Origin of the sequence: Bisbaumannia pacifica (assembly GCF_007989625.1) — a bacterium.
Taxonomy (GTDB): Bacteria; Pseudomonadota; Gammaproteobacteria; order Pseudomonadales; family Halomonadaceae; genus Bisbaumannia; species Bisbaumannia pacifica.
In genome coordinates this window covers 1-55,927 of the sequence record NZ_BJUK01000020.1, presented here as the reverse complement: position 1 = coordinate 55,927, position 55,927 = coordinate 1, and the positions used below count along the sequence as shown (strand labels likewise).

Genomic DNA, 55,927 nt, shown 5'->3' with positions numbered 1-55,927 from the left:
CCGCCGGCTACAAGTACGGCATTCCCTTCATGGTCCAGGCCCGCGGCGCCTTCGGCTTCGCCGGCACGCGCCTGCCGGGCCTGGTGCGGGCGGTACCGGCCATCGTCTGGTACGGCTTCCAGAGCTGGATCGGCGCCGGGGCCCTGAACATGGTCTCGACGACCCTGTTCGGCTTCGACAATCTGATCTTCTACTTCGTCACCTTCCAGTTCCTGCAGATCGGCCTGTCGGTGATGGGCTTCCAGGGCATCAAGTGGCTGGAGAACGTGGGCAGCGCCTTTATCCTCGCCTCCCTGGCCTATATGTTCTATGCCACGGTGCAGCGCTACGGTGACGAGCTCTCCGCCAACCTGCTGACCATGGAAGGCTCCTGGGGCCTGCCCTTCTGGGGCGCCACCATGCTCTTCCTGGGCATCTACAGCACCATGATGCTCAACGTCAGCGACTACTCCCGGGAGCACAAGCAGGGCACCGGGGCCGGCCTGCTGACCACCATCTACGCCATGTCGATCCTGCCCTGCACCCTGTTCATGGGCCTGATCGGCTTCATGGTCTCCGAGGCCACCGGCACCGCCGACCCCATCCAGGTCTTCACCAATGCGGTGGACAATACTCCGCTGCTGATGGCTACCCTGCTGTTTATCGCCTTCGCCCAGGTCACCACCAATGTGCTCAACAACGTGGTGCCGCCCACCTATGTGCTGATGGACGTCTTCAAGATGAAGTTCCGCACCGCCACCATCCTGGTGGGGCTGCTGGCCTTCGCGACCTTCCCCTGGAAGCTGGTGCAGCCGGATTCCGCCGCCGGCCTGCAACTCTTCGTGCAGACCTATTCCGCCTTCCTGGGGCCGATCTTCGCCATCCTGGTGGTGGACTACTTCCTGATTCGTCGCCGCACCCTGGACCTGGACAAGCTGTATGACGAGAACGGCCCCTATCGGGGCGTCAACGTGGCGGCATTGATCGCCACCGTCGTGGGCATCGTCGCCGCCCTCAGCTTCTCCTCCGTCTCCTGGTACGCCAGCCTGATTCCGGCCGGTGCCACCTACTACCTGCTGATGACGCACTGGGCCCCCTGCCAGCGCTTCCGTCAGTAAGCCCGATACGACGGCTCGGCCAGGCCGGGCCGTCGCCACAACAACGACAATGGTGACCCCGATGAAAGAGAGCGACCTGGATATCCAGACGATCGACCCGAGCCTCTATAACGAGGACCTGGCCCCGCTGAAGCACAAGGATCGCAACTGGGGGGCCTTCGAGATCTTCAATGTGTGGTCCAACGACATCCAGAGCCTGTTCGGCTACACCCTGGCCGCCTCGCTGTTTCTGACCTACGGGCTGAATGGCTGGGCGGTGATGGCGGCGATCATCCTCGCCGGGGTGATCGTCATGTATCTGGTCAACCTGACCGGCAAGCCCAGCGTCAAGTACGGCATCCCCTTCCCGGTGATGATTCGCGCCAGCATGGGGGTGCGCGGCGCCAACCTGCCGGCCCTGCTGCGCGCCATCATCGGCATCTTCTGGTACGGGGTGCAGACCTATTTCGCCTCCACGGCGGTGGCGCTGCTGATCACCGCCCTGTTCGGCGGCGGCGACGGCAGCACCTTCCTGGGGCTCTCGGGGGTGGCCTGGCTGGCCTTCGTGATCGTCTGGCTGTTCCAGATCGCGATCTTCTGGGCCGGCATCGAGCGTATCAAGCACTTCCTCAACTGGGCCGGCCCGATGGTCTATGTGGTGATGCTGGTGCTGATGGTCGTGGTCTGGGTCCAGGCCGGCGGCGACCTGCTGCCCGCGGTGAGCTCCATCTTCAGCGCCGATGAGGAACGCAGCGGCAGCGCCGTGGCGGCCTTCCTGGCCATCGTCGGCACCATGGTCGCCTACTTCGCCGCCGTGGTGATCAACTTCGGCGACTTCACCCGTTTCGTGAAGAGCGAGCGGCAGATGAAGCTGGGCAACCTGCTGGGGCTGCCGCTGAACGTGGCCTTCTTCTCGTTTATCGCCCTGATCATCACCGCCGGTACCCTGGTGCTGTTCGGCGAGGCGCTGACCAACCCGGCGGATATCGTCGAGCGGGTCGACTCCCTGCCGCTGACCATCGTCGCCGCCCTGACCTTCTTCGCCGCCACCGTGGGCATCAACCTGGTGGCCAACTTCATCCCGCCGGCCTATGACCTGGCCAACCTCTTCCCCAGCAAGATCAGCTTCAAGGTGGGCGGCCTGATCACCGCCGTGCTGGCCTTCTTCGTCGGCGCGCTGTGGGTCTCGGTGATCAGCCAGATCGGCGTGCCGGGCTTCGTCAATGCCCTGGGGGCCGTCGTCGCGCCCTTCTACGGCATCATCGTGGTGGACTACTACCTGATCAAGCGCCAGACGCTGAACATGCAGGATCTCTTCTCCTCAGCGGAGGGCGGCCGCTACCACTACCTCAAGGGCTGGAACCAGCGCGCCCTGATCGCCTTCGCTGGCGCGGCGCTGTTCTCGATCTCCACCGTGCTGGTGCCGGCGCTCTCCGGCCTCGGCGGCTACGGCTGGCTGCTGGGGGCCGCGCTGGGCGGGCTCTTCTACTACGGCCTGATGCGCCGGTTCCGCGCCGTGCCGGCCATCTCCCACTCCTGATCCTCCACCCCACGACGACGCAGGCCCCGGGCACTTGCCCGGGGCCTGCGTCGTCGTGGAGCGGCGAGGTCATTCGGAGAAGATCTGGTGCAGGTCCGGATGCTCCTCCTCCTCCTCGGTGATCGCCAGGGAGGCCTCGATGGCCCTGAGGTGGCGACTCATGAAGGCCTTGGCCCGCTCGCCGTCGCCCTCCTCCAGAAAGCCGATCAGGTCGTCGTGATCGTGGGACTCGCAGCCCAGGTGGCCGGTATTGCCGTAGACCGCCAGGATCAGCGACGAGCGGGAACAGAGGCGCCCCACGAACTCGGCCAGGGTGGCGTTGCCGGAGAGCCGCGCCAGGCGCTCGTGGAAGGCGGCGGAGAGCTTGATGGCCACGCTCTGCTCGCCGGCGCGCAGGGCCTCCAGCTCGCGGCGAATATTGTCGCGCAGGTCACGGACGTCGGCGGCGGTGATACGCCGCGCCACCTCGGGCATCAGGCCGCACTCCACCATCTGGCGGGCGGCGAAGACCTCCTTGGCCTCCTCGGCGGTGGGCCGGGTGACGCTGGCACCGCGCCGCGGGGTCAGCGTCACCAGTTGTTCCAGGGCCAGGCGCTGGAGGATCTTGCGGATCCCGGTGCGGCTGACGCCGAACACCTCGGCGAGGGCATCCTCGCGCAGGCGCGCCCCCGGCTTGAGGCGATGCTCGATGATGGCATCGCTGATGGTGCGATAGATCTCGTCGTGCCGCTTGGCGCCATCACCATTCTTGCCCAGGCGACGCTTGGGTCGCTCATCGGCCTTGGTCGGCATCGGTGTGTGTTCCGTCATGGTCGACGACTCTCCAGATCGACTGCCCTCATCTTGCTGCCCATTGTATACGCTTTTGCCGGCCACGGACGACAGTGGCCCGCCGGAGGGCGGGCCACTGTCGCGGGGCACGGCATGGGCCGCAGGCGGAGGGGGATTACTCCTGCCAGGCGGCGATGACGGCGCGCTCCTCGTCGGTCATCTGGGTCATATTGCCCAGCGGCATGTAGTTGCTGCCCACCACCTGCTTGATCTGGGCAATGCTGTTGAGGATGTTCTCGTCGCTGTCATAGGTGATCCCCGCCGGGGCCGAGTTGAAGCTGGGGTGGCTCGGCTCACGGGAGTGGCAGGTCACGCAACGCTCGTTGATGATGCCACTGACTTCCGCGACGCTCGGCCCGTCACCGGCCGCCGCCACATCGGTACCCCCCGCCGGCGCACTGCTCGGCGCGGCGACCCAGACGCTGATCAGGATCAGCACCACGCCCGCCGCCGGATAGGCCGGCTTGATCTGGCCGGAGTGCATCAGCACGAAGAACTGACGGATCAGGGCGCCGGCGAAGATGAACAGCGTCATGATCACCCAGGCCAGCTCATGGGCGTAGAGGAAGGAGTAGTGGTTGCTGATCATCAGCAGCACCACCGGCAGCGTGAAGTAGGTGTTGTGCACCGAGCGCTGCTTGCCGCGCTTGCCATCGATGGGGTTCGGGGTCTCGCCGGCCTTGAGCGCCTTCACCATGCGCCGCTGGCCCGGGATGATCCAGAAGAAGACGTTGGCGGACATGGCGGTGGCCATCACCGCGCCGGTCAGCAGGAAGGCGGCCCGGCCGGAGAAGATATGCACGCTCAGGTAGGCGACCACCACCATCATCACCGCCACGGCGATACTCAGGACGCCATCGCGCTCCATGTTCGGGCTGATGCGCTTGCACAGCTCGTTGTAGACCACCCAACCGCCGAGCAGGAAGAGCAGCGCCATGACGTTGGCCTGCCAGCCGGTCATGTTGGCGGCCCACTCCCAGGCGCTATTGGGATTGACCAGGTAGAAGCTGGGGTTGGCCATATACAGCAGGGTGAAGAGCGCGAAGCCCGACAGCCAGGTGGTATAGGACTTCCAGAACGACCAGTGCAGGTCGTCGGGGAGCTTTTCCGGGCTGGTGGCGTACTTCTGGTTGTGGTAGAAGCCGCCGCCGTGCACGGCCCACATCTCGCCGAACACACCCTTCTTGCGGCAGGCCTCGTCCTTGGGCGTCTTCAGCCCGTTATCCAGCATCACGAAGTAGATCGATTCACCGATCCAGGCCACCGCGGCGATGACGTGGAGCCATCGCAGCAGCATATTGGCAAACTCGAGGAGATACGCGTCCATAACTCAGCGCTCGCTTTGTGCGGTTGTTGTAGGTCGATTCAGGGGGAAGAAGTCGACGGGAAACTCAGCTGCCCCGGTAGGTGGAGAAGCTATAGGGAGCCAGCAGCAGCGGCACATGGTAGTGCTCGTCCGCGTTGGCGACGCCGAAGCGCAGCGGGATACGGTCGAGGAAGCGCGGCTTGGGACCGGCCACCCCTTCCCGATCCAGGTAGTCCCCGGCATGGAAAAGCAGCTCATATTCGCCCACGGTAAGGGCATCGCCCTCGAGGATGGGGGCATCGCAGCGGCCATCGTCGTTGGTCACCGCCTCGCCGATGCGCACGCGCTGGTCGCCTTCGATACGGAAGACCTCGATGCGGATACCGTGGCCAGGCCGGCCCTTGGCAGAGTCCAAGACGTGGGTGGTTACGCGTCCCATGTGTCTCTCCTGTTGTGGTCATGGCACCGCTGGGCGGCGCGGCTGAAGGACAGGGCCGGGGCGGTGGTGCCCACCGGGTGACCGGCCCGAATTCTATGGTTACAGTTTTAGCCTCAAATGGAGTACATTTCAAAGAGTTTTTGTATACAGTAGATGTAGCGTATTATGGGCCCCTCTGCCTCCCAAGGAGAAAACAATGAGTGACAAGACCCTGAACCCCCGCCCCAGCAGCATGGACCGCGCCACCTTCGTGGCCCAGTTCGGCGAGATCTACGAGCACTCTCCCTGGGTCGCCGAACTGACCTGGGAGGCCGGCCTCGGCGCCGAGCAGGACACCCCGGAGGGCCTGGCCGCCGCCATGGGCAAGGTCCTCGACGAGGCCAGCGCCGAGCGCCAGCTGGAAGTGGTGCGTGCCCACCCGGACCTGGCCGGCAAGGCGGCCCTGGCCGGCGAGCTCACCGATGACTCCACCAGCGAGCAGGCCGGCGCCGGCCTCGACCAGTGCACCCCCGAGGAGCTGGCCCGCTTCGAACGCCTCAACAACGCCTACAAGGAGCGTTTCGGCTTCCCCTTCGTGATGGCCGTCAAGGGCAGCAACCGCCACCTGATCCTGGCCGCCTTCGAGGAGCGCCTGGAGAACAGCGCCGAGGAAGAGCGCCGCACCGTGGTGGAACAGATCAACCGTATCGCCCTGTTCCGCCTGCAGGCCCGCGCCGAGCAGCAATAAGCCGACGGTGCCGCCCGGAAAGTTTAGTGGAAGGGTTTTCCGTTACCACGACAGGGCGGCGCCGAGGGTGTATCCTAGGCGCCATCGCAGTTTGGTGACGGAGAACGAGGCGTGACCGAGAGCAAACGCAAGACGGTAGGCCGACCGGCCGGGAGCGGCAAGAGCAGCGGCGGACACAGTCAGTCGCTGGTGCGCGGCCTGAATATCCTCGAGGGGCTGGCCGCCGCCCCCATGGGCCTGGCGCTGTCCGATATCGCCCAGATCGTCGGCCTGGCCCCCTCCACCACCCACCGCCTGCTCCAGGCCCTGCACCAGCAGGGCTTTATCACCCAGGACACCGAGCTGGGCCTGTGGAAGGTGGGGGTCAAGACCTTCCAGATCGGCAACACCTTCCTCGAGGCCCGCGACTTCGTGGCCACCGCCCGCCCCTTCCTGCGTCGCCTCACCGAGGAGAGCGGCGAGTCCGCCAACCTGGGCATCCGCGACGACGGCATGGCGGTGTTCCTGGCCCAGAGCGAATCGCCGCAGATGATGCGCATGATCACCCGCCTCGGCTCCCGGGCGCCCATGCACGCCTCCGGCGTCGGCAAGGCGCTGCTGGCCTGGCTGCCGGACAAGGAGGTGGAACGCATCCTCCAGGCCCGCGGCCTGCCCCGGGTCACCGCCAATACCATCGACACCCCGGCGCGGCTGCGCGAGGCCCTGGCGGAGATTCGTCGCCAGGGTTATGCCTGCGATCGGGAGGAGCATGCGGTGGGCCTGCACTGCGTGGCGGCCACCATCCATGACGAACAGGGCAACGCCCTGGCGGGCATCTCGGTCTCCGGCCCCATGGCACGGATTCCCGAATCGCGCCTGGCGGAGCTCGGCGGCCTGGTCAGCCGCGCGGCGCGGGAGATTACCGCGCAGATCGGCGGCAAGCAGCCCAGCCCCGAGGAGTTCTAAGCGTCTCCGAAGGGGAGGTTACCGCCCTCTCCAGCAGGACTCGGCGGCAAGCCACCCAGCCACGAGGATTTCTAAGCGTCTCCGAGGGGGAGGTTACCGCCCTCTCCAGCAGGACTCGGCGGCAAGCCACCCAGCCACGAGGCGTTCTAGCGTCTCCGAGGGGGAGGTTACCGCCCTCTCCAGCAGGACTCGGCGGCAAGCCTCTCAGCCCCGAAGCGTTTTCGCCTCATCGCCATCCTGGCAAGACGCCGCGCCTCTCTGGGCGCGGCGTCTTGCGTTGGCGAGTCATGCCCGATCGCGGCGTTACGGCTTCACCGCCAATAGCTCCAGCCAGTGGCGCACCGGCAAGGGGCTGGCCGCCGCCAGGTGCGTCTGGCAGCCGATATTGGCGGTGACGACCCACTCGGGGTCTCCGGCCTGGAGATGACGCAGCTTGTCGTCCCGCAGCCGGGTCGCGAGCTCCGGCTGGAGCAGCGAGTAGGTGCCCGCCGAGCCACAGCAGAGCCCGGCGTCCGCCACCGGCGTCAGCTCGAACCCCAGGGCGCCCAACAATGCCTCGACCCGCCCACCCAGCCGCTGACCATGCTGCAGGGAGCAGGGCGACTGGAAGGCGAGGCGGCGCGGCGCATCAGGGGCCGGGGCGAGCCGTGACCGCTCGTCTTCCAGCAACTCTAGGGGGTCTCGGACCTTGGCCGCGACGCGCGCGGCCTGCTGCGCATAGTCCGGATCCTCGGCCAGCAGCACGCCCACCTCCTTGAGCTGGGCACCGCAGCCGCTGGCGCTGACCAGGATCGCCTCGGTACCGGCCTCCAGGGCCGGTCGGCACAGATCAACGAGGCGGCGCAGCCGCCGGCGGGCCACCTCGGGGGCCCCCAGGTGCTGGTCCACGGCGCCGCAGCAACCGGCCAGCGGCACGGCATCGATGCCCAGGCCGTCGAGCAGGGTCGCCAGGCGGGGATCGAGCCCCGGTGCCAGGGCCGGCTGCACGCAGCCGGTCATCACCGCCACCCGACGGCGCCCGCCTTGAGCCCGGGGCCAGGGCTGCGCTGCCTCCCGGGGAGGCACCTTGGCGGCCAGGGTGCCGGGCAGCAGCGGTCGCGCCAGCCGTCCCAGGCCCAGCAGGGTGGCGAAGAGCCGGCGCCGGGGCAGCACCTGGCGCAGGCCCCAACGCAGCCAGCGCGCCGGCGCCGGAGGCGGCGCCTGCTCGGCGACGATCTCGCGGCCCAGGTCCGCCAGGCGATGGTAAGGCACCCCCACCGGGCAAGCGCTCTCGCAGGCCCGGCAGGTCAGGCAGCGATCCAGGTGACGCCCCAGCTCGGGGGTGGCCGGGGCCCCCTCCAGCACCTGCTTGACCTGGTAGATGCGCCCCCGGGGGCTGTCGCGCTCGTCGCCCAGCAGCCGATAGGTGGGGCAGGCGGGCAGGCAGAAGCCGCAGTGGGTGCACTGGCGCAGGATCGCCTCCGCCTCCTCGCCCCGAGGGGTCGTCGCCAGGGGCTCGGCGAGTCGGGTCTGCATGGCGAAACCTCCTAGAGTTCCGGGTAATGGATGCCGGGATTGAACAGCCCCTCGGGATCGAAGGCGGCCTTGAGGCGACGCTGCAGGGCCAGCAGGGGCGGCGCCAGGGGAGCGAAGACCGGCGCCCTCGGGTCGCCGCCGCGCCAGCGGCTGGCCTGGCCCCCCAGCCGGGCGGCCTCGGCGAAGACCGCCTCCGCCGGCGCCTCGCCGCGCCACCACCACTGGCGACCGCCCCACTCCACCAGGCCTTCGCCGGGCAGGGCCGGGCACGCCCCCGGAGGCAGCAACAGGCGCCATAGTGGTGCCCCCGGATCGCGGAAGAAGGGCAGCCGCTGATCGCGCAGCGCCGACCAGTAGGCGGGATCCTCCTCGTCGCCGCCCAGGGTCGCCACGGCCTCGTCCACCGCCGATTCGCTGCCGGCCAGGCACAGCCGCAGCCGCTCGCCGTCGTGGGCCGCCCCGGCCAGGGGCAGCCCCGCTCGCCACCAGGCCTCGGCACGCTCGGCCAGCGCCTCACGGGGCAGCGCCAGGGCCAAGGCACGCCGGGACGCCGGGCGCGGGGCCACCTTGAGGCAGACCTCGAGGATCACCCCCAGGGAGCCCAGGGCCCCCACCATGGGACGGAAGCCGTCGAAGCCGGCCACGTTCTTCATTACCGCCCCGCCCAGGCGCACCACCTCGCCGCGCCCATTGATCAGGGTCACCCCCAGGACGGCATCGCGCAGCCCACCCAGATAGGGGCGCCCCGGGCCCGCCAGGCCCGCGGCCAGGGCCCCGGCCACCGTGGTCTCGGCGCCGAAACGCGGCGGGTCACAGGCCAGCCACTGGCCCTCGGCGGCCAGCAGCGCCTCCAGCTCGACCAGCCGGGTGCCACCGCGCAGCCGCACCACCAGCTCGCTGGGCTGGTAGTCCACCACGCCACGATGACCGGCCAGGGCCAGAGGCTCTGCCGCCACCGGGCGGCCATACCAGGCCTTGGTCCCGCCGCCCACCAGGCGCAGCGGCGTGCCCCGCCGCGCCGCCTCGGCGACTCGCTCGCTTAGCTCGCGGCTCAGGTCCGCTTCCTGCATGACACTCTCCTCGCCTAGAAACGCGGCAACTCGGGATGGGGGAATCGACCATCCTTGACGTGCAGGTGGCCCAGTTCGGCACAGCGGTTGAGGGTCGGGATCAGCTTGCCCGGATTGAGCAGCCCCCGTGGATCGAAGGCCGCCTTGATGGCTTCGAACTGGCGCAGCTCGGCGGCGGAGAACTGATCGCACATGGCATCCACCTTCTCGGCGCCCACCCCGTGCTCGCCGGTGATGCTGCCCCCCTCCTCCACGCACAGCCGAAGGATCGCCTGGCCCAGGGACTCGGCCCGCTCCAGCTCGCCCTCGAGCCGGCTGTCGAAGAGGATCACCGGGTGGATATTGCCGTCGCCGGCATGAAAGGTATTGAAGACGCGTAGCCCATAGGCCTCGGCCAGGGCGATGATGCGGGTCAATACCGCCGCCAGGCGGCGGCGCGGCACGCTGCCATCCATCACCAGGGTGTCCGGGGCCAGGCGGGCGATGGCCGGGAAGGCGGCCTTGCGCACCGACCAGATACGCGCTTGCTCGGCGGGATCGGTGGCGCTTTCCAGGTGGTCGGCGCCATGCGTCTTCAACAGCGCCGTCACCCGCTCGCTCTGGGCGGTCACCTCGGCGGCGCTACCATCCAGCTCGCAGATCAGCAGGGCGCCCAGGTCGCAGGGCCAGCCCTGCTGGACCATCGCTTCCACCGCCACCACGGCGGCACGGTCCATCAGCTCCAGACCCGCCGGCACCACCCCGGCGGCGATGATCGCCGCCACCGCCTCGGCGCAATCGGTCACCTCGGCGAAGCCCGCCAGCAGTACTCGCTTGTCCCGGGGCAGGGGCAGTAGCTCGACCCAGGCCTCCACCACCACCCCCAGCAGCCCCTCGGAGCCATGAATCAGCGCCAGGAGGTCGAGACCCGGCGCCTCGCCCAAGGGCGAGCCCAGGGTCAGCCGCTCGCCGTCGATGGTGATCAGGGTGGCGGCCACCACGTTATTCACCGTCAGGCCGTACTTGAGGCAGTGCACGCCGCCGGCGTTCTCGGCGATATTGCCGCCCAGGGTGCTGGCCACCTGGGAGGAGGGGTCGGGAGCGAAGTAGAGGCCATGGGGGGCGGCGGCCTGGGAGATCGCCAGGTTACGCACCCCGGCGCCGACCCGGGCCAGGCGCCGGTCCGGATCGATCTCCAGGGTGGCGTCGAGCCGCGACAGATTGAGCAGCACCCCCTCGGCGTGGGGCAGGGCACCCCCGGAGAGGCCGGTCCCGGCACCTCGTGCCACCACCGGCACGCCATAGTCATCACAGAGGCGCAGTATCGCCTGGACCTGCGCGATCTCCTCGGGGATCGCGACCACCCCGGGGAGGCGGCGAAACAGGGTCAGGGCATCACATTCGTAGGCGCGACGTCCGGCCTCGTCGAGGACCAGTCCCTCGGCGGGCAGACAGGCGGCCAGCGCCTGCAGGAACTGCGCTGTCATGCGGGCCTCGGCCTGGGGAGTGGCGGTCATGGCGGGCTCCAATCGAATGCCTCGGCCCGCTTCAGCGGTGGTATCCGAGGCGGCAATAATGTTGTCTAAGCAACCTTATACTCCCGCATACACGCAAAATCCAGCCCCGACGACGCCCCGGACCGGCCGGGCTATCGCGCCCCGAACGGGCCGACCCCGCGGCAGAGGCCGGCCCCTCTCGACCAAAGTATAAGCCACCGAGCCGCGCCCGAAACTCCCCTATAACACCCTGTATTTATGATATAAAACGCATCCCTTGCCCGCAGTCATAAGGATAGCCGCCGGACAGGCCGCCGGATCATTTGACACGGGATTCTCCAAGGAAAGACCATTTATGGATTATGTTGGTTAGACAACATAGCAGCCGACAAGGCCTCACCTAGACCAACAATAAGGCCCCCGAGGAGCACGCCATGACCCGACCCTCCCCCACCGCGACGACCAGTGCGCCGCCCCGTTCCACCTATGCCAAGTACCTGGCGGCCCTCGGCCCCGGCTTCCTGTTCGCCGGCGCCGCCATCGGCACCTCCCATGTGGTGCAGTCGACCCGCGCCGGCGCCGAGTACGGCATCGGCCTGCTGGGCTTTATCCTGCTGGCGATCCTGATCAAGTACCCCGCCTTCTTCTTCGGCCCCTTCTATGTCAGCGTCACCGGCAAGTCGCTGATCGAGGGCTACCGCCGGACCTTCGGCAAGACGGTGGTGGCGCTCTTCGCGCTGGTGCAGCTGCCGGTGCTGGCCATCATCATCGCCGCCATCGCCATCACCACGGCGGGGCTGGCCGGCAGCCTGCTGTCGCTGAGCCTCGGCGCCCCGACCATCGCCGTGGTGCTGATCGCCGGCGGCTGCCTGCTCACCTATACCGGCGGTTACCGGATGCTGGACTGGGTCAACAAGGTATTTATCGGCATCCTCAGCCTGACCACCCTGCTGGCCACCCTGGCGGCGCTGCCCATGGTGGAGTGGAGCCTCTACCCGGCCACCGCCGCCTCGCCGCTGTTCAGCGCCGCCACCCTGGTGACCCTGGTGGCGGTGCTCGGCCTGATGCCCTCGGACATCACCCTGGCGATCATGAACTCCCTGTGGTCGGAGGCCCGCAACAAGGCCCGCGGCGAGCGCTGCGACACCGAGGCGGAGAAGGTCGACTTCGATATCGGCTACATCGGCGCCGCCATCCTCGCCGCCTGCTTCGTGATCATGGGCGCCGGGGTCATGCACAGCCAGGGCATCACCCCCGCCGACGGCGCCGTGGGCTTCGCCAGCCAGGTGATCGGCCTCTACACCTCGACCCTGGGCGAATGGAGCGGCTTCGTGGTGGGCATCTCCGCCTTCACGGTGATGCTGACCACCCTGCTCACCGTGCTGGACGGCTTCCCGCGCATGCTGACCGCCGCCTACCATGCCATCACCCGCCCCGACGGCATCGAGGAGGAGACTCGCCGGGTCGAGGGCAGCCGCCCCTACCTGATCGCCATGCTCGGGCTATCGCTGCTGGCCATCCTGATCCTCTTCACCCTGATGGGCAGCTTCCGCCTGTTTATGGATTTCGTGATGGTGGTGGCCTTCCTGATCAGCCCCATCCTGGCGACCCTCAACCATTTCACCGCCAATGGCGCCAGCGTGCCCGCGGAGCTGCGCCCCTCGCGGCTGATCAATGCCTGGAGCCTGCTGGCCATCGCCGCCCTGGTGCTGCTCTCGCTAGGCTACCTCTACGCGCGTTTTATCCACTGAGGCCAGGGAGGCCCCGACCATGCCGACCATCACCTGCATCGACGACCTGCAGCGCCTAGCACGACGCCGGGTGCCGAGGATGTTCTATGACTACGTGGACTCCGGTGCCTGGACCGAGAGCACCTACCGGGCCAATGGCGACGACTTCGCCGCCATCGGGCTGCGCCAGCGGGTGATGGTGGACATGAGCGATCGCCGCCTGGCCAGCGAGATGCTCGGCGAGCGGGTGAGCCTGCCGCTGGCCCTGGCCCCCACCGGCCTGACCGGCATGCAGCACGCCGACGGCGAGATCCTCGCCGCCCGCGCCGCCGAGGCCTTCGGCGTGCCCTTCACCCTCTCCACCATGAGCATCTGCTCCATCGAGGACGTCGCCGAACACACCTCGCGCCCCTTCTGGTTCCAGCTCTATGTGATGCGCGACCGGGACTTCATCGGCCGGCTGATCGATCGCGCCAAGGCGGCGGGCTGCTCGGCCCTGGTGCTGACCGCCGACCTGCAGATCCTCGGCCAGCGCCACAAGGACATCATCAACGGCCTGACGGTGCCGCCGCGCCCCACGCCCCGCAACCTGCTCGACCTGGCCACCAAGTGGCGCTGGTGCCTGGGCATGGCCCGCACCCGGCGACGCACCTTCGGCAACCTGGCCGGCCATGTGCAGGACGCCACCGACCTGGGCGAGCTGGCCAAATGGACCGCCGGCCAGTTCGACCCCAGCCTGAGCTGGGACGACGTCGCCTGGATCAAGGAACGCTGGGGCGGCAAGCTGGTGATCAAGGGCATCCTCGAGCCGGAAGACGCCGAGCAGGCGGTGGCCGCCGGCGCCGATGCCATCGTCGTCTCCAACCACGGCGGCCGCCAGCTGGATGGCGCCTCGTCCAGCATCCGCGCCCTGCCGGCCATCGTCGCCGCCGTGGGCAGCCGCTGCGAGGTGCACCTGGACGGCGGCATCCGCTCCGGCCAGGACCTGCTCAAGGCCCTGGCCCTCGGCGCCAAGGGCGCCTATATCGGCCGCGCCTTCCTCTATGGGCTGGGGGCCCTGGGCCAGGAGGGCGTCGAGGAGTGCCTGCGGATCATCCACAAGGAGCTGGATACCACCCTGGCGCTATGCGGCCTGCGCGATATCCATGACGTGGACACCCGTATCCTGCGCCCCGGCAGCTACCCCCAGCCGCCCCGAACCGCCCCACGAGGAGAACGACCATGAGCCACGCCTGGCAGAGCTATCGCAGCGCCCCGCCCCCCGGCACCCCGGTGATCGAGGCGGCGGCCCTGAGGCCGGGCAGCAGCCGCTGCCTGAGCGTGGAGAGCCACAAGGGACGCTTCCCCCTGCTGCTGGTGCGGCTGGCGAATGGCCGCCCCCGGGCCTATGTCAACGCCTGCTCCCATCAGTACCTGCCCCTCGATCAGCAGGGCCCCCGGGTGCTCAGCGAGGATGGCCGCCAGCTGATTTGCAGCAGCCACCAGGCGAGGTTCTGTGCCGAGAGCGGTGCCGGCCTCGGTGGCCCCGGCGCCGGCGATGGCCTGGATGCGGTGCCCCTCGAAGTGGCCGAGAACGGCTGGCTGGTGATCGGCGCCGGCGCATCGTAGAGTAGGCCTGCCGGCCTCCGGCCCGCAGTCGTATCGCCACCCAAGAGTGCCCCATGACCGACACCGTCGACGGCGAGGCCTTCAGCCTCGACGAGCTGCTCAGCTTCCGGCTGATCCGCCTGACCAACTCCATGAACAAGATCGCCGCCGCCTCCACCGGCGAGGACTTCGACCTGGCGCTAAGCGAGTGGCAGGTGCTGGCCTGCATCGGCGAGGCGGGGCACTCCTCGGTGATGGACATCGCCCGCCGCACGCGCATCGACAAGGGCTGGATCAGCCGCGCCAGCCAGGCCCTGCTGGGGCGTGGCCTGATCGCCCGCCGGGCCGATCCCAGGGATTCCCGGCGCGCCTGGTTGACCCTGACCGAGGAGGGGGAGCGCCTCTTCGCGCGTGCCGTGGTGATCTCGCGGGCGCGCAACGCCGCCTATGCCGAAACGCTGAGCCCCGGCGAGCGACTGCTGCTCAACGAGCTCCTCGACAAGGTACAACGGCGGGTGGATCGCCTCGCCGAGGGCGAAGCGACGCCCTGACTCGACCGGCAGACGACAAAAAGGCCGACCCTCTCGAGGGTCGGCCTTTTTGTCGGGCGTAACGACGCTAGTAGAGCAACTGGGGCAGCAACAGCACGATGCCCGGGAACACCAGCACCAGCAGCGCCCGCGCCATGCCGGCGAACCAGAAGGGCGTCACCCCGCGGAAGATGGTCCCCGTCGAGACGTCCGGCAGCACCGCCCGCAACACGAAGACGTTCATCCCCACCGGCGGCGTGATCAGGCTGATCTCGATGACGATCACCACCAGGATGCCGAACCACACCAGGTCGAAGCCCAGCCCCGCCACCACCGGGAAGAACACCGGCACGGTGAGCAGCATCATCGACATGCTCTCGAACACGCAGCCCAGCAGCACGTAGATCGCCAGGATCACCAGGATCACCATGAAGGGCGCCACCTCCAGGCCATTGACGAAGGCCAGCAGGTCGTCCGGCAGGCCGGCGCGGTTGATGAAGTTGGCGAAGATCAGCGCCGTCAGCACCACCGCGAAGAGCATCGCCGTGGTGCGCACCGTGTCCATCAGCACGTTCATCACCACCTGCGGGGTCAGCGCCCGGCGCAGCAGGGCGATCACGAAGGCGCCCATGGCGCCGATCCCCGCCGCCTCGGTGGGCGTGAACACCCCCAGGTAGATACCGCCGATCACCAGCACGAACAGCGCCAGGGTGCTGCCCACGCTCTTCAGGGCGGCAAAGCGCTCCGCCCAGGGCACCCTCTCCCCGGCCGGCCCGGCGCTCGGGTCGCGCCACAGCACCCACTTCACCGCCAGCAGGTAGAGCACGATGCCCAGGATGCCGGGGATAAAGCCCGCCGCGAACAGCTCGCGGATACTGGTCTCGGTGAGGATGCCGTAGATCACCAGCATCACGCTGGGCGGAATCAGGATCCCCAGGGTGCCCCCGGCGGCGATGGCCGCCGAGGCCAGGGAGTCCTGGTAACCGTACTTGCGCATCTGCGGCATGGCCACTCGCCCCATGGTGGCGGCGGTGGCCAGGCTCGAGCCGCAGATGGCGCTGAAGCCGCCACAGGCGACGATGGTGGCCATCGCCTGACCGCCCTTGCGGTGTCCCAGGAAGCCGTTGGAGGCCCGGAACAGGGCGTCCGAGAGGCCGGCGTGGGAGACGAAGTTGCCCATCAGGATAAACAGCGGAATCACCGACAGGCCGTAGTTCATGGCGGTGTCCACCACCCGCCGCGCGGCCATCGCCTCGGCGGCGTTCCAGTTGCCGGTGATGACGTAGAAGCCCACGAAGCCGACGATGCCCATGGCGAAAGCCAGCGGCAGGCGCAGGAAGACCAGCAGCAGTAGGGCCGCGAAACCGTAGAGTGCCTCGATCATGCCGCATCCCCCTTGTCGGTCGTATCGCGTTCGGGACTCAGCGGCCCGCCGCGCTCGATGATCCGCAGCCCCTCGAGCAGATAGCCCAGGGCGCGCAGCCCCAGCAGCAGGGTCGAGACACCCAGCATCAGCGCCATCAGATAGATCAGGTAACCGATGGGAATGCGCAGGAACTCGGTGACGTCGCCCCAGGCGAAGGCCCGCTCACCCAGCGCCCAGACCCGGCCGGTCATCACCCACAGGGCCGCGCCACAGACGCCGTTGACCACCAGCTGACGGAACCAGATCAGCCCCTTGGGGAAGACCGCATCGAGCAGGTCGACGCTGATATGCGCCTCGCGCCAGCACACCACCGGCAGGGAGAGGAAGACCACCGCCGCCAGCATCAGCTGGGTCAGCTCCACGGTGCCGAGGATGGGGTGGTTGAAGAAGTAGCGGCCGGTCACGTCGGCGGTGGTCAGCAGCATCAGGGCGAAGAGGGTGGCACCCGCCACCCCCTCCAGGCCGCGCTGCAATACCAGGCCGAGCCGTGCCGCTCGAGTCGCCAGGGTCTGCATAGGGCGCTCCGTTTACTCGGCCGGCACGATGGTATCGGGCACCAGGGCGGCCACGCCCTCTTCCTCGGCGGCCGCATCCAGCTGCTCGTGGAAGTAGGCCATGGCGGCGCGGGCGTCGATGCCGCGGCTCTCGGTGACCGTCTCGGCCCATGACTCGACCAGGTCGTCGCTGATGCCGCGCAGGGTCTCGAGGTCCGCGTCCCCCAGGTCGGTGAAGGTGTGGCCCTGCTCCTCGGCGAAGGTCACGCCGCGCACGTCCACGGTGTCGAACATATAGCCGAACAGCCGCGACAGCCGCTCGCCGGAGACCGCCTCGATGGCCGCCCGATCCTCCTCGGAGACCCGATCCCAGATCATCGGGTTGACGACGATGGTGAAGCTGCCGCGATAGAAGCCGCCATCCACCCGGAGGGTATGCGGGAAGACCTCGGCGACGCGGAAGCTGCGCAGGCCCTCCGGCACCAGCATGGCGCCGTCGATGACGCCCTGGGAGCCCGCCTCGTAGACGCCGGTGGGCGGCAGGGCCACGCCGGTCAGCTCCAGGGCAGTGGAGAGATCGCCCATGACCCCGCCGCCGACGCGGATGCGCTCGCCGCGCAGGTCATCCAGGCTGTCGTACTGCTCGCGGCTGAAGATCCAGCCCGGGCCATGGACGCCGGCGGCCACCACGTCCACGCCGCGATGCTCGCCGGCCTCGGCCAGGTACTCCTGGTGGGTGCGCCAGTAGGCGGCGGAGGCATCCTCGGAGGAGAACTCCTCGAAGGTGGGGAATTCCGGCAGCTTGGTCAGCTCGAAGCGTCCGGTGTTGTAGCCATGGAAGACCCAGGTGGCATCGGCGATGCCGTCGGCCACCATCTCCATCTGGGAGGCGGGCGGCCCCATGTCGTGGACCACGTCCAGGGTCACCCGCCCTTCGGTGGCTTCCTCGATCCAGGCCTTCCAGGTGGGCCAGACGATGGTATTGATGCCATGGTTGGGGCCGGCCCAGGTGCTGACGGTGATGGTGGTCTGGGCCAGGGCCGAGGTGCTCAGGGATGCGGCGGCTAGGGCGCCGATCATCAGGCTGGCGGTCTTCTTGTGCATGGTCACTCCCTTCGTCGCCACCGGACGGCGACACGATTTGCTGTTGTTGGAATAGCCGGCGGGACTCGCCGAAACGTGATACGAATTTTTGTCTTCTAGTTTTTTTAACGAAACACGTCGTGCATACCATGCCCGGCGTCCCGGCGTTGGCGCAATGGCAGCGCGACGAATGGCGCATAAGACATAGGTCTAACGGGAGTTAAATATTTAATTATCAGAAACCTACTGACTTATTAGCGCACAAACGGTTTTCCCGGGAAGGCCGCGGCCTGGCCCACAAACAGAAGGCCATTAGGGGGTTATCCGGAGGCAAGCCCCACAAAACCCACACATATTGGAAATAACTCAGAGCTTTATCGTGTCATCCCACATACCGCCGGAAAAATCTGCGGCAACGAGGGGGCGCGGTCTCGCCCCCTCTCGCCCCCCGTCACGACCAACACCACAAAGCCTGTCGATTTGCACCGGGGGCGGTATCAGATGAGCGCTTCGCTCATCGGGGCTCCACGACCCGGGAAGCGATGCCCTCGGCCTCGGCGGCCCGGGCGAGCTGCTCGCGGAACGCCTCCAGGGCCGCCTCCGCCTCGACGCCCCGCTCGGCGACCTCCACCGACCAGGCGGCGATCAGCTCGTCGGTGATCTCCTGCAGCCGCGCGATACCGGCGTCGTCCAGGGCCTGGGTGACCTGCCCCTGCTCCTCGCCGAAGGCCACGCCACGCTCGTCGGAGACATCCATCATGTAGCCGAACAGCCGCGAGAGGGACTCGCCGGAGACCGCCTCGATGGCCTGGCGATCCTCGGCGGAGACCCGCTCCCAGAACATCGGGTTGACCACGATGGCGAAACTGCCGCGATAGAAGCCGCCATCCACCGTCAGGGTATGCGGCGCCACCTCGGCGACCCGGAAGCTGCGCAGGCTCTCCAGGGTCAGCATGGCGCCATCCACCACGCCCTGGGAGGCCGCCTCGTAGACGCCGGTGGGCGGCAGGGCCACGCCGGTGACCCCCAGGGCCTCCGCCAGGCCGCTCATCACCCCGCCACCGACCCGCAGCCGCAGGCCCGCCAGATCATCGAGATCGGCCACGGCATCGCGGGTAAAGACCTGCCCCGGGCCATGCACCCCCATGGCGACCACATCGACGCCGCGGTGCTCCTCGGCCTGGGCCAGGTGTTCCCGATGGGTATGCCAGTAGGCGGCGGAGGCGTCCTCCGAGGAGAACTCCTCGAAGGTGGGGAATTCCGGCAACTGGGTGGCCAGGAAGCGGCCGGCCATATGGGCATGGAAGATCCAGCTGGCATCGGCGATGCCGTCGGCGACGATATCCATCTGCGAGGCGGGCGGGCCCATGTCGTGGACCACGTCGAGGGTCACGCGCCCCTCGGTGGCCTCCTCGATCCAGGCCTTCCAGGTGGGCCAGACGATGGTGTTGACGCCGTGGTTGGGACCGCCCCAGGTGCTGACGGTTAGGGTGGTCTGGGCCTCAGTCTGGGCCAGAGCCGGAGCGCTCAGGCAGAAAGCGGCGGCGGCACCCAGCAGCAGGCGAGTGGCGTGATGCATGGTCGAGTTCCTTGTCGTGGCCGATGCGCGCATCGACATCATTGTTAGGCGTTATCGGCGACAACCTTGCCCGGCAACTGCTCTCGATCGCAACCATTTACCTCAATGCAATCGACTAGACTTAAGTCTACCCATCGAACAAGCCACTGATTTCTTGGCCTTAACAACGCGGACCAGCGCCTGACCGGTCGGCCACCAGGTGACCATGGCTAGACAACAAGTTTCAAAAGAAACTATTATCCCGACACACCAACGACAAGGCGCCGTTCCCCTGCGGCCCCGACCGAGCGGAGGAATCATGAGCAAGCAGTTCGCATCCCACGCCGATACCGAAGAGAAGCAGGTCAGCTTCACCAAGCTCGCCGACGGCCTCTATGCCTATACCGCCGAGGGCGACCCCAACACCGGCATCATCATCGGCGACGACAGCGTCATGGTGGTGGACACCCAGGCCACGCCGATCATGGCCCAGGACGTGATCCGCCGGATCCGCGAGGTCACCGACCTGCCCATCAAGCATGTGGTGATGAGCCACTACCACGCGGTACGGGTGCTGGGCGCCTCCGCCTACGAGGCCGAGAACATCTATGCCAGCCGCAACACCTATGAGCTGATCAAGGAGCGCGGCCAGCAGGACTACGAGTCCGAGGTGGGTCGCTTCCCGCGCCTCTTCCAGGGCGTCGACTCGGTGCCCGGCCTGACCTGGCCGAACGTCGTCTTCGAGCGCGAGCTGACCGTCTTCATGGGCAACCGCGAGGTGCGCATCATGCACCTGGGCAAGGGCCACACCCGGGGCGACACCGTGGTCTGGCTGCCCGAAGAGAAGGTGCTCTTCTCCGGCGACCAGGTGGAGTACGGCGCCACCCCCTACAGCGGCGACGCCTACCACGAGGAGTGGCCGGCCACCCTCGACAAGCTGCTGGCCCTGGAGCCCGAGCAACTGGTCCCCGGCCGCGGCGACGCCCTGACCACCCCGGCACTGTGCCGCGAGGCCATCGAGGGCACCCGCGACTTCCTGCTGACCATGTACAACAGCGTCAAGGCGGGCAAGGCCGCCGGCAAGTCGCTCTCCGAGTGCTACGCCGAGACCTACGCGCTGATGAAGCCCAAATACGGCCACTGGGTGATCTTCGATCACTGCCTGCCCTTCGATATCACCCGCTGCTATGACGAGGCCGGTGGCGAGTACCCGGACCCGCGCATCTGGACCGCCGAGCGCGACCAGGAGATGTGGCACTCCCTGCAGGACGTGGTCGAAAACCAGTAAGTCCCGCGCTCGCTGACCCCAGGACACCCCCGCGGCCCGCTAACGGGTCGCGGTCGGAGGAGCCATGCCGAATACCTACAAGAATCCCGTCTACCCTTACCGCCGGCCGCCGGAGCTGGACCGGGCCGAGATTCGCCACTGCCCGGTGGTGATCATCGGCGGCGGCCCCTCGGGCCTGGCCGCGGCCATCGACCTGGCCAAGCAGGGCATCGATAGCGTGCTGCTGGACGACAACAACACCGTCAGCGTCGGCTCGCGGGCCATCTGCTTCGCCAAGCGCACCCTGGAGATCATGGATCGCCTCGGCTGCGCCCAGCCCATGCTCGACAAGGGCGTCACCTGGCAGCTCGGCAAGGTCTTCTTCCAGGAGCGCCAGGTCTATGAATTCAACCTGCTGCCGGAAGACGGCCACCGGGTACCGGCCTTTATCAACCTGCAGCAGTACTATTTCGAGGAGTACCTGGTCGATCGCACCGAGACCTTCGCCGAGCGCATCGACCTGCGCTGGAAGCACCGGGTGATCGAGGTCGACAGCCAGGCCGAGCGCACCCTGCTGACGGTGCGCACCGAGGATGGCGACTACCGCCTGGCCTGCGACTACCTGCTGGTGGCCGACGGCGCCAACAGCCGCATCCGCGATATGCTCGGCCTGGACTGCCAGGGCCAGGTGTTCCAGGACCGCTTCCTGATCGCCGACGTGGTGATGAAGGCGGACTTCCCCACCGAGCGCTGGTTCTGGTTCGACCCGCCCTTCCACCCCAACCAATCGGTGCTGCTGCACAAGCAGCCGGACAACGTCTGGCGCATCGACTTCCAGTTGGGCTGGGATGCCGACCCGGAGGAGGAGAAGAAGGAAGCGAACATCCGCCCCCGGGTGCAGGCCATGCTCGGCGAGGACGTGGAGTTCGACCTGGAGTGGGCCAGCGTCTACACCTTCCGCTGCCGCAAGATGGACAGTTTCATCCACCGCCGGGTGTTCTTCATGGGCGACGCCGCCCATCAGGTCTCGCCCTTCGGCGCCCGAGGCGCCAACGGCGCCATCCAGAGCGTGGAGAACCTGACCTGGAAGCTGGCCCGGGTGCTCAAGGGCCAGGCGCCCCAGGCGCTGCTCGCCACCTATGACGACGAGCGCCAGCACGGCGCGGCGGAGAATATCCTCAACTCCACCCGCGCCACCGAGTTCATTACCCCCAAGAGCCGCGTGAGCCGCCTGTTCCGCGACACCACCCTGGAGCTGGCCGAGCACTACGGCTTCGCCCGCGCCCTGGTCAATAGCGGCCGGCTGTCGATGCCCTGCCACTACGACGGCTCACCCCTCAACGGCGACGACGCCGAGGGCCTGCCGACCGAACTGCGCCCGGGCAGCCCCGCCAAGGACGCGCCGGTGCGCCTGGATGGCGAGGCCGCCTGGCTGCTCAACCAGTTGGGGGATCGCTTCGTGCTGCTGCTGGATGCCCGGGGCGGGGTGGAGAGCAACGGCCTGGCCGACCGCGCCGCCGAGCTGGCGGCCCTGCTGGCCCGCCAGGCGGACCTCGACCTGCTGCTGCTGGGCCCGGCCCCGGCGGCGCTGGCCAACTTGCCGCGTACCCGCCAGTGCGAGGACGCCGAGGGCCTGGTGGCCCGCCGCTACGGCCTGACCCCGGGGGCCGGCTACCTGCTGCGTCCCGACCAACACGTCGCCGCCCGCTGGCCCGAGTGCCGCGCCGAGGCGGTGGAGCGCGCCCTGGCCACGGCCCTGGGCCAGCACCTGACCGCCGCGGAGGTGACCCATGCCACGGCTTAAGCTCGAGCCCAATTTCACTGATCCGGACGCCTTCTACGCGGCGCTCACCGAACTCCACCGGGAGCGCAGCGACGAAGAGAGCGAGCGCATCAATGCTCGCCTGATCCTGCTGCTGGCCAACCAGGTCGGCGACCAAGCGGTGCTGGAGGAGGCGCTGCACATCGCCGCCGCACCGGCACCCCAGGAACGGTAATTTCGAGAGGATAACCCCATGACCACCCCGACCCTGGACTACCAGAGTGGTTTCCGAAACCACTTCGCCAGCGAGGCGCTGCCCGGGGCCCTGCCCCAGGGCCAGAACTCGCCCCAGCGCTGCCCCTACGGCCTCTACGCGGAGCAGTTCACCGGCTCGGCCTTCACCTCGCCGCGCCACCAGAACCTGCGCTCCTGGCTCTACCGCATCCGCCCCTCGGTGGCCCAATCCGCCTACCGGCCGCTGGACACTGCCCGGGTCGCCACCGCGCCCCTGGCCAGGCCCGCCGCCGACCCCAACCAGATGCGCTGGGACCCCATGCCGCTGCCCGAGACCGGGACCGACTTCCTCGACGGCCTGCTCAGCGTGGCGGTCAATGGCGACGCCGGCACCCAGGCCGGCTGCGGCGTGCACCTCTACGCTATCAACCGGGACATGCTGGAGCGCTTCTTCTATAACGCCGACGGCGAGCTGCTGATCGTGCCCCAGCTCGGCACCTTGCGCCTGCGCACCGAGTTCGGCGAGCTCGAGGTGGCCTCCGGCGAGATCGCCGCCATACCCCGCGGCGTCAAGTTCCAGGTGCGCCTGGGCGACGGCGTCGACGCCGCCCGCGGCTACGTCTGCGAGAACTACGGCGCGCCCTTCGAGCTGCCGGGGCTCGGGCCCATCGGCGCCAACGGCCTGGCCAACCCCCGCGATTTCCTGAGCCCGGTGGCGGCCTACGAAGACCTGGCCGGCGACTTCGAGCTGGTGGCCAAGTTCTCCGGGCGCTTCTGGTCGGCGCGCCTGGATCACTCGCCCCTGGACGTGGTGGCCTGGCACGGCAACGTGGCCCCCTACAAGTACGACCTGGCCACCTTCAACACCATCAACACCGTGAGCTTCGACCACCCGGACCCGTCGATCTTCACCGTGCTGACCTCGCCCTCCGATACCCCGGGGATGGCCAATATCGACTTCGTGATCTTCCCGCCGCGCTGGATGGTGGCCGAGAATACCTTCCGCCCGCCCTACTTCCATCGCAACCTGATGAGCGAGTTCATGGGCCTGATCCACGGCGAGTACGACGCCAAGGCGGAGGGTTTCCTGCCCGGCGGCGCCAGCCTGCACAACTGCATGTCGCCCCACGGGCCGGACGCCGAGACCTTCGAGAAGGCCAGCGAGTGCGAACTGACGCCCCAGTACCAGGGCGCCACCATGGCCTTTATGTTCGAGAGCCGCTACGTCTATCATCCCACCGAAGCGGCGCTGAACGCGGACTTCCGCCAGCGCGACTACGTGGATGTATGGGCCGGTATGAAGAGCCATTTCGACCCCGAGAATCGCTAAGCCCGACTCCCCGACGACAAAGGATTACCCAAATGAAACTTGCCAGCCTCAACAAGGGCCGCGACGGCGAACTGATCGTCGTCTCCCGTGACCTCAAGCGCGCCGTCAAGGTGCCGCAGATCGCCGCCACCCTGCAGCAGGCCATCGAGCAGTGGGAGACCCTGGAGCCCCAGCTCCAGCACGTCTACGACGCCCTCAACGGCGGCCAGGCCGAGAACGCCTTCGACCTGGACATGGCCAAGCTGCACTCGCCGCTGCCCCGCGCCTACCATTGGGCCGACGGCTCCGCCTACCTCAACCACGTCCAGCTGGTGCGTCAGGCGCGCAACGCCGAGATGCCCGAGACCTTCTGGACCGATCCGCTGATGTACCAGGGCGGCAGCGACCGCTTTATCGCCCCCACCGAGGATATCGAGGCGGTCAGCGAGTCCCACGGCATCGACTTCGAGGGCGAGATCGCCGTCATTACCGACGACGTGCCCATGGCGGTGACCCCGGAGCAGGCCGCCGGCCATATCAAGCTGATCATGCTGGTCAACGACGTCAGCCTGCGCGGCCTGATCCCCGGCGAGCTGGCCAAGGGCTTCGGCTTCTACCAGGCCAAACCGGCCTCCAGCTTCTCGCCGATCTGCGTCACCCCCGACGAGCTGGGCGACACCTGGAAGGAAGGCCGCGTCCACCTGCCGCTGACCGTGCACCTCAACGGCGAGAAATTCGGCGAGCCGGAGGCCGGCCCCGACATGATCTTCGGCTTCCCGGAGCTGGTGGCCCATGCCGCCAAGACCCGCTACCTGGGCGCCGGCACCGTGATCGGCTCCGGCACCGTCTCCAACCCGGACGCCGAGGGCGGCCCCGGCAAGCCGGTGAGCGACGGCGGCGTGGGCTATAGCTGCCTGGCCGAGGTGCGCATGGTCGAGCAGATCCTGCATGGCCAGGCCAAGACCTCCTTTATGCGCTTCGGCGACCGGGTGCGCATCGAGATGTTCGACCGCGACGGCCAGAGCATCTTCGGCGCCATCGACCAGCAGGTAGTCGAGTACAAGCCCCACTGAGACGAGGAGGCAGGATGACGACCCTCTACGGTTATTTCCGTTCGTCCGCCGCCTACCGGGTACGCATCGCCCTGAACCTCAAGGGCCTGGCCTATGACCAGGCCCCGGTCAACCTGGTCAAGGGCGAGCAGCGCGGCGAGGAATACCTCGCCCGCAACCCCCAGGGGCTGGTGCCGGCGCTGGTCACCGACGACGGCGCGCGGCTGACCCAGTCGCTGGCGATCTGCGAGTACCTGGACGAGCGCTACCCGGAACCGGCGCTGCTGCCGGCGGACGCCGCCGGCCGCGCCCGGGTCCGCGCCCTGGCCCAGGCGGTGGCCTGCGAGATCCACCCCCTCAACAACCTGCGGGTGCTCAAGTACCTGACCGGGGAGCTGGGGGTGGACGAGGCGACCAAGATGACCTGGTACCGCCACTGGGTCAGCGAGGGCTTCGCCGCCCTGGAAACCCAGCTCTCCCGGGAGGCGGGCAGCGGCGACTTCTGCCATGGTGACGCCCCGGGCCTGGCGGACCTCTGCCTGGTGCCCCAGGTGTTCAACGCCGAGCGCTTCGCATGCGACCTGACCGCCTACCCGCGGATCCGCCGTATCGTGGCCAACTGCCGGGCCCTGGACGCCTTCGCCCGGGCCGCCCCGGAGGCCCAGCCGGACGCCGGCTAGCCCAAGCTGGCTTTAGCCGGCGATTTGATACCTCGGCAACCCATCAATCGCCTGCTGAAGCAGGCTCCTACAACACCAGCAACTGCCCCGATGACGTCCACCCCGGCACGCCTTGCCTTGTCGGTGTATAATAAGCGGCCTAATAAAGCGGGCGCGGCCCTGTCCCCCAGCCGCGCCCGCTTCTCGTCTTACCTCACTACCGGACGCGCCTCCCGCGCCTCCAAGGAGAACCGGGTGCTACGGCTGACCTCCCCCGCCACCGTGATCCTGCTGGCGGCCCTGACCGCTTTGGGCCCGTTGGCCACCGATATGTACCTGCCGGCCATGCCGGCCATGGCCGAGGCCCTGAATACCGGCCCCGACCAGGTGCAGCTGACCCTGAGCCTCTACATGGCCGGCTTCGCACTGGCCCAGCTGTTCTGCGGCCCCTTGGCGGACCGCTTCGGCCGCAAGCCGATCATGGTGGGGGGCTTCGCCCTCTTCCTGGCGGCCAGCCTGCTCTGCGCCCTGGCGCCGAGCATCGAGTGGCTGCTGGCCGGGCGCTTCCTGCAGGCCCTGGGCGGCGCCGCCGGCCCGGTGCTGGGACGCGCCGCGGTGCGCGATATCTACGGCCCCCTGGAGGCCGGGCGCATCCTCTCCCACCTGGCCAGCATCATGGCCCTGGCCCCGGCCCTGGCACCGGTGGTGGGTGCCGGCCTGTTGATGTTCTTCGGCTGGGAGGCGATCTTCCTGGTGCTGGCCCTCTATGCGGCCGTCGCCCTGGCCCTGCTGATCTTCGCCCTGCCGGAACCCCTGCCCCGGGAGCTGCGCCAGCCCATCGGCCCGGCCGCCATGCTCGGCAACTTCCGCCTGCTGCTCGGCCAGCGCGCCTTCGTCGGCTATACCCTGACCAATGCCGCCGCCTTCTCGGGACTCTTCGCCTACCTCTCCGGCTCCGCCTTCGTGCTGATCGAGTTTATCGGCGTCCACCCCACCACCTACGGTATCCTCTTCGCGCTGATCGTCGCCGGCTTCTTCAGCGGCACGGTGATCAGCGGCCGCTATAGCCGACGCCTGGGTCGCGACCGGCTGATCCTGCGCGGCGCCCTGCTCTGCACCCTGGGTGGCACGACCATGGCCCTGCTGGCCCTGGCCGGCGCCGCCCAGGCCTGGGCGGTGGTGGGGCCGCATATCGTCTTTATGATGGGGGTAGGCATCCTGATGCCCCAGACCATGGCCGGGGCCCTGGCTCCCAACCCCCAGTGCGCCGGCTCGGCCTCCTCGCTGTTCGGCTTCCTGCAGATGGGCATCGCCGCCCTGGTGGGGGGCCTGGTGGGTCAGCTCCACGACGACACCTCGCGTACCCTGGCGCTGACCATCGGCCTGGCCGGCATCACCGCCCTCGCGGTCTACTGGGGCCTGGTGCGCCCCGCCGCCCGACGGGAGGCCCGCCAGGCGCTCTCGGAATAGCCGCCAGCGCCTCTCCCCTCCAGCGCCCTCCCCCGGACGACGTGGCGGCTCGACGCCGCCACCCGGCTATTGCATAATCGCCCGGCCCCACAAATGATAACCAGACGCAAAGAAGGGTGAGTGACGACACGCCCTGCGGGTGCATCGTGTTATCGCGCCGGACCTCAGCGGTCCCGATCCCACGAGAGGCGAGAAAGAACCCCATCATGCATAAAGCACTGCTACAGGCGGCCTGTGCCGTGAGCCTCACGCTACTCGGCGTGGCCACCCAGGCCGACGAGATCACCATTACCGATATCGCCGGTCGCGAGGTCACCCTCGATGCCCCCGTGGAGCGCATGATCCTGGGCGAGGGCCGTCAGATCTATCTGCTCGGCGCCCTGCAACCCGAGGATCCCTTCGCCGGCGTGGTGGGCTGGCGGGAGGATTTCTCCCAGGCCGATCCGGACAACTACGCCGTCTACGCCGAGCGCTTCCCCGAGCTGGAGGAGATCCCCACCTTCGGCGGGTTCAAGGACGGTACCTTCGACGTGGAGCAGGCCGCCGCCCTGGCACCCGATGTGGTGCTGATGAACCTGGAGGCCAGGACGGCCACCGAGGACGCCGGCTACGACGACAAGCTCGCCGAGCTGGGCATCCCCATCGTCTATGTGGACTTCCGCGAGGATCCGCTCGCCCATACCCTGCCGTCCATGCGCCTGATGGGCCAGCTGCTGGGTGAAGAAGCGGACGCCGAGGCCTTTATCGCCTACTCCGAGGCCCAGATGGCCCGGGTCACCGAGGTCATCGCCGCGGCTGACCCGGAGCGCCCGAGGGTCTTTATCGACCGCGCCGGCGGCTACTCAGAGGATTGCTGCATGAGCTTCGGCCCCGGCAACTTCGGCGAGTACGTGGAGTTGGCCGGCGGCAGCAACATCGCCGATGGCATCATCCCCAATACCTTCGGCTCACTGAACCCGGAGCAGATCCTCGCCGCCGACCCCGAGCAGGTAGTGGTCACCGGCGGCAACTGGGACGCCTACGTCCCCGGCGGCGACTGGGTCGGCGTGGGCCCCGGGGCCGACCTGGAGCGTGCTCGGGCCAAGCTCGAGGCACTCACCGAGCGCACCGCCATGACCGGCATCACGGCCATGGAGCGGGACAATTTCCATGCCATCTGGCATCAGTTCTATAACAGCCCCTACTACTTCGTGGCCGTCCAGCGGCTGGCCAAGTGGTTCCACCCGGACCTGTTCGCCGACCTCGACCCCGAGGCCACCCTGGAGGAGCTCCACGAGCGCTTCCTGCCGGTGGACTATGCCCCCGGCTACTGGGTGTCGCTGCATGACCACTGAGACGAGCGCCGCCGAGGGCGCCCAGGGCCGCGATTTCTATCGCGTCCTGGTGTTCCGGCGCCAACTGATCCTCGCCGCCCTGGGACTGGCGCTGCTGCTCAGCCTGTGCGTCGACCTCGCCCTGGGACCGGCCCGCTTCGGCCTGGGCGAGGTGATTAGCGGCCTGCTCACCCCCGACGCCGTCAGCCAGCAGGTGCGGGTGATCCTCTGGGAGATCCGCATGCCGGTGGCGCTGATGGCCCTGGTGGTGGGGGCCAGCCTGTCGGTGGCCGGCGCCCAGATGCAGACCATCCTCAGCAACCCCCTGGCCAGCCCCTTCACCCTGGGCATCTCCGCCGGGGCGAGTTTCGGCGCGGCCCTGGCGCTGGCCTTCGGCGTGGCGATCATCCCGGCGGCCATCGAGTACGTGGTGCCGGTCAATGCCTTCGTCATGGCCATGCTCACCGCCTTCCTGATTCACACCCTGAGCCTGAGGCGCGGGGTCACCATCGAGACCATCGTGCTGCTGGGCATCGCCATGGTGTTCATCTTCAATTCGCTGATGGCACTGATCCAGTTCTTCGCCAGCCAGCAGGCGGTGGCCGCGGTGGTGTTCTGGACCATGGGCAGCCTGACCAAGGCGACCTGGCCCAAGCTGTGGATCGCCGTGGGCGTCCTCGCCGCGGTGCTGCCGCTGTTGGCCCGCCATGGCTGGGCGCTGACCGCCATGCGCCTGGGCGATGCCAAGGCCGAGAGCCTGGGCGTGAAGCCGCGTGCCCTGCGCCTGGAGGTACTGGTGCTGGTGTCGCTGCTGGCGGCCATCGCCGTGGCCTTCGTCGGCACCATCGGCTTTATCGGCCTGGTCGGGCCGCATATCGCCCGGCTGCTGCTGGGCGAGGATCAGCGCTTCTTCCTGCCCGGCGCGGCACTGTGCGGCGCCCTGATCCTCTCCATCGGCTCGGTACTGTCGAAGGTCATCCTGCCCGGCACCATCATCCCCATCGGCATCATCACCTCCCTGGTGGGTATCCCCTTCTTCCTGTTCCTTATCCTCAACCGCAAGAAGGCCTCATGGTAACCCTGCGACTCGACCGCCTCTCGGCCGGCTACGGCCGCCGCCAGATCCTGGCGGAGATCACCACCCCAAGCTTCGAGGGCGGCCAGGTGGTGGCCCTGCTCGGTCCCAATGCCGCCGGCAAGTCCACCCTCTTCCGGCGTATCCTCGGCCTGCTCAAGGGCCAGGGCGAGGTGGTGATCGACGGCACCCGCGCCGAGCGCCCGGTGGCCTATATGCCCCAGGACACCGGTGCCAAGGCAGTGCTGACGGTCTACGAGTCGGTGCTGCTGGCACGCATGCAGGGACGCGCCTTGAAGGTCGCGGCCGAGGACCTGGCACGGGTCGACCAGGCCCTGGCGGAGCTGGGCATCGCCGCGCTCGGCGAGCGCGATATCGGCGACCTCAGCGGCGGCCAGCGCCAGCTGGTGAGCGCCGCCCAGGCCCTGGTGCAGGAGCCCGAGATCCTGATGCTCGACGAGCCCACCTCGGCGCTGGACCTCAATCGCCAGATCGGCCTGCTGACGGTGCTGCGGCGACTGGCCCGGGAGCGCAACATGCTGATCCTGGTGGCCCTCCACGACCTGGGCCATGCCCTGCGCTTCACCGACCAGGCGATGGTGCTCGAGAGCGGCCGGCTGATCGCCTGCGGCCCCACCGACCAGGTGATCACCCCCGAGCTGCTGCGGCGGGTCTATCGGGTCGAGTCGCGCATCGAGTCCTGCTCCAAGGGATGGCCCCAGCTTATCGTCGAAGAGGCCATCTGAGCCGGCGCCCCTCGAGCGCCGCCAGCCCTGCCCCGGCCAACACCAGGGGCAGGGCCAGCAGGAAGCCGCCGGAAGGCGTCAGCCCGAAGATCGCCAGGTCGGCCAGCACCGGCCAGATCAGCGCCAGGTACTCGAAGGGCGCCAGCCGCGAGGCCTCCGCATAACGCAGCGCCAGGGTCATGCAGATATGCGCCGCGCCACCGAATAGCCCCGAGAGCACCAGCAGCCCCAGTTGCGGCCCACTGAGGGCGGCCCAGCCCAGGGGCCAGGTGGCCAGCCCCGCCAGCGCCGAGACGAGGATAAAGTAGAAGGCGATGGCTCCCGGTGTCTCGGTGCGCGAGATGCGCCGCACCGTCAGCAGGGCCCCCGCCGAGAGCAGGGCCGCTAGCGCCCCCAGCGCATAGCCCAGCGCCGAGGCCTCACCGGCCCCGAGGGCGGGCAACGCCAGCACGGCGACGCCGCTCAGCGCCAGCAACAGGGCCCCGGCGCGATGCGCCGTGAGCCGCTCGCCCAGCAGCAGGACGCCGCCCAGCGCCATCAGCACCGGGGTCAACTGGGCCAGCAGCGTCGCCTCGGCCACCGGCAGCAGCGCCAGCGCCGCGAAGGAGGCGAACATCGCCGCCGCGCCGAGTCCCGAGCGTAGCAGGTGGCCTCCCGGCCGTCGGGTGGCCAGGCCGGCGGGGAACTCCCGCCGCCAGGCCAGGAACACCACGATGGGCAGCAGCGCGAAGGCCGAGCGGAAGAATACCGTCTGCCCCAGCGGGGCCACCGTACTGGCCGCCTTCACGCACACCATCATCGCCGTGAACAGCACCCCCGACAGCAACCGGAGAGTAATGCCGGCCAGGGGCCGCTCGTCGTCCGTCACGCCTTTCATCACGCCTCGCCCATCGTCCGCCAAAAAGACGGGGCATTCTCCCCCGATCGCCCGGCGAACGCCATCGCCCGACCGGCATCTTCCAGCCAGCGGAAAGCCAGGAAGCCGCCATGCATGGCATGGCGGCTTCCTGAGGCGTGGCGTCGGGCGTCGTCGCCCGGGGACTTCAGGCCACTTCGGCGGCGATGGTCATCGGGCGGCCGTTGCGCAGCTCCTCCAGCAGCTTGGCCTGGCGGGCGGCGGCCTGCTCGGCGGCGGCCTCGCGCACCGGGCCATAGCCGCGGACCTCTTCCGGCAGCTTGGCCAGCGCCAGGGCGGTGGCGTGGGTGGCGTCATCCAGGCGCGTCACCAGCTCGTCGAGCAGGGCCTCGTATTCCGCCAGCAGGCGACGATCCAGCTTGCGATCGGCGCTGAAGCGGAAGGGATCGAGGGGGCCGTTGCGCAGGCCGCGCAGCTTGGCCAGCCCCTTCATGGCGGTGAGCATCCAGGGCCCGAAGCGACGCTTCACCGGACGCCCCTTGGCATCCTTGCGGCCGCCCAGCAGCGGCGGCGCCAGGTGGAAGGTCAGCGTGTAGTCGCCGCCGAAGGTAGCGTCGAGCTCCTCGAGGAAATCGCTCTCGGTGTAGAGGCGCGCCACCTCATACTCGTCCTTGTAGGCCATCAGCCGGTAGAGCTGAGTGGCCACCGCCTGGGTCAGGGCCTCGCCGGCCTCGAGGCGAGCTTCCGCCTCGCGCACCCGGGCCACCGCCTGCACGTAACGCTCGGCATAGGCGCGGTCCTGGTAGCGTTCCAACAGGCGGGCGTTGCGGGCGATCACCTCGTCGAGGCCGGCGTCGGCGGACAGCGGCGTCTCGTCCAGGCGACGCTGCAGGTAGTCCGGCTCCACCGCCGCCAATCGGCCCCAGGCGAAGGCGCGCTGGTTCTTGTCGATGGCCACGCCGTTGAGCTCGATGGCGCGCTTGAGCGCCGCCTCGCTGACCGGCAGCAGGCCCTGCTGCCAGGCGAAGCCGAGCATCATGACATTGGAGAAGACGGTGTCCCCCAGCAGTTGCTCGGCCAGGCGGTTGGCGTCCAGGGTGGCGAAGTTGGCCTCGCCCACCGCGTCGCGCAGCAGCGCCAGGCGCTTGTCCGCCTGCATGTCGGCGTCTCGGTAGAGCACATAGTCGGCGGTGGGCAGCTCGGCCAGGTTGGCCACCACTCGGGTGGTATCGGCCTGGAGCACGTCCAGGGCCTTCTTCGAGCTGGCCACCACCATGTCACAGGCGATCACCGCATCGGCCTGGCCGGATTCGATGCGCACCTGGTTGAGGTCGGCGGGCACGGGTGCCAGGCGCACGTAGCTGAGCACGGTACCGCCCTTCTGGGCGAAGCCCATGAAGTCGAGCACGCTGGTGCCGCGGCCTTCCAGGTGGGCGGCCATGGTGATCAGCTGGCCCACGGTGACCACGCCGGTGCCGCCGACGCCGCCCACCAGCAGGTCATAGGGGGCGGTGAGTGCCGGGGCCTGGGGCGCCGGCAGGGCCTCCACCCTGCGCCAAAAGGCCTCGTCGACCCCCACGCCCTGGCCCTTGCGCAGCTCGCCGCCCTCCACGGTGACGAAGCTGGGGCAGAAGCCACCCACGCAGGAGAGGTCCTTGTTGCAGGAGGACTGGTCGATCTTGCGCTTGCGCCCCAGCTCGTTCTCGCGAGGTACCACCGACAGGCAGTTGGACTGCACCGAGCAGTCGCCGCAGCCCTCGCAGACATGGTGGTTGATAAAGACCCGCTTGGCCGGGTCCTCCATCAGGCCACGCTTGCGGCGGCGACGCTTCTCGGCGGCGCACACCTGGTCGTAGACCAGCACGGTGCAGCCGGAAATCTCGCGCAGCTCGCGCTGCAGGGCATCCATCTCGTCGCGGTGGTGGAAGGTCACCCCCTTGGGGAACTGGCCCTCATGGCCGCGGTACTTCTCGGGCTCGTCGCTGACCACCACGATGCGCTTCACGCCCTCGGCGGCGGCGTGCTGGGCGATCATCGGCACGGTGATCTGGCCGTCCACCGGCTGGCCGCCGGTCATCGCCACGGCGTCGTTGAACAGCACCTTGTAGGTGATATTGACCCCGGCGGCCACCGCCTGGCGGATCGCCATGGAGCCGGAGTGGAACCAGGTGCCTTCGCCCAGGTTCTGGAAGATATGGCCGTTGCCGGTGAAGCGGCTCTTGCCCACCCAGTTGACCCCCTCGCCGCCCATCTGGATCAGCGACTCGGTCTGGCGGCCCATCCAGGAGGCCATGAAGTGGCAGCCGATGCCGGCCAGGGCCTTGCTGCCCTCCGGCACCTTGGTGGAGCTGTTGTGGGGGCAGCCGGAGCAGAAATAGGGCAGGCGGCGCACGCCGCCCAGCTCCTGGGCCTCGGCGCGGCAGCGATCCAGCTTGCTCAGGCGCTCCTGCAGGTCGATGGCGAAGAAGCGCTCCAGGCGCTCGGCCACGTAGCCGGCCAGCAGCCGCGGGCTCAGTTCGCCCACGTAGGGGATCAGCGGCTTGCCCGCCTCGTCCTGCTTGCCGGTGATCAGCACCTCGCCGGGGCGATCCGGCTCGGACATGTACTCCTTGATCTGGCTCTCGATGATGCCGCGCTTCTCCTCGATGACCAGGATCTCCTGCTTGCCGTGCACGAAATCGAGGATGCCGCGACGATGCAGGGGCCACACCATGCCGACCTTGTAGAGCTCCACCCCCAGCTCGCGCAGCGCCGCCTCGTCGAGGCCCAGCAGGCGCAACGCCTCGAGCAGGTCCAGGTGGCCCTTGCCGGTGGTGACGATGCCGAAGCGCGCCTGGTCGTTGGTGTAGAGGCGCCGGTCGATGGGGTTGGCGCCAGCGAAGGCCTGCACCGCCGCCAGCTTGTGCTCGATACGGGTCTCCAGCTGGGGCCCGGGCAGGTCCGGCCAGCGGTAGTGGAGGCCGTCTTCCGGCGGGGTGAAGTCGCTCGGGGTAGCGAAGTCGGGCAGCGGCGGCACCTCGATGGAGGCACCGCTCTCCACGGTCTCGGAGACCGCCTTGAAGCCCACCCAGCAGCCGGAGTAGCGGGACAGCGCATAGCCCCAGAGGCCGAACGCCTCGTACTCGGCCAGCGACGCCGGATTGATCACCGGCATAAACCAGGCCATAAAGGCCACGTCGGACTGGTGGGGCATGGAGGAGGAGACGCAGCCGTGGTCGTCGCCGGCCACCACCAGCACGCCGCCATTGGGGGAGCTGCCGTAGGCGTTGCCGTGCTTCAGGGCGTCGCCGGCGCGATCCACCCCCGGCCCCTTGCCGTACCAGAAGCCGAAGACGCCATCGACCTCCTTGTCCGGGTCGGTCTCCACCTGCTGGCTGCCCAGCATCATGGTGGCGCCCAGGTCCTCGTTGATGGCCGGCACGAAGTCGATATGGTAGCTATCCAGGGCCGCCTTGGCCTGCCACAGGGCCTGGTCGACGCCGCCCAGGGGCGAGCCGCGGTAGCCGCTGATCAGGCCCGCGGTGCGGCGGCCGTCGCGACGATCCAGCTGCGCCTGGCGCAGGGCGATGCGTACCAGGGCCTGGGTGCCGGTGACGAAGATCCGGCCGGTGTCGCGGGAGTAACGGTCGTCGAGCTGGTAGTCGTCGAGGACGACGGGGGAGGTCGTAGTCATGGTCGCCACCTTCACGGGGAATGGGCCTTGGAATTATGTTGGCCGCAGTCTAGCCAAGGCCCCGCTAAAGGTGCTTGCGAACTTGCCCCCGAAACCGCCATCATTCGAAAGAATATTTCCTCATGGGAGTCCTGGAGAAACAGGCTTCGATTCCTTCGACCTTGGTGTAAACCATTAGGGAGCCCGCCATGGCCTCCGACGCCCCCCTGGACGCCTACGACAAGAAGATCCTGCGCCTGCTTCAGGCCCAGGGTCGCATCACCAACCAGCAGCTGGCGGAGGAGATCGGCCTCTCCTCGGCGGCCTGCTGGCGACGGGTCAAGGCCCTCGAAGAGAACGGCACCCTGCGGCGCTTCACCGCCCTGGTGGACCCGGCCCGGGTCGGCCAGCCCCTCACCGCCCTGGTGATGGTGACCCTGGTGCGGCACCATATCGACAACACCGCCGAGTTCGAGCGCCAGATCCTCGAGTACCCGGAGGTGCTGCAGTGCTTCGCCACCACCGGCAACGCCGACTTCGTGCTGCGGGTGGTGATCGAGGACATGGCCGCCTACGACCGTTTCCTCAACGAGAAGCTCTTTACCCTGGCGGGGATCTCCCAGGTCAGCTCCAACTTCGCCCTGCGCGAGATCAAGAACGAGACCGCCATCCCGATTCGCTGAACAAGGAAAACCCGCCCATGCCCACCTCGGCCGCCTCACGGATGATCCTGCTGCTGGCCCTGGCCGGGTTCGCCAGCATGGCCTCGATGCGCATCACCGACGCCATGCTGCCGGCCCTGGCCGAGACCTTCGCCCGCCCGGTGGCCGACGTGGCCCAGAACATCACCCTCTTCGCCGTGGCCTACGGCCTGATGCAGCTCGCCTATGGGCCCCTCGGAGATCGCCACGGCGCCCTGCGGGTGATCGGCCTGGCCACCCTGGCCTGCGCCCTGGGCTCGCTCGCCGCGGCCCTGGCCGGGTCGCTGCCGATGCTGCTGCTGTTTCGTACCCTGAGCGGCGCCACCGCCGCCGCCATCATCCCCCTCTCCATGGCCTGGGTCGGCGACACCGTGCCCTATGCCGAGCGCCAGGTGGCCTTGGCGCGGATGCTCTCCGGGGCGGTGCTGGGGCTGATCGCCGGCCAGACCCTGGGCGGCCTGCTGGCGGACACCCTGGGTTGGCGCGCCGCCTTCCTGCTGCTGGCCGGGGTCTTCCTGGTCGCGGGTATCCTGCTGATCGCCACCCTGCGCCGGCATCCCGAGCTCTCGCCCCGGGGCGAGGGCGGCGACGGCCTGGCCTTCCTGGCGCGGATTCGAGGCGTGTTGACCGAGGCTCGGGCCCGCTGGCTCCTCGCCCTGGTGTTCCTGGAGGGCATCGCCGCCTTCGGCGCCCTGGGCTTCGCCGCCAGCCACCTGCACCGCTGGCAGGGCCTGTCGCTGACCCGCGCCGGGTTGGCGGTGGCGCTGTTCGGGGTCGGCGGGCTGATCTTCGCCGCCCTGGCCAGGCTGCTGGTGCGGCGCCTCGGCGAGACCGGCCTGGCGCTGGGCGGCGGCACCCTGATGGGAGCCGGCTTCCTCGCCCTGGCCCTGGCGCCCACTCCGATGGGCGCCGCCCTGGGCGCCTTCGTCGCCGGCCTCGGCTTCTACATGATGCACAACACCCTGCAGATCAACGCCACCCAGATGGCGCCCGCCGCCCGGGGCACCGCCATGGCGGTATTCGCCGGCTGCCTCTTCCTGGGGCAATCGGTGGGGGTCGGGCTGGGTGGGCTGATCCTGCGCCTGGGCGACAGCCGCTGGCTGCTGGCCGGCGCCGGGCTCTGGCTACTCGTCCTGGGGCTGGTGTTCGCCTGGCGGCTGCGAAGCTGGCGGACCCAGAACGCCGACGAGCCAACCGAAAAGGCCGCCTGAGAGCGACCGCCTCGCCTGGCGCCTAAACTAGGGAGCCGACGGCTCCAAGGCCGGGAGAGATCAATGCTTCGATTCGTGGCCGGCCGCGATAAAGGCCTCGGCATTGGCGCAGAAGTCACGGCACGCCTCGGCGTCGGTGTCGTGGCGCAGGGCCTGCCAGCAGGTGCCGATATGCGGGCAGGCCCGGCAGGTGACCCGCCATTCGGCGGCCCGGGGGACATCGGCCCAGGCCTCGGCGTCGAGCCCGAAGCGGCGCATCATCGCCGGCATCAGGGTCTCGGCGGGGCCCAGCCAGCCCGCCAGCTCGCCGCTGTTCAGTCCTCGGGCCAGGGCCCGCTCCAGGGGCGGGTGCAGCGGCCGGGCGAGGTCGTGAATCAGCGCGCTCAGCCGCTTGGGGGCGCAGCACCTGAGTTCGAGCAGGGCGTGCTCGCCGGCCAGGTAGTCGCTCAGGGCGTCGGCGAGGCGGGTGCCCTGGGAGGCGGTGGTAGATGAGGAGGTGGGCATGGCGACGATCTTCGTATCGCGGGGGTTTCCTTCAGTATCGGCCCCCGACCGCCGCCCTGCCTTGACCCAGGTCAGCGATCGCTCACTTCCCGGCGTCTTCGCTGGCTCGGCGGGCCTCCCGGATGGCCGCCTCCACCTCGCTCAAGTCGGGGATGCGATGGGCCAGGGCCAGCGCCAGCTGGGCCAGGAAAGGGGTCTCCTGGGCCTCGGGCAAGTCATCCAGGGCCTCGGCCAGGAGTTCGTAGACCCGCTCGAGATCATTAAAGGGCAGTGTCGAAGTGGTCATGGTCGGGCGTCTCCCAGGACGGTGTTCAGGGCGTCGTTCAGGTCGGCGGCGGTGGGGCGCTTCCAGCGCGCCACCAGGTGGCGATCCGGGCGCACCAGGTAGGCGCTGCCCGGCTCGGCGCCATAGGCGGCGAAGAGCGCCGCATCGCCGGGCAGGGCCCGTCCCAGGGCGGAGTCCTCCACGCCCAGGTGCAGCACCCTGAGTTCCGGGTGGTCTCCCAGGGCGGCCGCAAGCTCGGGGCTCGCCTCGCCGAACAGCAGCAGACTAAAGCCCGTTCCCAGGTAATCGAGCAGGAAATCGTCGTCGCCCAGGCGGCGGTTGATCAGTGGCGCCCCGGGCCGGGGGCCGGCGGCGAAGGCGTCCCGGTCGGCCAGGGTCAGGGGGCTCTCGGCATAGGTGTAGGGGGTCACCTGGCGGGGGTCGGCGAAGGGGCTGGCATAGTCGTTATCCAGCGCCAGGGCCAGGGCGGCGTCGCGCATCAGACGGTAGCCACGGCTCGGCGGCGTCATGAAACGGGTGCTCTTGCCGGCATTGGCGAAGACATCCAGGGTAGCGCCGCGCCGCTCCGGGGTGTAACTGTCGAGCAGCCGCGCCGACGCCCGGCCCTGGAGCACCCAGGCCAGCTTCCAGCCGGCATTGACCGCATCGGCCAGGCCGTTGTTGAGGCCGCGCACCCCGAAGATCGGCACCAGGTGGGCGCTGTCGCCGATAAACAGCACCCGCCCGTGGCGGTAGTCGTCCAGCGCCAGGGTATGCGCCTTGTAGAGGCTCCACCACTCCAGCTCCCAATCGCCGCGCTCCTGCATCACCTCGCGGATGATCAACCCTACCCGGTCGCGGATCGCCTCCTCCCGCACCGCCGCCTCGGGGTCCTCATCGGGGCCTAGCTGGTAGTCGATGCGCCAGATGTCGTCGGGCTGCTTGTGGACCAGGATGGTGGCCTCGGGCAGCGCCGCCGAGTGGAAGAAGGCGCGCCGCTCGGTGGGAAAGTCGGACTTAAGGCGTACGTCGGCGATCACGTAGCGCCCCTCGTAGGCCTCGCCGTGTAGCGCCAGGCCGAGGGCCTTGCGCACCACACTGCGGGCGCCATCGGCGGCCAGCAGGTAGTCGCAGGCCAGCGCATAGTCGCCCTCGGGCGTGCTGACCGTCAGGGTGACGCCGTCGGCATCCTGGGTCACGCCGCTGACCGCGCTCTGCCAGCGCAACGTCACCCGCTCGCTTTCCATGGCCCGCTCGATCAGGAACTGCTCGATATACTGCTGCTGCAGGTTGACCATCGGCAGGAAGCGCTCCTGGTCCGAGTGGGGCATCTCGAAGCGGTAGATCTCCCGGTCGCGAAAGTAGGTACGCCCCCGGGTCCAGCCCAGACCCTTGGCAACGAAGCGCCGATCGACGCCCAACTGCTGAAGGATCTCCAGGCTGTGGCGGGAGAGGCAGATGGCCCGGGAGCCGTCGTTGACGGTGGCCTTGTCGTCGAGCACCACGCAGTCGATGCCGTGGCGGGCCAGCTCCAGGGCGGCGGTCACGCCCACCGGGCCGGCGCCGACGATAGCCACCCGGTGGCGCGGCGTCTCACCGTCCAGCTCGGGGGGACGAACGAAGGGGAAATACGGATAATCGAAGTAAAGCGAATCGCTCTCGGCGCGTCCGGCGGGTCGCATGGGTGGCTCCATTGTTAGGGTTGTGGGACCAGCCTAGCCCGCGCCGCCACGTCCGCCTGTCCCGCAAAAGCCGGGACAGGCCAGCCCGAGGAGAGCCTGATGATCCGGCCCATCCCGCCACCATCGCCCGATCGCAAACCACAGAAACCGGGACAGGCCATCCCGAGGAGCGCCTTATGACCCGGCCCACGCCGCCATCCGAGCGCTGGCCCACCCTGCTGGCCGGGGTGGCCGACTGCGTCGAGGCCCTGGGCGGCGCCGACTTCGAGGCGCGCCTGCTGGCCCTGCTGCGGGAGGGGGCGCGCATCGAGCAGTGCATGATCTTCGCCTACGACGCCGCCGAGGGGGTCGACTGCCTGCTCGCCGACAACGCCCGCCAACCGCGCCTGGCCGATCGCCTGGCGCGCCTCTATACCGAGGGACTGTTCCGCAACGACCCCAACTACCGGCGCCTGGCGGACAATGCCTTGCCGACGCTGGAGCTGGCGCCGATGCGCGCCGAAGCGATGCCGGAGAGCTACCGGGGCTCGCTGTTCGCCTTCCCCGACCTGGTGGACAAGGTGGCCCTGACCCTGCGCGAGGCCGAGGGCGCCTATACCCTCAACCTCTACCGGGGCCGCGAGGCGGGCCCCTTCGATGCCGATGACCTGGCCACCCTGGATGCCCTGGCGCCGCTACTGGCCAGCCTGATCCGCCGCCACTACGGCGCCCCGCGCCCGGCCGAGGTGCGCCTCACCCCTGAAGAGGAAGCGGTGCTGGCACCCCTCTCGGAGCGCGAGCGCCAGCTCTGCCTGCGACTGCTGCGCGGCCATACCCTCAAGAGCGCCGCCGCGGAGCTCGAGGTCGCTCTCTCCACCGCCGAGACCTACCGCAAGCGGGCCTATGCCAAGTTAGGGATACCCTCCAAGGCCAGGCTGATCGCGTTGTGTCGCCGCCAATAGCCGGGGCGTAGCCAGGCCCGGGGCCTATGCACTCACTCCAGGGCTACGGGCATCCCCTCGAAAGCCCGGCTGGTCGCCCTATACCGGCGGCAATAATCGGACTCGCCATCCTGCCCCACCTCACCGTAGGAGCGCACTTTAGTGCGCGATGGCCCTTGGCGGCGGGCCCGGCCGCTAGGCCCGCTGGCCCTGCTGCAGACTCTGCACCGAGGCCACCAGGTCGTTGAAGCGCTCGCCCTGGATCACCACATGGTCGCGCAGCAGCGCCTCGGCCCGCGCCTCGTCGCCCTCGGCGATGGCCGCCACCACCGCCTCGTGCTCGTCGAAGGAGCCCTGCAAACGGTGACGCACCTGCAGCTGCATGCGCCGGTAGGGCTGCAGCACCGCGTGTAGCCGCGCCGCCTCCTGGGTCAGGAAGCCGTTGTGGCTGGCCTCGTAGATGCGCTGGTGAAAGACGCCGTTCTCGTAGTAGTAGCCGTTGGCGTCCCCCGCCTCGACCCGGGCCCGGCACGCCTCGTGGGCCTGGCGCAGGGCGGCCAACTCCGCCTCGGTGATGCGCCGCGCCGCCAGCCGGCCACACATCCCCTCCAGTTCCGCCATCACCTCGAAGCGCTCCACTAGCTCGGTGACGCTGAGCTGGGTGACGAAGGTGCCCCGCTTGGGTACCACCCGCACCATGCCCGACATGGCCAGTTGCTGCAGGGCCTCGCGGATCGGCGTCCGCGAGCACTGGTACTCCCGAGCCAGGGCCTCGGGATCGAGGCGCGCCCCGGGGGCGAAGCGTCCCTCGACGATGGCGTCTTCGAGCAGGGCGCGCAGGCGTTGCGCCTGGGAAACGGTAGCCATATTCACGACTCCTTCCTTGACAGATCTATATCTTGGCCCTATCTGTTATATATAACAACTCGGATCTGTGTATTTAACAGCGCTTTCCTGACCAATAACGACAATGAGGATAAGCCCCATGCCTACCCATGACCTCAAGGTTGACACCCCCCCAGCGACGGAGGGCGGCCCCATGCAGCGCACCATGCAACGATTGGGGGAGGGCGTCGCCGCCTTCAGCACCCGCTGGATTCCCGACGCCTTCGCCATCGCCGTGGCCCTGACCCTGGTGGTCTACCTGGCCGCCCTGGTGGCCACCGATAGCGGCCCCATCGAGCTGGTCGATGCCTGGTACGGCGGCTTCTGGAACCTGCTCGCCTTCGGCATGATGATGGTGCTGATCGTGGTCACCGGCTATGGCCTGGCCACGGCGCCCCCGGTACAGCGTACCCTGCGCTGGCTGGCCGACCGCCCCCGGAGCGCCAAGGGCGCGGTGATCATGACCGCCGTGATCGCCGGCCTGCTGGGGTTCCTGCACTGGGGCGTGGCCCTGGTGGTGGGTGCCTTCCTGACCAAGGCCGTGGCCCACTCCGCCAAGCGCCGCGGCCTCAAGGCGCACTTCCCGCTGATCGCCGCGGCGGCCTATGGCGGCATGGTGATCTCCCAGACCGGGCTCTCCAGCTCCGCGGCCCTGCTGGTCAACACCCCGGGACACTTCCTGGAGGAGAGAATCGGCCTGCTGCCCCTCTCCGAGACTATCTTCCAGCCCTATAGCCTGGTCTTCGTCGGCCTGACCCTGCTGATGACGCCGCTGCTGCTGGCCAGCCTGCACCCCTCCCGGCGCCGGGTCGTGGAGATCGCGGGCGAGGAGGAAGTCATCCGGGTGGACGAGCCACCGGCGACCCCCGCCGAGCGCTTCAACCGCAGTCGCCTGCTGATGGGCGTGATCGTCGCCGGCGGCCTGTTCTACGTGGCGCGCTATATCGGTGACCACGGCGTGCTGGGGCTCAACCTCAATGTGCTCAACTTCACCATGCTGATGCTGGGCCTGCTGCTGCACGGCTCCCTGGGCGACTACGGGCGCGCCATCGCCAAGGGCAGCGCCGCGGTGGGTGGCATCATCCTGCAGTTTCCCTTCTATGCCGGCATCCTCGGCCTGATGGCGGGCAGCGGCCTGCTGGCGATGATCTCCAACGCCTTCGTGGCCATCTCCACCCCCACCACCTTCCCGCTGTGGTCGATGATCAGCGCCGCCCTGGTCAACTTCGCGGTGCCCTCCGCCGGCGGCCAGTGGGCGGTGCAGGGACCCATCGCCATCGAGGCCACCGCCCAGCTGGGCCTGCCCAGCCATGTGGCGGTGATGACGGTGATGATGGGTGACCAGCTCACCAACCTGATCCAGCCCTTCTGGCTGCTGCCGCTGCTCGGCATCACCGGCCTGCGCGTGGGCCAGGTGCTGGGCTATACGGCGATCCTGATGCTGGCGGTCTTCGTGCTCTGCGCCGGCTGTCTACTGTTACTCGTATAAGCCAAGTACCATCGACGAGGAGGCGAACATGAGCGCCAATCGGAACTTCCTGCAGGAACTGCTGAGCGGTATCGTCAGCCGCGGCCGGCACCGCACCAGTGAACCGGCGACCCCGGCCCAGAGCCTGGCGGCCCTGACCCGGGCCTGCGAGACCCTGATGCAGCCCGGCGGCGAGGCCTCGCGCATCCTCGTCGCCCAGCAGGCGCTGAGCCACTATGCGGGCCTCGACGCCGAGCAACGCCGCGCCTTCTTCGCGCTGCTAGCCGAGGAGTATGCCGCCGACCCCGAGGCGATCCACGCCGCCTATGCCGCCTACCGGGAGGACGAGGGCAACGCCACCCTGCAGCGCCTCTTCGCCGCCTGCGAGCCACGCCGCCAACGCCTGCTGCGGCGCCTCAACCTCTGCCCCGGCGGCACCTACGAGCTGGTCAAGATGCGCGCCGACCTGCTCGGCCTGCTCCGGGAGGCCCCGGAGTTGGCGCCCCTGGACGCCGACTTCGCCCACCTCTTCGGCTCCTGGTTCAACCGCGGCTTCCTGATGCTGGAGAGCATCGACTGGAACACCCCGGCGGCCATCCTCGAGAAACTGATCCACTACGAGGCGGTGCATGAGATCCGCGACTGGAGCGACCTGCGCCGCCGTCTCGACCCGGAGGATCGCCGCTGCTACGCCTTCTTCCACCCGGCCACCGGCGACGAGCCGCTGATCTTCGTGGAGGTGGCGCTGTGCCGCGGCATTCCCGGGGATATCCAGGGCATCCTGGCGGATGGCGAGGAGCTGCCCGCCGAGGCGGCGGATACCGCCGTCTTCTACAGCATCAGCAACTGCCAGCGCGGCCTGAAGGGCATCTCCTTCGGCAACTTCCTGATCAAGCAGGTGGTCCAGGAACTCAAGCGGGAGCTGCCCAACCTCTCCCAGTTCGTCACCCTGTCGCCGGTGCCCGGCTTCGCCGCCTGGCTGGATAGCGCGCGGGAGGCGGGCCAGTGCCGCCTCTCCCCCGCCGCCGAGGCGGCCCTGGCGGACGACGCCTGGGTGCAGGACGAGGCCGCCCGCCAGGTCCTGGAACCGGAGCTTCGCGCCCTGGCCGCCCACTACTTCCTCGAAGCCAAGCACCGCAGCGGCCTGCCGCTGGACCCGGTGGCACGCTTCCACCTGGGTAACGGCGCCAGCCTGCACCGCCTCAACTGGCCCGGCGACACCTCCGCCAAGGGGCGCCGCCAAGCCCACGGCCTGATGGTCAACTACCGCTACGAGCTGGAGCGCATCGAGCAGAACCACGAGGCCTTTAGCCGCGACGGCAGCATCGCCTGCCCCAATGAACTGCGCCGCCTGGCGAGTCGCGCCAGGCCGCTGCTCGGCGAACCCCATAACGCCTGATACTCCCTTCGCGAGAGAGAACACCATGAATCACAACCTCTACCTGCAGTTCCTGCCCCACTTCCAGCGCCAGCCGGATAAGCCCCTGATCGAGTCCCCCGAAGGCCAGGGGTACACCTATGGCGAGGCCCAGGCACGGGCCCGGCGCCTGGCCGGCGCCCTGCGCGAACTGGGCGTCACTCCCGGCGAGCGGGTCGCGGTGCAGGTCGACAAGAGCCCGGAGGCGATCCTGCTCTACCTGGCCTGTCTTCAGATCGGCGCCGTCTACCTGCCGCTGAACACCGCCTATACCGGCGCCGAGATCGAGTACTTCCTGGGCGATGCCGAGCCGCGCCTCTATGTGTGCCGCCCCAAGGCCCTGGCGGAGGCCCGCCAGCTGGCCGCCGCCTGCGGCGTGCCCCGGGTGGAGTCCCTCGGCAGTGCGGGGGACGGCAGCCTGCTGGAGAAGGCCGACCGGGCCGAGCCCTGGGAGCAGGTCGCCGAGATCGGCGAACGCGACCTGGCGGCGATCCTCTACACCTCCGGCACCACCGGGCGCTCCAAGGGCGCCATGCTCAGCCACCTCAACCTGGCCTCCAACAGCCGCGCCCTGGCCGAGGCCTGGCGCTACACCGCCGATGACCACCTGCTGCATGCCCTGCCGATCTTCCATACCCACGGCCTCTTCGTGGCCTGCAATATCACCCTGACCACGGGCGCCGCCATGACCTTCCTGCCCAAGCTGGACGTGGAGCAACTGATCGGGCTGATGCCCCGGGCCACGGTGCTGATGGGGGTGCCCACCTTCTATACCCGGCTGCTGCAGTCGCCGCGCCTCGATCGCGATGCCGTGTCTAACATGCGCCTCTTCGTCTCCGGCTCGGCGCCGCTGCTGGCGGAGACCCACCAGGCGTTCGAGGCCCGCACCGGCCACGCCATCCTCGAGCGCTACGGCATGACCGAGACCAATATGAACACCTCCAACCCCTACGAGGGCGCGCGCCGCCCCGGCACCGTGGGCCTGCCGCTGCCGGGGGTGGAGCTGCGCATCAGCGACCGGGAAAGCGGCGCCGAGCTGCCCCGGGGCGAGACCGGCATGGTCGAGCTGCGCGGCCCCAACGTCTTCCAGGGCTACTGGCGCATGCCGGAGAAGACCCGCGCCGAGTTCCGCGATGACGGCTTCTTTATCACCGGCGACCTGGGGCGCATCGACGCGCACGGCTACCTGCAGATCGTCGGTCGCGACAAGGACCTGGTGATCTCCGGCGGCTACAACGTCTACCCCAAGGAGGTGGAACAACTAATCGATGACCTGCCCGGGGTGGTGGAGTCGGCGGTAATCGGCGTGCCCCACCCGGACCTGGGCGAGGGGGTCACCGCCGTGGTGGTGGCCGAGGGCGACCTGGACGAGGCCACAATACTGGCGGCCCTGGGCGACCGACTGGCCCGCTACAAGCAGCCCAAGCGCGTCTTCTTCGTCGATGCCCTGCCCCGCAACGTCATGGGCAAGGTACAGAAGAAGCAGCTCCGCGAGACCTATGCCGAGCTCTACCAGCCGCTGGCCAGCCAGGCGTAAGGCGAGCCCGAGGAGATGATGACAATGACAACCGCTCCGACGCCCACCCGGGCCCCCTACCACCTCCCCGAGCCGGTGACCTGGGATGCCCTGACCCTCTCCCGGGTGATCCATGCCCGGGAGCTCTCCTGCCGCGAGGTGATGACCACCTACCTGGCGCATATCGCCGCCTGCAATCCCGGAGTCAACGCCATCGTCTCGCTGCGCGACGAAACCGAGCTGCTCGCCGAGGCCGAGGAGTGCGACCGGGAACTGGCTCGGGGTCGATCCCGAGGCTGGCTCCACGGCATCCCCCAGGCGATCAAGGATCTCTCCGCCACCGCCGGGCTGCGCACTACCCTGGGCTCGCCGCTGTTCGCCGACCAGGTGCCCGAGCACGACAGCATCATGGCGGCACGCCTGAAACGCGACGGCGCCCTGATCATCGGCAAGACCAATACCCCGGAGTTCGGCCTGGGCTCCCATACCTACAACCCGGTGTTCGGTGCCACCCGCAACGCCTACGACCCCAGCAAGAGCGCCGGCGGCTCCAGCGGCGGCGCCGCCGCGGCGCTCGCCATGCGCCTGCTGCCGGTGGCCGACGGCAGCGACATGATGGGCTCGCTGCGCAACCCCGCCGCCTACCACAATGTCTTCGGCCTGCGCCCCTCCTTCGGCCGGGTGCCCCTGGGCCCACTGCCGGAGAACTTCGGCCACCAGCTGGCCACCGAGGGGCCCATGGCGCGCAGCGTGGCGGATCTCGCCCGGCTGCTGGCCACCCAGGCCGGCCACGACCCGCGGCTGCCGCTGTCGCTGACGGAGGACCCGGCCCGCTTCGCCGGCTCGCTGGCCCGCGACGTGCGCGGCCTGCGGATCGGCTGGCTGGGGGACTGGGGCGGCCACCTGCCCATGGAGCCTGGCATCCTGCCCCTCTGCGAGCAGACGCTCGCCACCTTCCGCGATCTGGGCTGCGCGGTGGAGGTGGCCGACCCCGGCTTCCCGGCAGAGCGGCTCTGGGAGGCCTGGGTGACCCTGCGCCAGTGGATGGTGGCCGGCAACCTGGCGCCCCTCCACGCCGACCCGGCCAAGCGCGAGTGCCTCAAACCCGAGGCCCGGTGGGAGGTGGAAGGCGGCCTGGCGCGCTCGGCCCTGGAGATCCACCAGGCCAACCAGACTCGCAGCGCCTGGCATGTCCGGCTGCTCGAACTCTTCGAGACCTACGATTTCCTGGCCCTGCCCAGCGCTCAGGTCTTCCCCTTCCCGGTGGAAGAGCACTGGCCCCGGGAGATCGCCGGTCGCTCCATGGACACCTATCACCGCTGGATGGAGGTGGTGGTGCCCGGCTCGCTCTCCGGCGGCCCGGTGATCAGCCTGCCCGCCGGCTTCAACGCCAATGGCTTGCCCATGGGCCTGCAGTTGATCGGCCGCCCCCGGGACGACCTCGGCGTGCTGCAACTGGCCCACGCCTATGAACAGGCGGCGGGGGACTGGCTGCGACGCCTACCCGAGTTCTCTCCCGACCGGTAACCCGACCCAGCCCGCATGCTCCTTGCCCGCGCCTTCCCGAAGGCGCGGGACGACGCCCTGCGCCCGCGACCCGGGCGTTCAACCCCGGCCATAGCAAGAGCCATAACAATGAGAAGCCCCATGACGACTCGACTCACTTCCCGACTCGCCCTCTGCCTCGTCCCGACCCTGGCGCTCAGCGCCCAGGCCTCGCCATCACCGGACGAGGCCAGCGCCAGCCTCCAGTACCGCAACTACTACTGGGACGAGAATCCCCGGGACGGCGTCGGCCCCACCCGGGACGAATGGGTGCATGGCCTGCTGCTGGAGTTGGACTCCGGCGAGATCCACGACACCTTCGGCGTCGAGCTGGGCCTGGGCGCCGCCGACGCCCTCTCCGTGGGCAGCGGTGCCGACAATATCACCAACCTGCGACCCGGCGACTCGGTACAGGATCCCCATGGCATCGCCAAGGTGACCCGCGCCTACCTGCGCGCCGAGTTCGGTAACGACCACCACCGACTGCGCCTGGGGGCCGGCAAGCAGACCCGCCGCCACCGCCTCTATGCCGACAACACCAATCGCATCCTTCCCGCCGCTTCCCTCGGCTACGACCTGACCTATGAAGTGGGAGATCTCGAGCTTTACCTGTCGCGAATCGAGCGCTTTAGCCGCCGCGACGATTCCGGCTGGGGAGATCGGCTGAGCACCTTCGACGGCCGCGAGATCGACGCGGTCAACCTGGCCGGCGTCGATTATGCCCTGCCCGCCGACCTGCGCCTGGAGGCCGAGTACCTGGAGAGCGACGACTACCTTCGCCAGGGTCTGGTCCGCCTGAGCCACCAGGCTCGACTGGGCGAGGACCTGACACTCCACAGCCAGGTGGCCCACGGCCGCCAGGACGATGCCGGCGAGCACTTCGAGACCCAGGGCATCCCCGGCCTCTACCCCGCCGCCGACGGCCATGACGCCCGCTACAACGAGTTCGGCCTGCGCCTGACCCATCGCGACAAGTACCTGGGGCTGGCCCATACCCGGGTCTGGGGAGGCAACTACGACCGCCTGCTGTTCGCCGATGACCACGGCCACTGGGACAGCGCCGCCAATAACTTCTACCGCTTCGGCCTGGAGGGCGAGGCGATGTGGAAGGTCTCCACCGGCCTCGGCTTCGCCGACCTGGGCCTGCCCGGGCTACGCTGGGACGGCCACTACGCCGTCTCCGACGAGGCCACCGGCTTCAGCGACTTCTCCCGCCGAGAGTGGCAGAGCGTGCTGCAGTACCGCTTCGCCGGCGCCCTGGACGGCCTGAGCCTGGCCTGGCTCTACGTCAACCACGACACCGACGGCGAGCCCGCCGCCGTCGACGGCAAGGCCCCCACCTTCGGCCCCGCCGGCCTGATCACCCACGAGGCCAACCGCCTCTACCTGACCTACCGCTACGCCTTCTAGGTTCACCGAAGCTAGTCAGCGGCGGTCCTGCCAGAAGAGCGCGAACAGCTCCGACTGGGAGTTGATGCCGAGTTTGGCGTAGAGATGCTTCTTGTGGGCGCGCACCGTCTCCACGGAGATCGCCAGGTGCCGGGCGATCTCCTTGGTGGTACAGCCCGCCAGCATCAGCTGACTCACCTCCCGTTCACGCTCGGTCAGGGCGCGCTGGGCATCCTGGGCCAGGGTAGCGCCCTGGCGAGGGTGCCAGGGATGGGGCCCCGGCTGGTCCTCCTCGAGGGCCTCGAAATGGCTGCGCTGGCGCATCAGCGCCAGCAGCCAAGGCTGCACCAGGGCGAGCAGACCGAGGGCATCGTGATCGAAGGGTGCCACCGAGCCCAGGGAGAGACAGAGGGTACGCTCGTCGTCCAGCACGCAGTTGAACTGAACCTCATCGGCGACGATATTGCGGCGGAAGTAACGCTGGTAGTACTCGGTGCGGGTGAACCCCTGGGGCGCCACGTCCGCCAAGGTATAAAGCCCGGAGCGCCCACGCCCCTTGGCGTCGATATAGAAGGGGTCGAGCAGATAGAGGCCGCGCTGATAGTCCTGGAAGAGGGTCTCGTCGGCACCGTCGTCCTCGTCGCTCTCGGCGAGGATACGCGGCGGTCGGTGATCGAAGAACACCAGCGCCACCCAGGTATTGAAGTCGAGGTGCCGCTCCAACAAGCGCACCACGGCGAGCCAGAACGCCTCCCGATCCAGCGCTTCCACCAGGCCGGCGAAGGCACGATGCCAGCCTAGGGCCGCCAGCGCCGTCTGCCGCGGGGGCCGTCTCTCGTGGTGATCCTGCTCGGACATCGTTCGTCTCCCGTCGGCCTCATGGATTCTCCTGCCCCTGGGGGGGTACCCCACTCAGGGGATAGGCGGAGTCGCGGTTATCCGGATACTGATAGGCAACGGATAACAACACGACTCGGAGTCTTCCATGCAGATAACCCTGGCACAACTGGCCGGCCGCGAAGGCGATATCGACCATAACCTCTCCCGGGCCCTGGAGTGCCTGCAGCGGCACGGTGCCCCGGGCTCCCTGATGATCTTCCCGGAGACCCACCTGACCGGCTTCGCCGAGCCCGGTCATGTCACGGATCGCGCCCTGACCCTGGACGGACCGGAGCTGGGCGCCCTGATCGACGCCAGTCGCGAGCGGGACACCGCCCTGGCCATCGGCCTGCTCGAACGCGACGGTGAACGGGTCTTCAACACCACCGTGCTGATCACCCCCGAGCGGGGCCTGACCCTGCGTTACCGCAAGACCCACCTATGGCCGGACGAGCGCGACCTGGTGACACCAGGCGACGACCTGAGCTGCGCCGAATGGCGCGGCCGCCGCCTGGGCCTGCTGATCTGCTACGACCTGGAGTTCCCCGAGCCGGCCCGGGCCCTGGCACAGATGGGCACCGACCTGCTGGTGGTCACCAACGGCAACATGGACCCCTACGGTCCCGTGCATGCCCGCGCCGCCCAGGCCCGCGCCCAGGAGAACCAGTGTTTCCTGGCCATGACCAACCGGGTCGGCGAGGGGGCAGGGCTGCGCTTCGCCGGCGAGAGCGCCCTGGTGGCACCCTGCGGCGAGGTGCGCTTCCGCGCCGGCCGCGCCGAGGGCGTGACCCGCCTGACCCTGGACGAGACCGAGCTGACCGCGGCACGCCGCGACTACCACTACCTGCGCGACCGGCGCCTCCCACTGGCCGGCCACGCGGAGGAGACCGCGCTGGGCCGCGTCTGGCGCCTCCCCTAATCCGCCCCTCCCCAGCATCACAACAACCACAAGCAGGAGACGACACTCATGCCTCAGATGAAACCCACCCTCTCCCTCGGCCAGGTCGTGTTGTTCGGCCTGGCCTACATGACCCCGATCATCGTACTGGGCACCTTCGGGGTCCTGGCCACCCTGACCGAGGGCGCCGTCTCGGGGGCCTATATCGCCGCCCTGGTGGCCATGCTGTTCACCGCCCATAGCTATGGCCGCATGGCCAGCGCCTACCCGGTGGCGGGCTCGGCCTACGCCTATGTGCGCCACGCCATCGACGACCGACTGGGCTTTATCGCCGGCTGGGTGATCCTGCTCGACTACCTCTTCCTGCCCATGGTGATCTGGCTGATCGGCGCCGCCTACCTGCATTCGGCCTTCCCCGCGGTGCCGACGGCACTCTGGCTGCTGGCCTTTATCGGCGTGACCACCGCGATCAATATCCTCGGCCTCAGGCTGGCCAGCGCCGTGAATGGGGTGATGATGCTGATCCAGCTACTGGTGCTGGTCGCCTTCGTGGGGCTGTGCATGCACTATGTGCTCGGCGACCCCAGCCAGCCCTTCTGGAGCCTGACGCCTTTCCTCGGCGCCGAGTCCGCCTCGCTGCCGCTGCTGATGGCCGGCGCCGCCGTGGCCTGCTACTCCTTCCTCGGCTTCGATGCCGTCACCACCCTCACCGAGGAGACCAAGGACCCTCAGCGCACCCTGCCCCGGGCGGTGCTGCTGATCACCCTGTGTGGCGGCCTGATCTTCGTCGTCGTCTCCTACTTCGTGCAGCTGGCCGCCCCGGGTTCCGACTTCGCCAATCCGGACGCCGCCGCCTACGAGATCGCCCGCAATATCGGCGGCGACATCTTCGTCTCGCTGTTCCTGATCGGCCTGGTGGTGGGACAGTTCGCCTCCGGCATCGCCGCCCAGGCCAGCGGCGGCCGGCTGCTCTACGCCATGGGCCGCGACGGCGTCCTGCCGCGCCGCCTGCTGGGCCGCCTGGGGCGTTTCAACACCCCGGTGGGCGGCCTCTGCCTGAGCGGTGCCGTGGCCCTGCTGGCGCTGACCTTGGACGTGCTCTCGGCGGCCTCCTTTATCAACTTCGGCGCCTTCACCGCCTTCGCCCTGGTCAACCTGGCGGTGATCTTCCAGTACTACCTGAAGGACCACCGCCGCCATGGCCTGGACGCCTTCTGGTTCCTGCTCTGCCCACTGGTCGGGCTGGGCGCCATCCTCTGGCTGATGTTCAGTCTCGACGGCACCGCCATCACGCTCGGCGGCCTGTGGCTGGCCTGCGGCCTGAGCTGGCTCGCCTGGCTGACCCGCGGCTTCCGCCAACCCACCCCGGAGCTGCGCCTGGAGACCTGAACCAAGCGGCAACGCAGAAACCACGAGGGGAGGCCATGATGGCCTCCTCTCGTGGTGTTTTTCACGGTGTCACGTCGATCACAGGAAGCCGCTATGGCGAATATCGCCCTCCACCAGGGTGAGCAGGGCGCGGCCCTTGAGGGGCCGACCCAGCAGCGGGGTGTTGAGACCCGCGGAGCGCAGGGTATCGCCGCTCGGCGTCCACTCGGCCTCGGGGTCGAAGACCGCCAGGTCGGCGGCCTCGCCGGCGGCCAGGCCGCCGCCGCCTTGGCCGAGCACCCGGGCCGGGCCCAGGGAGAGCCGCGCCGCCAGGGTCAGGGGGTCGAGCACGCCCTCGTCCACCAGCGCCTGGCCCAGGGCCCAGACCGTCTCCAGGCTGCTCATGCCGGGCTCGGAGGCGGCGAAGGGGGCCAGCTTGGCGGCCTGCTCGTGGGGCAGGTGGCCGCTGACGATGGCATCGATGCGGCCATCGGCCACGCCCTGACACAGGGCCTGGCGATCCGCCTCGCGGCGCAGCGGCGGCTCCAGGTGGAAGTTGGCGTCGAAGCCGGCCAGGGTGGCGTCGGTCCAGTGCAGCTGGGCCATGGTCACGTCGCAGGTCACCGGCAGGCCGCGGGCCTTGGCCTCGGCGACCATCTCCAGGCCCCGGGCGGTGGAGAGGTGGGCCACATGGGCGCGCACCCCGGTCTGCTCGATCAGCAGCAGCCACTGGGCCAGGGCGGTGGTCTCGGCGCTCTCGGGAATGCCGGGCAGGCCGAGCCGCGAGGCCAGGGCGCCCTCATGGGCGCAGCCGCCGGCGGCCAGGGCCGCCTCCTGGGCCTGGAAGTGCACCGGGATATCGTGGGTGGCGGCGTACTCCAGGCAACGGCGCAGCACCCGGGCATCGGCCAGGGGCCGGCGCAGGTTGGTCAGGGCCACGCAGCCGGCGCCCTGGAGGCCGGCCATATTGGCCAGCAGCCGTCCCTCCAGGCCCTGGGTCAGGGCCCCCAGGGGCACCACCCGCACGCCGTTCACCTCCTGGGCGCGGTCGTGCAGGGTGCGTACCTGGGAGGCGCTGTCGAGCACCGGGCTGGTGTCGGGACGCACCGCCACCCGGGTGTAGCCGCCGGCCAGGGCGGCGGCGGACTCGCTCTCCAGGCTGCCCTTGTAGCGGGGGCCGGGCTCGCGCAGCTGGGCGCCGATATCCACCAGGCCCGGCAGCAGCCACTTGCCGGAGAGCTCCAGCACCTTCTCGGCGTGGAAGTCGGGGTGAGCATCCAGGCCGACGATACGCCCGGCGGCCAGGTGCAGGTCGGTGACGCGATCGATGCCGCTGGCCGGGTCGATCACCCGGGCGCCCTTGAGTGTTAATTTCATACCTGCGCCTCCTGCCGCCGCTGCGCCCCGGCCCGTCCACCCATGACGACACCCTGGTGCCATTTCATAACTCTCATCACTGCGTCTCCTGCCGCCGCTGTTCCCGCTCCCGCGTCTGCCCGCTGACCGCCATCGACAGCACCGCCATGCGCACGGCGATGCCGTTGGTGACCTGGTCGAGGATCACCGAGCGGGGGCCGTCGGCCACCGCGGACTCGATCTCCACGCCGCGGTTGATCGGCCCCGGGTGCATGACGATGGCCTCCGGGTGGGCCCAGGCCAGGCTGTCCCGGGTCAGGCCGTAGTGACGGTAGAACTCGCTCTCAGAGGGCAACAGGGCGCCATCCATGCGCTCCTTCTGCAGGCGCAGGGCGATCACCACGTCGGCGCCGGCCAGGCCCTCGCTCAGGCGGGTGAAGACCCGGCAGCCCAGGGCCTCGACGTCCACCGGCAGCAGGGTGCGCGGCGCCACCACCCGCACCTCGGCGGCGCCCAGGGTGTTGAGGGCGAGGATCTGCGACCGCGCCACCCGGGAGTGGAGGATATCGCCGACGATGGCCACCCGCAGGCGGGAAAAATCCCCCTTGTGGCGGCGGATGGTCAGCATGTCGAGCATCGCCTGGGTGGGGTGGGCATGGCGCCCGTCGCCGGCGTTGATGATCGCCACCCGGGGGGTCACCTGGCTGGCGATGAAATGGGCGGCGCCGGAGTCGGAGTGGCGCACCACGAAGGCGTCCGCCTGCATCGCCTCGAGGTTCTGCAGGGTGTCCAGCAGGGTCTCGCCCTTGGCGGTGGAGGAAGTCTTGATATCCAGGTTGAGCACGTCCGCCGAGAGGCGCTTGGCGGCCAGCTCGAAGGTCGCCCGGGTGCGGGTGGAGTTCTCGAAGAAGAGGTTGGCCACCGTCTTGCCGCGCAGCAGCGGCACCTTCTTGACCTGGGCCTCCTGGACGCCACGGAAGCTGTCGGCGGTGTCGAGGATCTCGGTGAGCAGCGCCTTGGGCAGGCCCTCGATATCGATGAAATGGCGCAGCCGGCCATCATCGCCGAGCTGGACCTGGGCCGGGGTGCCCGGGCGGGATGCGGGGTCGATCACGGAGCCTCCTGGAAGATCAGCGTCGCTCGACCAGCGACAGGGTAAGGGGATCGGGGCCCTGGAGCTTGACCCGCTGGCCCGGGGCCAGGCTCAGCTCGGCGCCGCAGGCGTCGGGCTGGATGGGCAGCTCGCGGCCCGGCAGGGAGAGCAGGCTGGCCAGCAGCACGCGGCGCGGCCGGCCGTAGTCGAAGAGCTCGTTGAGGGCGGCACGGATGGTGCGCCCGGACATGATGACGTCGTCCACCAGCAGGATATCGCGACCCTCCACCGCGAAGGGCAAGTCGCTCGCGCGGATGCCCTCCGGCAGGCCCTGGTGATCGAAGTCGTCGCGCCAGAAGCCGATATCCAGGGTGCCCAGGGGCGTGGGCAGGCCCAGGCGCATATGCAGTTGCTCGGCGACCCAGACGCCGCCGGTGTGGATGCCCACCACGGCCAGCCGGTCGCGGTCCACCGCCAGGCGGTCGAGGCACAGCTCGAGGCGCGCCTCGAGGCTGTCGAGCAGGGCGGGTATCTCGGGGAGTGTCATCGTGAAATCCTTTAGGTATGGCTGTGGCGGCCGCCGGGCAGGCCCTCGCGGCCGGCGAACCAGCCCTCGAGGATCAGCACCGCGGCCAGGCCGTCGATGCCGTCTTCCCGGTAGTTGCCGCGGTGGCCCTGTTCCCGGGCGATGGCCTTGGCCTCGCGGGTGGAGCCGCGCTCGTCGACCAGCTCGCAGGGCTTGCCGTAGCGACCATAGAGGCGCTTGCCGAACTTGCGGGCGCGGGTGCTCATCTCCGACTCGCTGCCGTCCATGTTGATCGGCAGCCCGACCACGAAGAGGTCGGGACGCCACTCCTCCACCAGCCGCGTCACCTGGGCCCAGTCGGGGATGCCGTCCCGGGCCGGCAGCGGTTCCAGCTCCCGGGCGCTGTGGATCAACTCGTTGCCCACCGCCACGCCGATGCGCCGAGTGCCGAAGTCGAAGGCCAGGATCAGTCGCTCGCCCGCCGCGGCCATCAGGAGTGCCCCGCCTCGCGGCTCATCAGGGTCAGGTCGACGCCCAGGGCCCCGGCGGCGGCCTGCAGGCGCTGCTCCGGGGGCACCGAGAAGAGGATATCGGCGTTGCCCTCCACGGTGAGCCAGCTGTTCTCCTTGAGCTCGTCCTCCAGCTGGCCCGCTTCCCAGCCGGCGCAGCCCAGACAGACCAGGAACTGGCTGGGGCCACGCCCCTCGGCCAGGGCCTTGAGCATGTCCAGGGAGGTGGTCAGGGCGATGTCCTCGGTGACCTGGATGCTGGAGTCCCAGTCGGCACTGCTGCCGCGATGCAGGATAAAGCCGCGATCCTTGTGCACCGGGCCGCCGAAGTAGACCGGCGCCTCGGCATGATGAGGCATGTCACCGCCCAGCTCGAGCTGGTCGAAGAGGGCGTCCAGGGTGATCTCCATGGGGCGGTTGACGATCACCCCCATGGTGCCGTTGTCGTCGTAGTCGCACAGGTAGCTGAGGCTGCCGGCGAAGTTGGGATCCTCGAGCTGCGGCATGGCCAGCAGGAAATGATTCTTCAAGCTTTGCATGGGTCTCCCGGGCGTCAGGGCACGCCGAAGTCGTTGCCTTTCCCGAAGCGCCAGACGCGCGTGATGGAGAGGCTGTCGAGGCCGGCCATCTCGCCATCGAAGGGCGGGTAGGGGCCGGCGTCGCGCACCGTGGTCAGGGCGGCCTGGTCGAGCTCGGGGTGTCCCGAGGATTGTACCACCTCTATCCGGCGCAACTGACCCTCGCGGCCCACCACCACGCGAATCCGCAGCTGCCCCTCCAGGACCGGCGACAGGCGGTAATGGCGATTGCCGAAGGCCTCCACCTGGCGGGTCCAGGCGGCGATATAACGCGCCTCGGCGGCCTCCCGGGCGGCCAGTTGGCCGAGCTCGTCCTCCTCCCCGGCGAGGCTCGCCTCGGGGCCGGCATCCCGGGCCGCCTGCCCCCGCTCGCCACTGGCCGCCTCGCGGGTCGCCGCGAAGCTGCCCGGGGACAGGGGGTCGGCCTGAGCCGGGGCGGGGGCCGCGTCCGGGGCCGCGCCGCTCAGCGTCTCGGGGGCCGGCGCGGCAC

Annotated in this window: 51 protein-coding genes (1 of these 51 cut by a window edge); 28 read left to right on the top strand and 23 right to left on the bottom strand. The window is 69.0% G+C overall.

Annotation, left to right across the window (positions count from 1 at the left end; translation table 11 throughout):
- Both HPA02_RS10170 and HPA02_RS10165 read left to right on the top strand, forming a co-directional pair.
- On the top strand, nucleotides 1-1,097 hold the 3' portion of the coding sequence (locus HPA02_RS10170) for an NCS1 family transporter (RefSeq protein ID WP_146803091.1). 247 nt of this gene lie to the left of the window's left edge; only the last 1,097 of its 1,344 coding nucleotides appear in the window; its start codon lies beyond the left edge, outside the window; it ends in the stop codon at nucleotides 1,095-1,097.
- Between the two features lie 61 nt (nucleotides 1,098-1,158).
- A complete protein-coding gene (locus HPA02_RS10165) occupies nucleotides 1,159-2,616 on the top strand; it encodes an NCS1 family nucleobase:cation symporter-1 (protein WP_146803077.1) in 1,458 nt (485 codons plus the stop codon).
- Between the two features lie 69 nt (nucleotides 2,617-2,685).
- On the opposite strand, the gene HPA02_RS10160 is transcribed toward HPA02_RS10165, so the two are convergent.
- The 3 genes from HPA02_RS10160 to uraH form a co-directional block, all read right to left on the bottom strand.
- Nucleotides 2,686-3,408: a GntR family transcriptional regulator gene (locus tag HPA02_RS10160; RefSeq protein ID WP_146803090.1), complete on the bottom strand. Its 723-nt coding sequence runs from the start codon at nucleotides 3,406-3,408 to the stop codon at nucleotides 2,686-2,688.
- Between the two features lie 154 nt (nucleotides 3,409-3,562).
- Entirely contained in the window at nucleotides 3,563-4,774 is a 1,212-nt protein-coding gene (locus HPA02_RS10155; protein WP_146803076.1) for a urate hydroxylase PuuD, read from the bottom strand.
- Between the two features lie 64 nt (nucleotides 4,775-4,838).
- Complete coding sequence (gene uraH, locus HPA02_RS10150; protein WP_146803075.1) at nucleotides 4,839-5,192, bottom strand: hydroxyisourate hydrolase; 354 nt, start codon at nucleotides 5,190-5,192, stop codon at nucleotides 4,839-4,841.
- A gap of 196 nt (nucleotides 5,193-5,388) precedes the next feature.
- Between uraH and uraD the strand changes: the two genes are divergently transcribed.
- Complete coding sequence (gene uraD / locus HPA02_RS10145) at nucleotides 5,389-5,919, top strand: 2-oxo-4-hydroxy-4-carboxy-5-ureidoimidazoline decarboxylase (protein WP_146803074.1); 531 nt, start codon at nucleotides 5,389-5,391, stop codon at nucleotides 5,917-5,919.
- Between the two features lie 111 nt (nucleotides 5,920-6,030).
- Nucleotides 6,031-6,864: an IclR family transcriptional regulator gene (locus HPA02_RS10140; RefSeq protein WP_146803073.1), complete on the top strand. Its 834-nt coding sequence runs from the start codon at nucleotides 6,031-6,033 to the stop codon at nucleotides 6,862-6,864.
- Between the two features lie 303 nt (nucleotides 6,865-7,167).
- Here the strand turns inward: HPA02_RS10140 and glcF are convergent, their stop codons facing one another.
- The 3 genes from glcF to HPA02_RS10125 are packed head-to-tail and all read right to left on the bottom strand — an operon-like array spanning nucleotide 7,168 to nucleotide 10,945.
- Nucleotides 7,168-8,379 (bottom strand): glycolate oxidase subunit GlcF, encoded by a 1,212-nt coding sequence (gene glcF / locus HPA02_RS10135; RefSeq protein WP_146803072.1) that lies wholly within the window; start codon nucleotides 8,377-8,379, stop codon nucleotides 7,168-7,170.
- 11 nt (nucleotides 8,380-8,390) lie between these two features.
- On the bottom strand, nucleotides 8,391-9,449 hold the full coding sequence (gene glcE, locus HPA02_RS10130; protein ID WP_146803071.1) for a glycolate oxidase subunit GlcE: 1,059 nt from the start codon (nucleotides 9,447-9,449) through the stop codon (nucleotides 8,391-8,393).
- 14 nt (nucleotides 9,450-9,463) lie between these two features.
- The gene (locus tag HPA02_RS10125; RefSeq protein WP_146803070.1) at nucleotides 9,464-10,945 is read right to left on the bottom strand and encodes an FAD-linked oxidase C-terminal domain-containing protein; all 1,482 of its coding nucleotides are present in this window, start codon (nucleotides 10,943-10,945) and stop codon (nucleotides 9,464-9,466) included.
- A gap of 413 nt (nucleotides 10,946-11,358) precedes the next feature.
- Here HPA02_RS10125 and HPA02_RS10120 point away from each other — a divergent pair, with 413 nt between their 5' ends.
- From HPA02_RS10120 to HPA02_RS10105, 4 genes are read left to right on the top strand one after another with little or no spacing between them, the layout of a single operon-like run.
- Nucleotides 11,359-12,675, top strand: a complete 1,317-nt coding sequence (locus HPA02_RS10120; protein WP_146803069.1) for an NRAMP family divalent metal transporter — start codon at nucleotides 11,359-11,361, stop codon at nucleotides 12,673-12,675.
- Nucleotides 12,676-12,694: 19 nt separating this feature from the next.
- On the top strand, nucleotides 12,695-13,879 hold the full coding sequence (locus HPA02_RS10115) for an alpha-hydroxy acid oxidase (RefSeq protein WP_146803068.1): 1,185 nt from the start codon (nucleotides 12,695-12,697) through the stop codon (nucleotides 13,877-13,879).
- Nucleotides 13,876-14,262, top strand: a complete 387-nt coding sequence (locus tag HPA02_RS10110; RefSeq protein WP_146803067.1) for a Rieske (2Fe-2S) protein — start codon at nucleotides 13,876-13,878, stop codon at nucleotides 14,260-14,262. Before HPA02_RS10115 ends, HPA02_RS10110 begins: the two co-directional genes overlap by 4 nt.
- A gap of 53 nt (nucleotides 14,263-14,315) precedes the next feature.
- Nucleotides 14,316-14,792: a MarR family winged helix-turn-helix transcriptional regulator gene (locus HPA02_RS10105; RefSeq protein WP_146803066.1), complete on the top strand. Its 477-nt coding sequence runs from the start codon at nucleotides 14,316-14,318 to the stop codon at nucleotides 14,790-14,792.
- 67 nt (nucleotides 14,793-14,859) lie between these two features.
- Here HPA02_RS10105 and HPA02_RS10100 read toward each other — a convergent pair whose 3' ends face one another.
- The 4 genes from HPA02_RS10100 to HPA02_RS10085 form a co-directional block, all read right to left on the bottom strand.
- A complete protein-coding gene (locus tag HPA02_RS10100) occupies nucleotides 14,860-16,155 on the bottom strand; it encodes a TRAP transporter large permease (protein ID WP_146803065.1) in 1,296 nt (431 codons plus the stop codon).
- On the bottom strand, nucleotides 16,152-16,712 hold the full coding sequence (locus HPA02_RS10095) for a TRAP transporter small permease (RefSeq protein WP_146803064.1): 561 nt from the start codon (nucleotides 16,710-16,712) through the stop codon (nucleotides 16,152-16,154). Before HPA02_RS10095 ends, HPA02_RS10100 begins: the two co-directional genes overlap by 4 nt.
- Before the next feature lie 12 nt (nucleotides 16,713-16,724).
- Nucleotides 16,725-17,795 carry a TRAP transporter substrate-binding protein gene (locus HPA02_RS10090; protein WP_146803063.1) on the bottom strand — a complete coding sequence of 357 codons (1,071 nt, stop codon included), beginning with the start codon at nucleotides 17,793-17,795 and terminating at the stop codon, nucleotides 16,725-16,727.
- Nucleotides 17,796-18,288: 493 nt separating this feature from the next.
- A complete protein-coding gene (locus tag HPA02_RS10085) occupies nucleotides 18,289-19,353 on the bottom strand; it encodes a TRAP transporter substrate-binding protein (protein ID WP_146803062.1) in 1,065 nt (354 codons plus the stop codon).
- Between the two features lie 298 nt (nucleotides 19,354-19,651).
- On the opposite strand from HPA02_RS10085, the gene HPA02_RS10080 reads away from it, so the two are divergent.
- The 10 genes from HPA02_RS10080 (at nucleotide 19,652) to HPA02_RS10035 (ending at nucleotide 30,219) form a co-directional block, all read left to right on the top strand.
- Nucleotides 19,652-20,620, top strand: coding sequence for an MBL fold metallo-hydrolase (locus HPA02_RS10080; protein ID WP_146803061.1), 969 nt, complete (start codon nucleotides 19,652-19,654; stop codon nucleotides 20,618-20,620).
- 64 nt (nucleotides 20,621-20,684) lie between these two features.
- Nucleotides 20,685-22,403 carry an FAD-dependent oxidoreductase gene (locus HPA02_RS10075; protein WP_146803060.1) on the top strand — a complete coding sequence of 573 codons (1,719 nt, stop codon included), beginning with the start codon at nucleotides 20,685-20,687 and terminating at the stop codon, nucleotides 22,401-22,403.
- Nucleotides 22,390-22,596 carry a DUF2783 domain-containing protein gene (locus HPA02_RS10070; protein ID WP_146803059.1) on the top strand — a complete coding sequence of 69 codons (207 nt, stop codon included), beginning with the start codon at nucleotides 22,390-22,392 and terminating at the stop codon, nucleotides 22,594-22,596. The genes HPA02_RS10075 and HPA02_RS10070 overlap by 14 nt, the downstream gene beginning before the upstream one ends.
- Before the next feature lie 18 nt (nucleotides 22,597-22,614).
- Nucleotides 22,615-23,925: a homogentisate 1,2-dioxygenase gene (gene hmgA / locus HPA02_RS10065; protein ID WP_146803058.1), complete on the top strand. Its 1,311-nt coding sequence runs from the start codon at nucleotides 22,615-22,617 to the stop codon at nucleotides 23,923-23,925.
- A 32-nt stretch (nucleotides 23,926-23,957) separates the two neighbouring features.
- Nucleotides 23,958-24,977, top strand: coding sequence for a fumarylacetoacetate hydrolase family protein (locus HPA02_RS10060; RefSeq protein WP_146803057.1), 1,020 nt, complete (start codon nucleotides 23,958-23,960; stop codon nucleotides 24,975-24,977).
- Nucleotides 24,978-24,991: 14 nt separating this feature from the next.
- Nucleotides 24,992-25,636, top strand: coding sequence for a maleylacetoacetate isomerase (maiA, locus tag HPA02_RS10055; protein ID WP_146803056.1), 645 nt, complete (start codon nucleotides 24,992-24,994; stop codon nucleotides 25,634-25,636).
- A 234-nt stretch (nucleotides 25,637-25,870) separates the two neighbouring features.
- Nucleotides 25,871-27,085, top strand: coding sequence for a multidrug effflux MFS transporter (locus tag HPA02_RS10050; protein WP_146803055.1), 1,215 nt, complete (start codon nucleotides 25,871-25,873; stop codon nucleotides 27,083-27,085).
- A gap of 206 nt (nucleotides 27,086-27,291) precedes the next feature.
- Nucleotides 27,292-28,419 carry an ABC transporter substrate-binding protein gene (locus tag HPA02_RS10045; protein WP_146803054.1) on the top strand — a complete coding sequence of 376 codons (1,128 nt, stop codon included), beginning with the start codon at nucleotides 27,292-27,294 and terminating at the stop codon, nucleotides 28,417-28,419.
- A complete protein-coding gene (locus tag HPA02_RS10040; RefSeq protein ID WP_146803053.1) occupies nucleotides 28,409-29,476 on the top strand; it encodes a FecCD family ABC transporter permease in 1,068 nt (355 codons plus the stop codon). The genes HPA02_RS10045 and HPA02_RS10040 overlap by 11 nt, the downstream gene beginning before the upstream one ends.
- Nucleotides 29,470-30,219, top strand: a complete 750-nt coding sequence (locus tag HPA02_RS10035) for an ABC transporter ATP-binding protein (protein ID WP_146803052.1) — start codon at nucleotides 29,470-29,472, stop codon at nucleotides 30,217-30,219. Before HPA02_RS10040 ends, HPA02_RS10035 begins: the two co-directional genes overlap by 7 nt.
- On the opposite strand, the gene HPA02_RS10030 is transcribed toward HPA02_RS10035, so the two are convergent.
- The gene (locus tag HPA02_RS10030) at nucleotides 30,197-31,096 is read right to left on the bottom strand and encodes a DMT family transporter (RefSeq protein WP_146803051.1); all 900 of its coding nucleotides are present in this window, start codon (nucleotides 31,094-31,096) and stop codon (nucleotides 30,197-30,199) included. The two genes, HPA02_RS10035 and HPA02_RS10030, sit on opposite strands and share 23 nt — an antisense overlap.
- A 166-nt stretch (nucleotides 31,097-31,262) precedes the next feature.
- Nucleotides 31,263-34,748: an indolepyruvate ferredoxin oxidoreductase family protein gene (locus tag HPA02_RS10025; protein WP_146803050.1), complete on the bottom strand. Its 3,486-nt coding sequence runs from the start codon at nucleotides 34,746-34,748 to the stop codon at nucleotides 31,263-31,265.
- A 188-nt stretch (nucleotides 34,749-34,936) separates the two neighbouring features.
- Here HPA02_RS10025 and HPA02_RS10020 point away from each other — a divergent pair, with 188 nt between their 5' ends.
- Together HPA02_RS10020 and HPA02_RS10015 are read left to right on the top strand one after the other, a co-directional pair.
- Complete coding sequence (locus tag HPA02_RS10020) at nucleotides 34,937-35,410, top strand: Lrp/AsnC family transcriptional regulator (RefSeq protein WP_146803049.1); 474 nt, start codon at nucleotides 34,937-34,939, stop codon at nucleotides 35,408-35,410.
- Between the two features lie 17 nt (nucleotides 35,411-35,427).
- Nucleotides 35,428-36,639, top strand: a complete 1,212-nt coding sequence (locus HPA02_RS10015; RefSeq protein ID WP_146803048.1) for an MFS transporter — start codon at nucleotides 35,428-35,430, stop codon at nucleotides 36,637-36,639.
- A gap of 60 nt (nucleotides 36,640-36,699) precedes the next feature.
- Here HPA02_RS10015 and HPA02_RS10010 read toward each other — a convergent pair whose 3' ends face one another.
- From HPA02_RS10010 to HPA02_RS10000, 3 genes are all read right to left on the bottom strand, one after another.
- Entirely contained in the window at nucleotides 36,700-37,143 is a 444-nt protein-coding gene (locus tag HPA02_RS10010; protein ID WP_146803047.1) for a hypothetical protein, read from the bottom strand.
- A gap of 82 nt (nucleotides 37,144-37,225) precedes the next feature.
- On the bottom strand, nucleotides 37,226-37,429 hold the full coding sequence (locus tag HPA02_RS10005; protein WP_146803046.1) for a DUF2783 domain-containing protein: 204 nt from the start codon (nucleotides 37,427-37,429) through the stop codon (nucleotides 37,226-37,228).
- A complete protein-coding gene (locus HPA02_RS10000) occupies nucleotides 37,426-39,090 on the bottom strand; it encodes an FAD-dependent monooxygenase (RefSeq protein ID WP_146803045.1) in 1,665 nt (554 codons plus the stop codon). The genes HPA02_RS10005 and HPA02_RS10000 overlap by 4 nt, the downstream gene beginning before the upstream one ends.
- Before the next feature lie 176 nt (nucleotides 39,091-39,266).
- On the opposite strand from HPA02_RS10000, the gene HPA02_RS09995 reads away from it, so the two are divergent.
- On the top strand, nucleotides 39,267-40,031 hold the full coding sequence (locus HPA02_RS09995) for a LuxR C-terminal-related transcriptional regulator (RefSeq protein ID WP_146803044.1): 765 nt from the start codon (nucleotides 39,267-39,269) through the stop codon (nucleotides 40,029-40,031).
- 174 nt (nucleotides 40,032-40,205) lie between these two features.
- Here the strand turns inward: HPA02_RS09995 and HPA02_RS09990 are convergent, their stop codons facing one another.
- Nucleotides 40,206-40,877 carry a GntR family transcriptional regulator gene (locus HPA02_RS09990; protein ID WP_146803043.1) on the bottom strand — a complete coding sequence of 224 codons (672 nt, stop codon included), beginning with the start codon at nucleotides 40,875-40,877 and terminating at the stop codon, nucleotides 40,206-40,208.
- Nucleotides 40,878-40,995: 118 nt separating this feature from the next.
- On the opposite strand from HPA02_RS09990, the gene HPA02_RS09985 reads away from it, so the two are divergent.
- The 5 genes from HPA02_RS09985 (at nucleotide 40,996) to HPA02_RS09965 (ending at nucleotide 48,251) form a co-directional block, all read left to right on the top strand.
- A complete protein-coding gene (locus HPA02_RS09985; protein ID WP_222593990.1) occupies nucleotides 40,996-42,384 on the top strand; it encodes a short-chain fatty acid transporter in 1,389 nt (462 codons plus the stop codon).
- 28 nt (nucleotides 42,385-42,412) lie between these two features.
- The gene (locus HPA02_RS09980) at nucleotides 42,413-43,762 is read left to right on the top strand and encodes a malonyl-CoA decarboxylase (RefSeq protein WP_146803042.1); all 1,350 of its coding nucleotides are present in this window, start codon (nucleotides 42,413-42,415) and stop codon (nucleotides 43,760-43,762) included.
- Between the two features lie 25 nt (nucleotides 43,763-43,787).
- A complete protein-coding gene (locus HPA02_RS09975) occupies nucleotides 43,788-45,317 on the top strand; it encodes a malonate--CoA ligase (protein ID WP_146803041.1) in 1,530 nt (509 codons plus the stop codon).
- Nucleotides 45,318-45,341: 24 nt separating this feature from the next.
- A complete protein-coding gene (locus HPA02_RS09970; protein WP_146803040.1) occupies nucleotides 45,342-46,823 on the top strand; it encodes an amidase in 1,482 nt (493 codons plus the stop codon).
- A 120-nt stretch (nucleotides 46,824-46,943) separates the two neighbouring features.
- On the top strand, nucleotides 46,944-48,251 hold the full coding sequence (locus HPA02_RS09965) for an OprD family outer membrane porin (protein WP_186809966.1): 1,308 nt from the start codon (nucleotides 46,944-46,946) through the stop codon (nucleotides 48,249-48,251).
- A gap of 15 nt (nucleotides 48,252-48,266) precedes the next feature.
- On the opposite strand, the gene HPA02_RS09960 is transcribed toward HPA02_RS09965, so the two are convergent.
- Entirely contained in the window at nucleotides 48,267-49,088 is an 822-nt protein-coding gene (locus HPA02_RS09960; RefSeq protein ID WP_146803038.1) for a helix-turn-helix transcriptional regulator, read from the bottom strand.
- Nucleotides 49,089-49,215: 127 nt separating this feature from the next.
- On the opposite strand from HPA02_RS09960, the gene HPA02_RS09955 reads away from it, so the two are divergent.
- Nucleotides 49,216-50,028 (top strand): carbon-nitrogen hydrolase family protein, encoded by an 813-nt coding sequence (locus tag HPA02_RS09955; RefSeq protein WP_146803037.1) that lies wholly within the window; start codon nucleotides 49,216-49,218, stop codon nucleotides 50,026-50,028.
- A 48-nt stretch (nucleotides 50,029-50,076) separates the two neighbouring features.
- Nucleotides 50,077-51,396, top strand: coding sequence for an APC family permease (locus tag HPA02_RS09950; RefSeq protein ID WP_146803036.1), 1,320 nt, complete (start codon nucleotides 50,077-50,079; stop codon nucleotides 51,394-51,396).
- A gap of 78 nt (nucleotides 51,397-51,474) precedes the next feature.
- Here the strand turns inward: HPA02_RS09950 and HPA02_RS09945 are convergent, their stop codons facing one another.
- The 6 genes from HPA02_RS09945 to HPA02_RS09920 form a co-directional block, all read right to left on the bottom strand.
- Nucleotides 51,475-52,752: a dihydroorotase gene (locus HPA02_RS09945; protein WP_146803035.1), complete on the bottom strand. Its 1,278-nt coding sequence runs from the start codon at nucleotides 52,750-52,752 to the stop codon at nucleotides 51,475-51,477.
- A gap of 76 nt (nucleotides 52,753-52,828) precedes the next feature.
- The gene (locus HPA02_RS09940) at nucleotides 52,829-53,845 is read right to left on the bottom strand and encodes an aspartate carbamoyltransferase catalytic subunit (RefSeq protein WP_244945903.1); all 1,017 of its coding nucleotides are present in this window, start codon (nucleotides 53,843-53,845) and stop codon (nucleotides 52,829-52,831) included.
- Nucleotides 53,846-53,861: 16 nt separating this feature from the next.
- Nucleotides 53,862-54,371 carry a bifunctional pyr operon transcriptional regulator/uracil phosphoribosyltransferase PyrR gene (gene pyrR / locus HPA02_RS09935; protein WP_146803034.1) on the bottom strand — a complete coding sequence of 170 codons (510 nt, stop codon included), beginning with the start codon at nucleotides 54,369-54,371 and terminating at the stop codon, nucleotides 53,862-53,864.
- A gap of 11 nt (nucleotides 54,372-54,382) precedes the next feature.
- Nucleotides 54,383-54,841, bottom strand: coding sequence for a Holliday junction resolvase RuvX (gene ruvX, locus HPA02_RS09930; RefSeq protein WP_146803033.1), 459 nt, complete (start codon nucleotides 54,839-54,841; stop codon nucleotides 54,383-54,385).
- Nucleotides 54,841-55,398 carry a YqgE/AlgH family protein gene (locus tag HPA02_RS09925; protein ID WP_146803032.1) on the bottom strand — a complete coding sequence of 186 codons (558 nt, stop codon included), beginning with the start codon at nucleotides 55,396-55,398 and terminating at the stop codon, nucleotides 54,841-54,843. The genes ruvX and HPA02_RS09925 overlap by 1 nt, the downstream gene beginning before the upstream one ends.
- A 14-nt stretch (nucleotides 55,399-55,412) precedes the next feature.
- Nucleotides 55,413-55,927: cell envelope integrity TolA family protein (locus HPA02_RS09920; protein ID WP_146803031.1), on the bottom strand; the 515-nt coding region annotated here is incomplete at its 5' end.

Coding starts and splice junctions, on each gene's coding strand:
- HPA02_RS10165 (WP_146803077.1), top strand. CDS start 1,159: ATGAAAGAGAGCGACCTGGATATCCAGACGATCGACCCGAGCCTCTAT.
- HPA02_RS10160 (WP_146803090.1), bottom strand. CDS start 3,408: ATGCCGACCAAGGCCGATGAGCGACCCAAGCGTCGCCTGGGCAAGAAT.
- HPA02_RS10155 (WP_146803076.1), bottom strand. CDS start 4,774: ATGGACGCGTATCTCCTCGAGTTTGCCAATATGCTGCTGCGATGGCTC.
- uraH (WP_146803075.1), bottom strand. CDS start 5,192: ATGGGACGCGTAACCACCCACGTCTTGGACTCTGCCAAGGGCCGGCCT.
- uraD (WP_146803074.1), top strand. CDS start 5,389: ATGAGTGACAAGACCCTGAACCCCCGCCCCAGCAGCATGGACCGCGCC.
- glcF (WP_146803072.1), bottom strand. CDS start 8,379: ATGCAGACCCGACTCGCCGAGCCCCTGGCGACGACCCCTCGGGGCGAG.
- glcE (WP_146803071.1), bottom strand. CDS start 9,449: ATGCAGGAAGCGGACCTGAGCCGCGAGCTAAGCGAGCGAGTCGCCGAG.
- HPA02_RS10125 (WP_146803070.1), bottom strand. CDS start 10,945: ATGACCGCCACTCCCCAGGCCGAGGCCCGCATGACAGCGCAGTTCCTG.
- HPA02_RS10120 (WP_146803069.1), top strand. CDS start 11,359: ATGACCCGACCCTCCCCCACCGCGACGACCAGTGCGCCGCCCCGTTCC.
- HPA02_RS10115 (WP_146803068.1), top strand. CDS start 12,695: ATGCCGACCATCACCTGCATCGACGACCTGCAGCGCCTAGCACGACGC.
- HPA02_RS10110 (WP_146803067.1), top strand. CDS start 13,876: ATGAGCCACGCCTGGCAGAGCTATCGCAGCGCCCCGCCCCCCGGCACC.
- HPA02_RS10105 (WP_146803066.1), top strand. CDS start 14,316: ATGACCGACACCGTCGACGGCGAGGCCTTCAGCCTCGACGAGCTGCTC.
- HPA02_RS10100 (WP_146803065.1), bottom strand. CDS start 16,155: ATGATCGAGGCACTCTACGGTTTCGCGGCCCTACTGCTGCTGGTCTTC.
- HPA02_RS10095 (WP_146803064.1), bottom strand. CDS start 16,712: ATGCAGACCCTGGCGACTCGAGCGGCACGGCTCGGCCTGGTATTGCAG.
- HPA02_RS10090 (WP_146803063.1), bottom strand. CDS start 17,795: ATGCACAAGAAGACCGCCAGCCTGATGATCGGCGCCCTAGCCGCCGCA.
- HPA02_RS10085 (WP_146803062.1), bottom strand. CDS start 19,353: ATGCATCACGCCACTCGCCTGCTGCTGGGTGCCGCCGCCGCTTTCTGC.
- HPA02_RS10080 (WP_146803061.1), top strand. CDS start 19,652: ATGAGCAAGCAGTTCGCATCCCACGCCGATACCGAAGAGAAGCAGGTC.
- HPA02_RS10075 (WP_146803060.1), top strand. CDS start 20,685: ATGCCGAATACCTACAAGAATCCCGTCTACCCTTACCGCCGGCCGCCG.
- HPA02_RS10070 (WP_146803059.1), top strand. CDS start 22,390: ATGCCACGGCTTAAGCTCGAGCCCAATTTCACTGATCCGGACGCCTTC.
- hmgA (WP_146803058.1), top strand. CDS start 22,615: ATGACCACCCCGACCCTGGACTACCAGAGTGGTTTCCGAAACCACTTC.
- HPA02_RS10060 (WP_146803057.1), top strand. CDS start 23,958: ATGAAACTTGCCAGCCTCAACAAGGGCCGCGACGGCGAACTGATCGTC.
- maiA (WP_146803056.1), top strand. CDS start 24,992: ATGACGACCCTCTACGGTTATTTCCGTTCGTCCGCCGCCTACCGGGTA.
- HPA02_RS10045 (WP_146803054.1), top strand. CDS start 27,292: ATGCATAAAGCACTGCTACAGGCGGCCTGTGCCGTGAGCCTCACGCTA.
- HPA02_RS10040 (WP_146803053.1), top strand. CDS start 28,409: ATGACCACTGAGACGAGCGCCGCCGAGGGCGCCCAGGGCCGCGATTTC.
- HPA02_RS10035 (WP_146803052.1), top strand. CDS start 29,470: ATGGTAACCCTGCGACTCGACCGCCTCTCGGCCGGCTACGGCCGCCGC.
- HPA02_RS10030 (WP_146803051.1), bottom strand. CDS start 31,096: ATGAAAGGCGTGACGGACGACGAGCGGCCCCTGGCCGGCATTACTCTC.
- HPA02_RS10025 (WP_146803050.1), bottom strand. CDS start 34,748: ATGACTACGACCTCCCCCGTCGTCCTCGACGACTACCAGCTCGACGAC.
- HPA02_RS10020 (WP_146803049.1), top strand. CDS start 34,937: ATGGCCTCCGACGCCCCCCTGGACGCCTACGACAAGAAGATCCTGCGC.
- HPA02_RS10015 (WP_146803048.1), top strand. CDS start 35,428: ATGCCCACCTCGGCCGCCTCACGGATGATCCTGCTGCTGGCCCTGGCC.
- HPA02_RS10010 (WP_146803047.1), bottom strand. CDS start 37,143: ATGCCCACCTCCTCATCTACCACCGCCTCCCAGGGCACCCGCCTCGCC.
- HPA02_RS10005 (WP_146803046.1), bottom strand. CDS start 37,429: ATGACCACTTCGACACTGCCCTTTAATGATCTCGAGCGGGTCTACGAA.
- HPA02_RS10000 (WP_146803045.1), bottom strand. CDS start 39,090: ATGCGACCCGCCGGACGCGCCGAGAGCGATTCGCTTTACTTCGATTAT.
- HPA02_RS09995 (WP_146803044.1), top strand. CDS start 39,267: ATGACCCGGCCCACGCCGCCATCCGAGCGCTGGCCCACCCTGCTGGCC.
- HPA02_RS09990 (WP_146803043.1), bottom strand. CDS start 40,877: ATGGCTACCGTTTCCCAGGCGCAACGCCTGCGCGCCCTGCTCGAAGAC.
- HPA02_RS09985 (WP_222593990.1), top strand. CDS start 40,996: ATGCCTACCCATGACCTCAAGGTTGACACCCCCCCAGCGACGGAGGGC.
- HPA02_RS09980 (WP_146803042.1), top strand. CDS start 42,413: ATGAGCGCCAATCGGAACTTCCTGCAGGAACTGCTGAGCGGTATCGTC.
- HPA02_RS09975 (WP_146803041.1), top strand. CDS start 43,788: ATGAATCACAACCTCTACCTGCAGTTCCTGCCCCACTTCCAGCGCCAG.
- HPA02_RS09970 (WP_146803040.1), top strand. CDS start 45,342: ATGACAACCGCTCCGACGCCCACCCGGGCCCCCTACCACCTCCCCGAG.
- HPA02_RS09965 (WP_186809966.1), top strand. CDS start 46,944: ATGACGACTCGACTCACTTCCCGACTCGCCCTCTGCCTCGTCCCGACC.
- HPA02_RS09960 (WP_146803038.1), bottom strand. CDS start 49,088: ATGTCCGAGCAGGATCACCACGAGAGACGGCCCCCGCGGCAGACGGCG.
- HPA02_RS09955 (WP_146803037.1), top strand. CDS start 49,216: ATGCAGATAACCCTGGCACAACTGGCCGGCCGCGAAGGCGATATCGAC.
- HPA02_RS09950 (WP_146803036.1), top strand. CDS start 50,077: ATGCCTCAGATGAAACCCACCCTCTCCCTCGGCCAGGTCGTGTTGTTC.
- HPA02_RS09945 (WP_146803035.1), bottom strand. CDS start 52,752: ATGAAATTAACACTCAAGGGCGCCCGGGTGATCGACCCGGCCAGCGGC.
- pyrR (WP_146803034.1), bottom strand. CDS start 54,371: ATGACACTCCCCGAGATACCCGCCCTGCTCGACAGCCTCGAGGCGCGC.
- ruvX (WP_146803033.1), bottom strand. CDS start 54,841: ATGGCCGCGGCGGGCGAGCGACTGATCCTGGCCTTCGACTTCGGCACT.
- HPA02_RS09925 (WP_146803032.1), bottom strand. CDS start 55,398: ATGCAAAGCTTGAAGAATCATTTCCTGCTGGCCATGCCGCAGCTCGAG.